53 protein-coding genes (1 of these 53 cut by a window edge) are annotated in these 56,020 nt (G+C 66.3%); 23 read left to right on the top strand and 30 right to left on the bottom strand.

The genetic code is table 11. The features are described from left to right. Positions 1-317: the 5' portion of a S9 family peptidase gene (locus ABE483_RS10125; RefSeq protein ID WP_346466711.1), read on the bottom strand. It extends 1,801 nt beyond the left edge of the window; only the first 317 of its 2,118 coding nucleotides appear in the window; its start codon is at positions 315-317; its stop codon lies beyond the left edge, outside the window. 111 nt (positions 318-428) lie between these two features. Here ABE483_RS10125 and ABE483_RS10120 point away from each other — a divergent pair, with 111 nt between their 5' ends. Continuing rightward, a complete protein-coding gene (locus ABE483_RS10120) occupies positions 429-1,625 on the top strand; it encodes a pyridoxal phosphate-dependent aminotransferase (protein ID WP_346481613.1) in 1,197 nt (398 codons plus the stop codon). A 166-nt stretch (positions 1,626-1,791) separates the two neighbouring features. Here ABE483_RS10120 and ABE483_RS10115 read toward each other — a convergent pair whose 3' ends face one another. Together ABE483_RS10115 and ABE483_RS10110 are read right to left on the bottom strand one after the other, a co-directional pair. Further along, positions 1,792-3,888 (bottom strand): prolyl oligopeptidase family serine peptidase, encoded by a 2,097-nt coding sequence (locus ABE483_RS10115; protein WP_346466713.1) that lies wholly within the window; start codon positions 3,886-3,888, stop codon positions 1,792-1,794. Positions 3,889-3,922: 34 nt separating this feature from the next. Continuing rightward, the gene (locus ABE483_RS10110; protein WP_313212417.1) at positions 3,923-4,249 is read right to left on the bottom strand and encodes a hypothetical protein; all 327 of its coding nucleotides are present in this window, start codon (positions 4,247-4,249) and stop codon (positions 3,923-3,925) included. A 203-nt stretch (positions 4,250-4,452) separates the two neighbouring features. On the opposite strand from ABE483_RS10110, the gene ABE483_RS10105 reads away from it, so the two are divergent. Continuing rightward, complete coding sequence (locus tag ABE483_RS10105; protein ID WP_088433799.1) at positions 4,453-5,064, top strand: lipocalin family protein; 612 nt, start codon at positions 4,453-4,455, stop codon at positions 5,062-5,064. Positions 5,065-5,177: 113 nt separating this feature from the next. Here ABE483_RS10105 and ABE483_RS10100 read toward each other — a convergent pair whose 3' ends face one another. The 3 genes from ABE483_RS10100 to ABE483_RS10090 form a co-directional block, all read right to left on the bottom strand. After that, positions 5,178-5,867, bottom strand: a complete 690-nt coding sequence (locus ABE483_RS10100) for a methionine ABC transporter permease (RefSeq protein ID WP_121039992.1) — start codon at positions 5,865-5,867, stop codon at positions 5,178-5,180. Continuing rightward, on the bottom strand, positions 5,864-6,871 hold the full coding sequence (locus ABE483_RS10095; RefSeq protein ID WP_346481612.1) for a methionine ABC transporter ATP-binding protein: 1,008 nt from the start codon (positions 6,869-6,871) through the stop codon (positions 5,864-5,866). Before ABE483_RS10095 ends, ABE483_RS10100 begins: the two co-directional genes overlap by 4 nt. A 141-nt stretch (positions 6,872-7,012) precedes the next feature. Further along, on the bottom strand, positions 7,013-7,909 hold the full coding sequence (locus tag ABE483_RS10090) for a DMT family transporter (RefSeq protein ID WP_313212413.1): 897 nt from the start codon (positions 7,907-7,909) through the stop codon (positions 7,013-7,015). Between the two features lie 78 nt (positions 7,910-7,987). Between ABE483_RS10090 and ABE483_RS10085 the strand changes: the two genes are divergently transcribed. Further along, positions 7,988-8,470: a YajQ family cyclic di-GMP-binding protein gene (locus ABE483_RS10085; protein WP_313212414.1), complete on the top strand. Its 483-nt coding sequence runs from the start codon at positions 7,988-7,990 to the stop codon at positions 8,468-8,470. Positions 8,471-8,873: 403 nt separating this feature from the next. Here the strand turns inward: ABE483_RS10085 and ABE483_RS10080 are convergent, their stop codons facing one another. The 3 genes from ABE483_RS10080 to ABE483_RS10070 form a co-directional block, all read right to left on the bottom strand. Further along, positions 8,874-9,974 (bottom strand): helix-turn-helix domain-containing protein, encoded by a 1,101-nt coding sequence (locus tag ABE483_RS10080; protein WP_346481611.1) that lies wholly within the window; start codon positions 9,972-9,974, stop codon positions 8,874-8,876. 88 nt (positions 9,975-10,062) lie between these two features. Then, positions 10,063-11,190: an NAD(P)-dependent alcohol dehydrogenase gene (locus ABE483_RS10075; RefSeq protein ID WP_346481610.1), complete on the bottom strand. Its 1,128-nt coding sequence runs from the start codon at positions 11,188-11,190 to the stop codon at positions 10,063-10,065. Positions 11,191-11,204: 14 nt separating this feature from the next. Then, a complete protein-coding gene (locus ABE483_RS10070; protein ID WP_313213017.1) occupies positions 11,205-12,668 on the bottom strand; it encodes a benzaldehyde dehydrogenase in 1,464 nt (487 codons plus the stop codon). 210 nt (positions 12,669-12,878) lie between these two features. Between ABE483_RS10070 and ABE483_RS10065 the strand changes: the two genes are divergently transcribed. Beyond that, on the top strand, positions 12,879-13,457 hold the full coding sequence (locus ABE483_RS10065; RefSeq protein ID WP_123730129.1) for a DUF1415 domain-containing protein: 579 nt from the start codon (positions 12,879-12,881) through the stop codon (positions 13,455-13,457). Next, a complete protein-coding gene (locus tag ABE483_RS10060; RefSeq protein ID WP_346481609.1) occupies positions 13,448-14,248 on the top strand; it encodes an SDR family oxidoreductase in 801 nt (266 codons plus the stop codon). The genes ABE483_RS10065 and ABE483_RS10060 overlap by 10 nt, the downstream gene beginning before the upstream one ends. A gap of 127 nt (positions 14,249-14,375) precedes the next feature. On the opposite strand, the gene ABE483_RS10055 is transcribed toward ABE483_RS10060, so the two are convergent. Both ABE483_RS10055 and ABE483_RS10050 read right to left on the bottom strand, forming a co-directional pair. Then, positions 14,376-16,409 carry a M3 family metallopeptidase gene (locus ABE483_RS10055; RefSeq protein WP_346481608.1) on the bottom strand — a complete coding sequence of 678 codons (2,034 nt, stop codon included), beginning with the start codon at positions 16,407-16,409 and terminating at the stop codon, positions 14,376-14,378. Between the two features lie 118 nt (positions 16,410-16,527). Next, on the bottom strand, positions 16,528-17,640 hold the full coding sequence (locus tag ABE483_RS10050; protein WP_313213023.1) for a PLP-dependent cysteine synthase family protein: 1,113 nt from the start codon (positions 17,638-17,640) through the stop codon (positions 16,528-16,530). Positions 17,641-17,751: 111 nt separating this feature from the next. Between ABE483_RS10050 and gloA the strand changes: the two genes are divergently transcribed. Further along, entirely contained in the window at positions 17,752-18,279 is a 528-nt protein-coding gene (gloA, locus tag ABE483_RS10045; protein ID WP_313213024.1) for a lactoylglutathione lyase, read from the top strand. Positions 18,280-18,327: 48 nt separating this feature from the next. Here gloA and ABE483_RS10040 read toward each other — a convergent pair whose 3' ends face one another. After that, positions 18,328-18,690: a hypothetical protein gene (locus ABE483_RS10040; protein ID WP_313213025.1), complete on the bottom strand. Its 363-nt coding sequence runs from the start codon at positions 18,688-18,690 to the stop codon at positions 18,328-18,330. A 183-nt stretch (positions 18,691-18,873) separates the two neighbouring features. Here ABE483_RS10040 and ABE483_RS10035 point away from each other — a divergent pair, with 183 nt between their 5' ends. From ABE483_RS10035 to ABE483_RS10025, 3 genes are all read left to right on the top strand, one after another. Further along, positions 18,874-19,308 carry a VOC family protein gene (locus ABE483_RS10035; protein ID WP_346481607.1) on the top strand — a complete coding sequence of 145 codons (435 nt, stop codon included), beginning with the start codon at positions 18,874-18,876 and terminating at the stop codon, positions 19,306-19,308. A gap of 74 nt (positions 19,309-19,382) precedes the next feature. Next, a complete protein-coding gene (locus tag ABE483_RS10030; RefSeq protein ID WP_313213027.1) occupies positions 19,383-20,702 on the top strand; it encodes a putative DNA modification/repair radical SAM protein in 1,320 nt (439 codons plus the stop codon). A gap of 1 nt (position 20,703) precedes the next feature. Then, positions 20,704-22,152, top strand: coding sequence for a UdgX family uracil-DNA binding protein (locus ABE483_RS10025; RefSeq protein ID WP_346463512.1), 1,449 nt, complete (start codon positions 20,704-20,706; stop codon positions 22,150-22,152). 59 nt (positions 22,153-22,211) lie between these two features. Here ABE483_RS10025 and ABE483_RS10020 read toward each other — a convergent pair whose 3' ends face one another. Further along, positions 22,212-22,643: a CBS domain-containing protein gene (locus ABE483_RS10020; protein WP_176988126.1), complete on the bottom strand. Its 432-nt coding sequence runs from the start codon at positions 22,641-22,643 to the stop codon at positions 22,212-22,214. A 330-nt stretch (positions 22,644-22,973) separates the two neighbouring features. Next, a complete protein-coding gene (gene glmS, locus ABE483_RS10015) occupies positions 22,974-24,815 on the bottom strand; it encodes a glutamine--fructose-6-phosphate transaminase (isomerizing) (RefSeq protein ID WP_346481606.1) in 1,842 nt (613 codons plus the stop codon). Positions 24,816-25,019: 204 nt separating this feature from the next. On the opposite strand from glmS, the gene ABE483_RS10010 reads away from it, so the two are divergent. From ABE483_RS10010 to ABE483_RS09980, 7 genes are all read left to right on the top strand, one after another. Further along, positions 25,020-26,285, top strand: a complete 1,266-nt coding sequence (locus tag ABE483_RS10010) for an efflux RND transporter periplasmic adaptor subunit (protein WP_346481605.1) — start codon at positions 25,020-25,022, stop codon at positions 26,283-26,285. A gap of 43 nt (positions 26,286-26,328) precedes the next feature. Continuing rightward, a complete protein-coding gene (locus ABE483_RS10005) occupies positions 26,329-27,054 on the top strand; it encodes an ABC transporter ATP-binding protein (RefSeq protein ID WP_176988123.1) in 726 nt (241 codons plus the stop codon). 8 nt (positions 27,055-27,062) lie between these two features. Further along, the gene (locus ABE483_RS10000; RefSeq protein ID WP_313209108.1) at positions 27,063-28,367 is read left to right on the top strand and encodes an ABC transporter permease; all 1,305 of its coding nucleotides are present in this window, start codon (positions 27,063-27,065) and stop codon (positions 28,365-28,367) included. 16 nt (positions 28,368-28,383) lie between these two features. Next, on the top strand, positions 28,384-29,604 hold the full coding sequence (locus tag ABE483_RS09995; protein WP_313219539.1) for an FtsX-like permease family protein: 1,221 nt from the start codon (positions 28,384-28,386) through the stop codon (positions 29,602-29,604). Between the two features lies 1 nt (position 29,605). Continuing rightward, entirely contained in the window at positions 29,606-30,034 is a 429-nt protein-coding gene (locus tag ABE483_RS09990; RefSeq protein WP_313219538.1) for a PDZ domain-containing protein, read from the top strand. A gap of 79 nt (positions 30,035-30,113) precedes the next feature. Next, positions 30,114-31,454: a sigma-54 dependent transcriptional regulator gene (locus ABE483_RS09985; protein ID WP_313209105.1), complete on the top strand. Its 1,341-nt coding sequence runs from the start codon at positions 30,114-30,116 to the stop codon at positions 31,452-31,454. Next, on the top strand, positions 31,451-32,818 hold the full coding sequence (locus tag ABE483_RS09980; protein WP_313209104.1) for an ATP-binding protein: 1,368 nt from the start codon (positions 31,451-31,453) through the stop codon (positions 32,816-32,818). Before ABE483_RS09985 ends, ABE483_RS09980 begins: the two co-directional genes overlap by 4 nt. A 63-nt stretch (positions 32,819-32,881) precedes the next feature. Here ABE483_RS09980 and glmU read toward each other — a convergent pair whose 3' ends face one another. Continuing rightward, positions 32,882-34,246: a bifunctional UDP-N-acetylglucosamine diphosphorylase/glucosamine-1-phosphate N-acetyltransferase GlmU gene (gene glmU / locus ABE483_RS09975; protein WP_313209103.1), complete on the bottom strand. Its 1,365-nt coding sequence runs from the start codon at positions 34,244-34,246 to the stop codon at positions 32,882-32,884. 85 nt (positions 34,247-34,331) lie between these two features. On the opposite strand from glmU, the gene ABE483_RS09970 reads away from it, so the two are divergent. Beyond that, a complete protein-coding gene (locus ABE483_RS09970) occupies positions 34,332-34,715 on the top strand; it encodes a GtrA family protein (RefSeq protein ID WP_346481604.1) in 384 nt (127 codons plus the stop codon). Between the two features lie 85 nt (positions 34,716-34,800). Here ABE483_RS09970 and ABE483_RS09965 read toward each other — a convergent pair whose 3' ends face one another. The 9 genes from ABE483_RS09965 to ABE483_RS09925 all read right to left on the bottom strand — a co-directional run bounded on the left by ABE483_RS09965 (position 34,801) and on the right by ABE483_RS09925 (position 42,023). After that, positions 34,801-35,223: a F0F1 ATP synthase subunit epsilon gene (locus tag ABE483_RS09965; protein WP_019183637.1), complete on the bottom strand. Its 423-nt coding sequence runs from the start codon at positions 35,221-35,223 to the stop codon at positions 34,801-34,803. 115 nt (positions 35,224-35,338) lie between these two features. Next, positions 35,339-36,745: a F0F1 ATP synthase subunit beta gene (atpD, locus tag ABE483_RS09960; protein ID WP_313209101.1), complete on the bottom strand. Its 1,407-nt coding sequence runs from the start codon at positions 36,743-36,745 to the stop codon at positions 35,339-35,341. Between the two features lie 37 nt (positions 36,746-36,782). Continuing rightward, on the bottom strand, positions 36,783-37,646 hold the full coding sequence (gene atpG / locus ABE483_RS09955; RefSeq protein ID WP_176988116.1) for a F0F1 ATP synthase subunit gamma: 864 nt from the start codon (positions 37,644-37,646) through the stop codon (positions 36,783-36,785). 108 nt (positions 37,647-37,754) lie between these two features. Further along, a complete protein-coding gene (gene atpA / locus ABE483_RS09950) occupies positions 37,755-39,302 on the bottom strand; it encodes a F0F1 ATP synthase subunit alpha (RefSeq protein WP_346481603.1) in 1,548 nt (515 codons plus the stop codon). Between the two features lie 44 nt (positions 39,303-39,346). Next, positions 39,347-39,874, bottom strand: coding sequence for a F0F1 ATP synthase subunit delta (locus ABE483_RS09945; RefSeq protein WP_088433764.1), 528 nt, complete (start codon positions 39,872-39,874; stop codon positions 39,347-39,349). Between the two features lie 3 nt (positions 39,875-39,877). Further along, a complete protein-coding gene (locus tag ABE483_RS09940) occupies positions 39,878-40,348 on the bottom strand; it encodes a F0F1 ATP synthase subunit B (RefSeq protein WP_088433763.1) in 471 nt (156 codons plus the stop codon). Positions 40,349-40,459: 111 nt separating this feature from the next. Then, a complete protein-coding gene (gene atpE, locus ABE483_RS09935; RefSeq protein WP_088433762.1) occupies positions 40,460-40,762 on the bottom strand; it encodes a F0F1 ATP synthase subunit C in 303 nt (100 codons plus the stop codon). A 66-nt stretch (positions 40,763-40,828) separates the two neighbouring features. Next, positions 40,829-41,623 (bottom strand): F0F1 ATP synthase subunit A, encoded by a 795-nt coding sequence (gene atpB / locus ABE483_RS09930; protein ID WP_176988112.1) that lies wholly within the window; start codon positions 41,621-41,623, stop codon positions 40,829-40,831. A 31-nt stretch (positions 41,624-41,654) separates the two neighbouring features. Beyond that, positions 41,655-42,023 carry a hypothetical protein gene (locus ABE483_RS09925; RefSeq protein WP_172407534.1) on the bottom strand — a complete coding sequence of 123 codons (369 nt, stop codon included), beginning with the start codon at positions 42,021-42,023 and terminating at the stop codon, positions 41,655-41,657. Between the two features lie 539 nt (positions 42,024-42,562). Between ABE483_RS09925 and ABE483_RS09920 the strand changes: the two genes are divergently transcribed. Beyond that, positions 42,563-43,381, top strand: a complete 819-nt coding sequence (locus tag ABE483_RS09920; protein WP_346481602.1) for a hypothetical protein — start codon at positions 42,563-42,565, stop codon at positions 43,379-43,381. 366 nt (positions 43,382-43,747) lie between these two features. Here ABE483_RS09920 and lpdA read toward each other — a convergent pair whose 3' ends face one another. From lpdA to ABE483_RS09900, 4 genes are all read right to left on the bottom strand, one after another. Continuing rightward, positions 43,748-45,553 carry a dihydrolipoyl dehydrogenase gene (gene lpdA / locus ABE483_RS09915; RefSeq protein ID WP_313209100.1) on the bottom strand — a complete coding sequence of 602 codons (1,806 nt, stop codon included), beginning with the start codon at positions 45,551-45,553 and terminating at the stop codon, positions 43,748-43,750. Between the two features lie 17 nt (positions 45,554-45,570). Further along, positions 45,571-46,185 carry a hypothetical protein gene (locus ABE483_RS09910; protein WP_346481637.1) on the bottom strand — a complete coding sequence of 205 codons (615 nt, stop codon included), beginning with the start codon at positions 46,183-46,185 and terminating at the stop codon, positions 45,571-45,573. A gap of 29 nt (positions 46,186-46,214) precedes the next feature. After that, a complete protein-coding gene (aceF, locus tag ABE483_RS09905; protein ID WP_313219535.1) occupies positions 46,215-47,618 on the bottom strand; it encodes a dihydrolipoyllysine-residue acetyltransferase in 1,404 nt (467 codons plus the stop codon). A gap of 200 nt (positions 47,619-47,818) precedes the next feature. Further along, positions 47,819-48,340, bottom strand: a complete 522-nt coding sequence (locus ABE483_RS09900) for a DNA-deoxyinosine glycosylase (protein WP_313219534.1) — start codon at positions 48,338-48,340, stop codon at positions 47,819-47,821. A 192-nt stretch (positions 48,341-48,532) separates the two neighbouring features. On the opposite strand from ABE483_RS09900, the gene ABE483_RS09895 reads away from it, so the two are divergent. The 3 genes from ABE483_RS09895 (at position 48,533) to glpK (ending at position 52,355) form a co-directional block, all read left to right on the top strand. Further along, entirely contained in the window at positions 48,533-49,165 is a 633-nt protein-coding gene (locus ABE483_RS09895; RefSeq protein ID WP_313209097.1) for an OmpW family outer membrane protein, read from the top strand. 148 nt (positions 49,166-49,313) lie between these two features. Beyond that, positions 49,314-50,807 carry a glycerol-3-phosphate dehydrogenase gene (glpD, locus tag ABE483_RS09890; protein ID WP_346481601.1) on the top strand — a complete coding sequence of 498 codons (1,494 nt, stop codon included), beginning with the start codon at positions 49,314-49,316 and terminating at the stop codon, positions 50,805-50,807. Positions 50,808-50,855: 48 nt separating this feature from the next. Next, the gene (gene glpK, locus ABE483_RS09885; protein ID WP_313209095.1) at positions 50,856-52,355 is read left to right on the top strand and encodes a glycerol kinase GlpK; all 1,500 of its coding nucleotides are present in this window, start codon (positions 50,856-50,858) and stop codon (positions 52,353-52,355) included. 72 nt (positions 52,356-52,427) lie between these two features. Here the strand turns inward: glpK and ABE483_RS09880 are convergent, their stop codons facing one another. Beyond that, positions 52,428-53,222, bottom strand: a complete 795-nt coding sequence (locus tag ABE483_RS09880; protein ID WP_313209094.1) for a MetQ/NlpA family ABC transporter substrate-binding protein — start codon at positions 53,220-53,222, stop codon at positions 52,428-52,430. Between the two features lie 113 nt (positions 53,223-53,335). Continuing rightward, entirely contained in the window at positions 53,336-54,301 is a 966-nt protein-coding gene (locus ABE483_RS09875) for a YafY family protein (protein ID WP_313209093.1), read from the bottom strand. 90 nt (positions 54,302-54,391) lie between these two features. On the opposite strand from ABE483_RS09875, the gene ABE483_RS09870 reads away from it, so the two are divergent. Both ABE483_RS09870 and ABE483_RS09865 read left to right on the top strand, forming a co-directional pair. Next, on the top strand, positions 54,392-55,009 hold the full coding sequence (locus ABE483_RS09870; protein WP_313219531.1) for a hypothetical protein: 618 nt from the start codon (positions 54,392-54,394) through the stop codon (positions 55,007-55,009). 122 nt (positions 55,010-55,131) lie between these two features. Next, on the top strand, positions 55,132-55,908 hold the full coding sequence (locus tag ABE483_RS09865; protein ID WP_313209091.1) for a DUF481 domain-containing protein: 777 nt from the start codon (positions 55,132-55,134) through the stop codon (positions 55,906-55,908). Positions 55,909-56,020: the final 112 nt, after the last annotated feature.

Genomic DNA, 56,020 nt, shown 5'->3' with positions numbered 1-56,020 from the left:
CCGCGGTCACGCGAGGGCACGCTGGCATCGTCCTGCTTGATGCGGGCGACGATCTCCTTGTACAGGGTGTCTTCCAGCGGCTTGAGCGGGGCCACCACCTGGTCGGTGTAGGCGTTCTCCGCATTCAGGTAGGCCAGCATCTTCGTGTTTTCGCGCTTGTCGTCGCGCAGCCAGTAGTAATCGTCGCTGCGGGTCGCGCCAAAGGGAGCCTTCACCGTGTGCGGGTGCTTCTCGGCGTCGGGCGGGGTCAGCGCGGGGGCGGCGTGCACGTTGGAGGTCATGAGGCTGGCAACCAGTAAACAAAGGGCGGGTTTCACGAGATAAGGCTCCTGGCGGGGGAATGCAATGGCGTCCGTGTCCGTGCAGTCTGTGCTGGCGGGTGGGCCAGCAGCAAGCCTGTCGTTGGTCACTGCGCCTATCATCAGGCCATGGATACTTCCCGCACGCCCCCGACCGGCACCGGCTACAGCCGCCGCAGCCAGGACATCGAACCCTTCCACGTGATGTCGCTGCTGGCCCGCGCGCAGGCGCTGGAGCAGGCTGGCCACGATGTGATCCACCTGGAGATCGGCGAGCCGGACTTCACCACCGCCGCTCCGATCGTGCGCGCCGGCCAGGCCGCGCTGGCGGCCGGCCACACGCGCTACACCGCGGCCCGCGGCCTGCCCGCGCTGCGCGAGGCGATTGCAGGCTTCTACCAGGATCGCTACCAGGTGCAGATCGATCCCGAGCGGATCCTGGTCACGCCGGGTGGCTCGGGCGCGCTGTTGCTGGCCAGCAGTCTCCTGGTCGATCCCGGCAAGCACTGGTTGCTGGCCGATCCCGGCTATCCGTGCAACCGGCACTTCCTGCGGCTGGTGGAAGGCGCCGCGCAGCTGGTGCCGGTCGGCCCGGAGACGGCGTACCAGCTGACGCCGGACCTGGTGGCACGGCAGTGGAACGCCGACAGTGTTGGTGCGCTGGTCGCCTCCCCGGCCAACCCGACCGGCACCGTGCTCTCCGCGGCGCAGCTGGCAGCGCTGTCGCAGTCGTTGAAGGCGCGCGGCGGGCACCTGGTGGTGGATGAGATCTACCACGGCCTTACCTACGGCATGGACGCGGCCAGCGTGCTGCAGGTGGATGACGAAGCCTTCGTGCTCAACAGCTTCTCGAAGTACTACGGGATGACCGGCTGGCGCCTGGGTTGGCTGGTCGCGCCACCGCAGGCGGTGCGGGAGCTGGAGAAGCTGGCGCAGAATCTGTACATCAGCGCCTCGAGCATCGCCCAGCATGCGGCGCTGGCCTGTTTCGAGCCGGAATCGATCGCGATCTTCGAGCAGCGTCGTGCGGCGTTCCGCGAGCGTCGCGATTACCTGCTGCCGGCGCTGCGCGCGCTCGGTTTCCGCATCGAAGTGGAACCGGAAGGCGCGTTCTATCTGTACGCCGACGTGAGTGCGTTCACCGATGATGCCCAGGCGTTCTGTGCGCATTTCCTGGAGACCGAGCATGTGGCGTTCACGCCGGGCCTGGACTTCGGGCACCACCGTGCGAACGAGCATGTGCGCCTGGCCTACACGCAGGACGTGCCGCGCCTGGAAGACGCGGTGCGCCGGATCGCGCGTGGGCTGGAGACATGGCTGCGCTGAGCCGCCCATAAAAAAAACGCCACGCATCGCTGCGTGGCGCTCAAAATGGGGTGGAGCCAACCTGACGCCCCACCACCCGGAGTCTACGCCAGGGGGCTACAACGTCCGCGGCAGGCTCACTCCCTGCCGGCTGCTCGACCGCCCCTGGCCGTCGAGCACCCCGAGCTTACTTGGAGAGCTGCTCCCACAGGAAGCTGTAGGCCAACGCCGACATATGCGCGGCCTGCGCGTTGTTCGCCGCGCCGCCGTGACCGCCTTCGATGTTCTCGTAGTAGGTCACGTCCTTGCCGGCGTCGATCATCTTGGCCGCCATCTTGCGGGCATGGGCCGGATGCACACGGTCATCGCGGGTGGAGGTGGTGAACAGCACCGGCGGGTAGGTCTTGCTGGCGTCGAACAGGTGGTACGGCGAGAAGGTCTTGATGAATTCCCAATCGGCCGTATCCGGATTGCCGTATTCGGCCATCCACGACGCGCCGGCCAACAGGTGGCTGTAACGCTTCATGTCCAGCAGCGGCACCTGCACCACCACCGCCCCGAACAGCTCCGGGTACTGGGTGAGCATGTTGCCGGTAAGCAGACCACCGTTGCTGCCGCCCTGCACGCCCAGGTGCCTGGCCGAGGTGATCTTGCGGCTCACCAGGTCGCGGGCGACCGCGGCCATGTCTTCATAGGCCTTGTGGCGGTTCTGCTTCAACGCCGCCTGGTGCCAGCGCGGGCCGTACTCGCCACCGCCACGGATGTTGGCGACCACGTATACGCCGCCCTTCTCCAGCCACGCGCGGCCCATGCCGCCCGAGTACGACGGGGTCAGCGAGATCTCGAAGCCACCGTAGCCGTACAGCAGGGTCGGGTTGGAGCCGTCCAGCTTCATGTCTTTGCGGTGCACCACGAAGTACGGCACCCGGGTGCCATCCTTGCTGGTGGCGAAGTGCTGCTCGATCACCTTGCCATCGGCGTTGAAGAACGTCGGCATGGTCTTGAGCACCTCAGGCTGCTTGCCGATCTCGGCAATGGCCAGGGTGGTCGGGGTCAGGTAATCGGTGACGGTCATCCACACCGCATCGCTGTCATCGGCATCGACCGCACTGACGGCCACGGTGCCGAACGACGGCGCGCCGGTGAAGGCCGTCGTCTTCCAGCCGCTGTCGCCCGGCGTCAGCACGCTCAGGCGGCTTTTGACGTCGTCCAGCACGTTCAGGACCAGATGGTTCTTCGTCCAGCTGGTGCCGGCCAGCGAGGTGGTGTCGGTCGGCGCGAACAGCACGTCGAAATCACGCTTGCCGGCGAGGTAATCGTCCAGCTTGGTGGCCAGCAGCGAACCGGCGGCGTAGGTCTTGCCGCCCACGGTCCACGGCTCACGCAGCTCCAGGGTCAGCCACTGTTTGCGCAGGCCCTTCTCGGCCGAGTTCGGCGCATCGATCTTGGTCAGCGTGCCATCATCGGCGCGCAGGAAGATTTCGTTGTTGTAGAAGGCCAGCGTGCGGCTGACCAGGTTGCGCTCGTAGCCGGGGGTATCGTCGTGCATGGCCGCGATGTACATGTCATCGGGCTTGCCCTCGTACACCATCGAAGCCGAGGCCATCGGGGTGCCGCGCTTCCACAGCTTGGCCACGCGCGGATACCCGGAGGTGGTCATCGTGCCGGTGCCGAAATCGGTGTAGACGAACACCGTGTCGCGGTCGATCCAGTTCAGGCCACCCTTGGATTCGGGGCGGAAGAAGCCGTCCTTGATCCAGGTCTTGTTGGCCAGGTCGAACTCGCGGGTGACATCGGCATCGGCGCCGCCGCGCGACAGCGCGATCAGGCAGCGCGAGTAATCCGGGCGCAGGCAGTCAGCGCCGTGCCACACCCAGTTCTCGCCCTCGGCCTTGTTCAGTGCATCCAGATCCAGCACGGTTTCCCACTGCGGCGAGGCCTTGCGGTACTCGGCCAGCGTGGTGCGGCGCCACAGGCCGCGCTCGTGCTGCTTGTCCTTCCAGAAGTTGTAGTAGTAGTCACCGATCTTCTGCACGCCGGGAATCTTGGCATCGGAATCGAGCACCTCGCGGATGCTGGTCTCCATCTGCTTGAACGCCGGCGTCGCAGCCAGACGGCCTTCGGACTTGGCGTTCTGTTCCTTGACCCACGCCAGCGGCTTGTCGCCGGTGACGTCTTCAAGCCAGGCGTACGGGTCCGCGGGGGCGTCAGCGGCCATGGCGGTTCCCGCCGCACCGGCGGAGATCAGACCTGCCACCAGGCAGGCGGAAGCGAATCGTGACATTGCAGCTCCAGGCGTTCATAGCCTTGGGACGCTATCACACCGGCTGGCCGCGGCTCACGTGTCGAAGGTCAGGTCGCGCCGGACGCGCCAACGGGCGCCGCCGGCGCCGGGCCTGCGGCCCGCGGCGGCGGCGGGCGGTGCGGTTGAGCAGGCCGGCCAGCGGCAGGCGGAAGCGAAGCAGGCTCCACCAGGCCATCAGCGGCATGCCGATCAGCCACATCGGCAGCCAGCCGATCCACTCGCTATGCCCCCGCGCGGCGGGCCAGACCAGGACCAGGGCCACCCCGGCAAGGACGGCCTGCCTGACGCAACGCAGCACGCGGGGATCGGGACGGTCGGACGAACGCGGGGAAGACGACAGGGTCATGACACAGCTCCGTGCGAAAGTGATGCGTCACCTTGCCGCGCCGCCATCTCAAGGGCTGCGACCTTGTACGGGGAGGCGACAGGAGGGATGTCCGGCGAGCGGTTGCATGAATCGGTCACGCAACCGCTGCGCCGCCATTGACGTTCTCCGCTGTCCCACCCACCATGCCCCTGCCAGCCACTGGAGCCACCTGCCGCATGTCTTCGAACCGCCCGCTTCGCGCTGTCCTGTTGGTCTCCTCGCTGGCATTGCTGTCAGCCTGTGCGTTCCGCCATGAGACCAAACCGGAACCCGCGCCGACCCCGGTCGCGGTCGACAGCGCCAATGCGCCGATCGACCTGCAACGGTTCATGGGCACCTGGTATGTGATCGGCCGCGTGCCGAACCCGATCGAGCGTGGCCATGTCGCCAGCGTCAATCAGTTCCGCCTGCGCGGCGACCAGAAAGTGTCCATCACCTACCGCTACCGCGATGGCTTCTCCGAGCCGCAGCAGGAACTGACCGTCCGCGCCTCGGTGGACGAGAAGAGCGGCAACCACAACTGGCGCACCTGGTTCTACAAGATCGTGCCGACCCACACCCGTGTGCTGGAAGTCGCGCCGGATTATTCATGGGCGATGCTGGGCTACCCGGGCCGCGAGATGGCCTGGATCTTCGCGCGCCAGCCGGACATGGACAAAGAGCTCTACAAGGAGCTCGCCACCCGCCTGCGTGACGATTACGGGGTAAATACCGACAAGCTCAAGCGCGTGCCGCAGCACCCCGAGCAGGTGGACCGGCTGGGCTTTGAAGTGCCGAACGTCCGGTAAGCGTGGCGTACCGACCAACGGTCGGTACCTACCGGTCATTTTGGGCGTACCGACCAACGGTCGGTACCTACCGGTCATTTTGGGCGTACCGACCAACGGTCGGTACCTACCGGTTATTTCCGGCTGTAGTGCGAGACCAGGCGGTCGCCGATCATCTGCAGGATCTGCACCAGCACCAGCAGCAGCACCACGGTGACCAGGGCCACGTCGGTGTGCGAGCGCTGGTAGCCATCGCGGAAGGCCAGGTCGCCCAGGCCGCCCGAGCCGATCGCGCCGCCCATCGCGGTGAAGCCGATCAGCGCGATCACGGTGACCGTGGCGCCGGCGATCAGGCCTGGCCGCGCTTCGGGCAGCAGCACCCGGGTGACCAGCTGCCAGGTGGTGGCGCCCATCGCCTGGGTCGCTTCGATCACGCCACGGTCCACTTCGCGCAGCGCGGTTTCGACCAGGCGCGCATAGAACGGCGCCGCACCGATCACCAGCGGCACGATCGCACCGCGCACGCCCAGCGAGGTACCCATCATCCACAGCGTGAGCGGGATCAGCACGATCATCAGGATGATGAAGGGCACCGAGCGCAGCAGGTTCACCAGCAGCGCGAGCGCGCCATACAGCACCGGCTTGCGGTGCAGCTGCGGCGAGCCGGTCAGGAACAACAGCACGCCCAGCGGCAGGCCGATCAGCAGCGTCAGCGGAAGTGAGCCGCCGAGCATCAGCAGGGTATCCAGCGTGGCCTGGCCGATATCGGCCCATTTGCCGGCGTCGAGATGGCGGAAGAACCCGCCTGCGGTGGCCAGGATCATCGGCGCAGCTCCTCAAGGTGGACACCGGCGGCAACGAACCCCGCCTGCGCGGCCTGCACGTCGCCGCCGACCAGCGACACGGTCAACTGGCCATACGGGGTGTCCTTGATCCGGTCGATACGGCCGGACAGGATGTTGTAGTCCACGCCGGTCTCGCGGGCGATGCGCCCCAGCAGCGGTTCGTAGGTGTCGGCGCCGAGGAAGGTCAGGCGCACGATGCGCCCGGCGACCGCCTCGAAATCCTTGTGCAGCTCGCCTTCGTCCACCTGCTCCGATTCGCTCACGAAGCGGCGCGTGGTCGGGTGCTGCGGGTGCAGGAACACCTCGGTGACCGGGCCGGTTTCCACCAGGTGGCCGGCATCGAGCACGGCAACGCGGTCGCAGACCCGGCGGATCACGTCCATCTCGTGGGTGATCAGCACGATGGTCAGGCCCAGCTCGCGGTTGATCTTGCCCAGCAGCTTCAGCACCGAAGCGGTGGTCTGCGGGTCCAGCGCGCTGGTGGCTTCATCGCACAGCAGGATCTGCGGGTGGGTCGCCAGGGCGCGGGCGATGCCCACGCGCTGCTTCTGGCCGCCGGACAGCTGCGCCGGGTATTTGTTGGCGTGCGCTTCCAGGCCGACGGTATGCAGCAGTTCGTCCACGCGCGCGTCGATCTCCGCGCGCGGGGTCCCGGCCAGCTCCAGCGGGAAGGCGACGTTGGCGGCCACGGTGCGCGACGAGAGCAGGTTGAAGTGCTGGAAGATCATGCCGATCTTCCGGCGCAGCACGCGCAGGCCTTCGGCATCGAGCGCGGTGACATCCTCGCCATTGATCAGCAGCCGGCCGCCGGTCGGCTCCTCGAGCCGGTTGATCAGCCGGATCAGGGTCGATTTGCCCGCGCCGGAATGGCCGATGATGCCGAACACTTCGCCGGCCTCGATGGTCAGGTCCAGCGGCTGCAGCGCGGCAATCGCGCGGCCGCCGACGGCATAGGATTTGTGCAGGCGCTGGAACTCGATCACTTCGCGGTCAACCGGGCATCGACGGGAGGGGGCGTGCAGCCTACCAGCGCGGGGCGGCCCTGGCCCGTGCGGTTGCGCGGAATGATATTCCGTTTGGTTCTAAGAGACTGTGATCCGGCCGGCCAGGGGGGCCGGCCGGGCTCAGGGGTGGTCCAGCGGCCGGGGCGGCTGGACCCGGCGCACCCGCTCACGGTGCAGCAGGTACAGGCCCGAGGCGACGATGATCGCCGCGCCCAGCCAGGTCACCTGGTCGGGCAGCACGCCCCAGAACAGCAGGTCCCAGCCGATCACCCAGACCAGCCCGGTGTACTCCAGCGGCGCGATCATCGAGGCCTCCCCCAGCTGGAAAGCACGGGTCAGGGCGACCTGCCCCCCTGCCCCGGCCAGGCCCATGCCGGCGATCAGCGCGGCATGGCCCAGTTGCAGCGGCTGCCAGTCCGGGATCGCCAGCAGGCCGGCGCCGACAGCCATGATCACCAGGAACCACACCACCATCGACTGCGGGGTGTCGGTGCGGGTCAGCATGCTGACCGTGATCGCGGCCAGCGCATAGGCGGTGGCGGCCAGCAGCACCATCAGGCCCGGGAAGGAAATGATGCCGCCGACCCCGGGGCGCAGCACGACCAGTACCCCGACCAGGCCGATGCCGATGGCGATCCAGCGGCGCGGGCCCACGTGCTCGCCGAGCAGCGGCACCGAGAGCGCGGCGATCAGCAGCGGGGCGACGAAGTAGATGGTGTAGGCGGTGGACAGTGGCAGGCTGCGCAGGGCGTAGACGAAGCAGCCGATCATCACCATGCCGAGCACGCCGCGCAGCAGGTGCAGGACCCATCGACTGGGCACCAGCGAGCGCGGGCCGGCGGTGGCCAGCACCCAGACCAGTACGAACGGCAGCGAGGCCGCACCGCGCAGGAAGGTGACCTGCAGGGTGGGATAGCTGGCCGACAGCTGCTTCATGCCGGCATCCATCAGCGAAAAGCAGGCGACGGCCATCAGCATCCAGGCGACGGCGCGGGTGGGGGATTTCTGCGTGTTCATGGCCCATTATCGCCGGCTTGGCCGGCCCGTCCATGGTGGCTTGATAGAATGGGGACATTCACCCGCTGGAGTTTGCCCATGCCCTCTTTTGACGTTGTTTCCGAAGTCGACACCCACGAGCTGACCAACGCGGTCGACCAGGCCAACCGCGAGCTGTCCACGCGTTTCGATTTCAAGGGGGTGGACGCCAAGTACGTGCTGGAAGACAGCGTGATCAGCCAGTCCGCACCGAGCGATTTCCAGCTGCAGCAGATGACGGACATCCTGCGTCAGCGGTTGACGGCGCGGAAGATCGATGCGGCGTGCCTGGAGTTCGGTGATATCGAAACCAATCTGGCCGGTGCACGGCAGAAGATCACCGTGAAGCAGGGGATCGAGCAGAAGGTGGCCAAGAAGATCGCGGCGACGATCAAGGAGGCCAAGTTGAAGGTGGACAGCCAGATCAACGGCGACAAGCTGCGGGTGACGGGCAAGAAGCGCGATGATCTGCAGGATGCGATGGCGCTGTTGCGGAAGGAGACGTTCGAGGTGCCGCTGCAGTTCGATAATTTCCGCGATTGATCTTGGCCGAAGGGCTGTAGCGAACAGCGCCAGCGAAGGGCGCCGCTGTTTGTTGCTGATGGGCTTTCGTTGTCTTTGGCGTTGGCAGCTCATCGCTAAAGGCTGGCGATTCACTGGCGAGGGCTGCGGCGGGTAGGGCCAGGCCTTGCCCGGACCCGCCGTGAACCCATCCATGGGGGCTCATGTCGCGGCATCCATGCCGCTCATGGTCCAGGCAAGGCCCGGCCCTACCCGCCGCCCCGACGCTTCCTCGGCGGATGGGCGAGCAAAGCGGTAGTGCCGGCCGCTGGCCGGCAATCAGGCGATGTCCCCTCGGTAGTGCCGGCCGCTGGCCGGCAACCTCGTTGCAAAGGATCGAAGAGAAGCCCTTCCGCGCGCGGCGTATGCCGCCGGATGCTGCTCGTTACGCGCGAATCAGCTTGTACAGCGTGGTGCGTGAGATGCCGAGCTGACGTGCGGCGGCGCTGACGTTTCCTTGATGCGCGGCCACGGCGTCGCGTACGTGCTGTGTGTTCTGCGCGCGCAGTGATGCGTGCGTGGCGTTGGCATGCTGCACATCGAGCTTCACGCTGGCATGCGGTGCGAGTGGTCCGCGCAGGTACTGCACGTGCACGGCGGTGTCGTCATCCAGGCGGACGCGGTGGGCGGGGCCGCTCTGCAGCAGGCGGCGGCGCTGGTGGGTACTGGCGCCGGCGAACAGGCCGTCCAGGGTGAGAACGGGCAAGTGGCCGCGACGCGGCAGTCCGAACAGGCGGCGGGCGACGCGGTTGGCGGCACGCACCTGGCCGTCTTCTTCGATGGCCAGCAGGCCCTGCAGGGGCGAGTGCAGCCATCGGGTGTCGTGTTGCACCGCCAGCAGGTGGCAGGGGCGGTGGTCCTGCATGAGGCGGTTCTCGGCCGACAGCGCGGCCTGGCGGAAGTAGCCGTGCAACAGCTCGGCATCGCGCTCGCCAGTGCCGGTGATGTCCAGTGCACCCAGCACTTCGCCATCCAGCCCATGCAGCGGCACGCTCAGGCAGAACACGGTGGCGAAGCGGTCGAGATAGTGCTCATTGCCGCGCACCAGGGCGGGCGCGTCTTCGGCCAGGCTGCAGGCCGGTGCGGTGGTGCCGATGTCGATTTCGCGCAGGCGGCGACCGATCTGGATCGGACGCAGTACCGGGACGTCGGCCAGGCCATGTTCGCGCTGGGCGATGACCAGGCCCTCGGCGTTGACGCAGAACAGGGTCCACTGGCGGCCGCCGAAGGCGGCCCAGAGGTGGTCCATGTCCTCGCGCACACAGCGTGCGAGGCGGCGGTCGGCAGGGTCGTCGAGGCGCGTGGCCGCAGCGGCAAGGGGCGCGTAGTACGGCTCCTGCCGCGGCTGTACGCCGGCCTGGCGCGAGCGCTCCCAGGAGCGCTGCACCGGCGGGCTGACCACGCTGTCCATCAGCGCGCCGCCCTCGGCGAAGCGCTGACGGGCGGCGGCCAATACCTGCTGCTGTTCCAGAACCATCGCGGCCATCGGTCGATCTCCACCTCGGACCGACAGCCTACTCCCGCAAAGCTGACTGGTACGTCGTCGCAGGCATGCAGGCCTGCGACGGACCGTTTCACCCGCCGATGGTCAGGATCGGCTTGAGGGTGACACCGCGGGTGCTGTCCTCGGCGGCCTGGTTGATCTGGTCCAGCGGGTAGAACTTGACCAGTTTGTCGAACGGGAAGCGGCCCTGCTGGTACAGCTGCACCAGCTGCGGAATGAACACCTTGGGCACGCTGTCGCCTTCGACGATGCCGCGGATGCTGCGTCCGCCGAGCAGCAGGTTGTTGACGTCGAACTCGGCCTTGGTGCCCAGCTTCGGCGCGCCGACCACGCCAATCATCCCCAACCCGCCGAGGGCCTCGATGCCCTGCGCCAGCACCTCCGGACGACCGGTGGATTCCAGTGCGAAGTTCGCGCCGCCGCCGGTGATCCCGCGCACCGCTTCCACCACATCGACCTCGCGGCTGTTGATCACGTGCGTGGCCCCCAGCTCCTTGGCCAGTTCCAGCCGCGACGTCACCACATCGATGGCGATGATGGTGGTCGCACCGGCCACGCGTGCGGCCATCACCGCGCTCAGGCCCACCGCGCCCGCGCCGAAGCTGGCGAAGCTGCTGCCGGCCGTCACCTTGAGCGAGTTGATCACCGCACCGGCACCGGTCTGGATGCCGCAGCCCAGCGGGCCGAGCAGTTCGATCGGCGCATCGTCGGGCACCTTGATCGCGTTGTTTTCGCGGCTCAGTGCGTAGGTGGCGAACGAGGACTGCGCGAAGAAGTGATCGTGCAGCGGGGTGCCGTCCGGATCCTGGATCGCGGTGGAGCCGTCCAGCGCACCGCCACCGAAGTTCAGGCCGAAGAAGTCCTTGCAGTAGGCGCCGTGGCCGCCGCTGCAGGGATTGCAGTGGCCGCAGGCGCCGTAGGTCAACACGACATGGTCACCGACCTTGAGGTCCTTCACGCCTGGGCCGAGCGCTTCGACGATGCCCGCGCCTTCATGGCCGAGCACGGCCGGCAGCGGCACGGGGTAGTACTGGTCACGCACGATCAGGTCGGTATGGCACAGGCCGGTGGCGACCACGCGGACCAGCACTTCATCGTCCTGCGGGCCACGGATGCACGCCTTCTCGATGGTGAAGGGCTGTTCTTTTTCGCGCACCACGGCCACGGTGATGTCGCGCAGTTCTGCTGTTGCGGTCATGAGAATCTCCTGGATCAGATCGGGTACGCGGGCGCTTCGCCCTTGACGGTCATCCACTGCCACTGGGTGAACTCGTCGATGTTGGACGGGCCACCGATGCTGGTGCCGTTGCCGGAGGCGCCCACGCCACCGAACGGATTGATCACCTCATCGTTCACCGTCTGGTCGTTGATGTGCAGCAGGCCGGTGCGCAGCCGTTCGCCCAGCTTCAGCGCGCGGCCCACGTTGCTGGATACGATCGCCATCGACAGGCCGTATTCGCTGTCGTTGGCCAGCTCCACCGCCTCATCATCGGTATCGAACGGCACCACTACCGCGACCGGTGCGAAGATCTCTTCGTGGAAGGCCGGGTTGTCGCGGCTCACATCGCTGAGCACGGTCGGCTCGAAGTAGAGATCCTGGTAGCCACCACCGGTCGCCAGGGTCGCGCCCGCGGCTTGTGCCTCGGCGACGATGCGCGCGGCGTGGTCACGCTGCTGGGCATTGATCAACGGCCCGATCGCCACCTCGCCGTCGGCCGGATTGCCGACCTTGAGCGATTTCGCCTTGGCCACCAGCTTTTCCAGAAAGCGCGCATGGATGCTGCGCTGGACCAGCACGCGGCCGGTGGCCATGCAGATCTGGCCCTGGTGCAGGTAGACGCCCCACGCCGTGTTGGCGATGGCCAGCTCCATGTCCGCATCGTCGAGCACGATCAGCGAGTTCTTGCCGCCCAGTTCCAGCGACACCTTCTTCAGGTGTTTGCCCGCCGCTTCACCGACCTTGCGCCCGGCACCGGTGGAGCCGGTGAACTGGATCATCGCGATGTTCGGGTCGCTGGTCAGCGCCGCACCGGCCGCGCCATCACCGGGCAGCACGTGCAGCAGGCCGGCCGGCAGCCCAGCCAGTTCGAACAGGCGTGCGATCACGAAGCCACCGCACACGGCGGTGCGCGGATCGGGCTTGAGCACCACCGCATTGCCCAGCGCCAGTGCCGGGGCGACTGCGCGCATGGCCAGATACAGCGGGAAGTTGAACGGCGCGATCACGCCGACCACGCCGAGCGGTCGGCGGCGCGCCAGATTCAGACGGCCCGGTTCGGACGGCAGCACTTCACCGATGCTGCGCGAGGGCAGTGCCGCCGCTTCATGCAACGCCTTGGTGTTCACCTTGGCCTCAAAGCCGGCCTTGAGCTGGGTGGAGCCACTTTCGCGGACCAGCCACTGCACGATCTCGTCGTTGTGCTCTTCGGCCAGCTGCGCGGCACGGCGCAGGACCTGCGCGCGGGTGTCATACGGGGCGCTGGCCCAGTCGCGCTGCGCCTTGGCGGCGGTGGCGGCGGCGCGCGAGATCTGCGCCGGGTCGGCCATCGCGATCTCGCCCAGGCGTTCGCCGGTGGCCGGTTCGACCACATCCTGGGTGCCGGCACCCGGGCTCCACTGACCCTCGAACAGCTTGCCGGACCACGTGGCCGTCGGCAGGAATGCGTGTGTTGCCATCTCTGAGAACTCCTTGCGTCGTGTACCCGGCCATTGGATACCTGCCATGGGCCACTGCCTATTGGCCGTTGGCCCGATCACTGCAAGTGATTGCCGGATAAGGGTTTATCAGCATGGCCGGTGTCCAGTTAATGGACAGTGGAGCCGATCTCCTGCCCGCTTCACCGCCGCGCCGTACAATCAACAGCCCAGCCAGCGACACCGCCCGCCATGAACGATGCTTCCCTCACTGCCACCCACGACCCCATTGCCGAGACCCGGAAATGGCTGGAGCAGATCGTCATCGGCCTGAACCTGTGCCCGTTCGCCAAAGCGGTGTACGTGAAGGATCAGGTGCGGTTCGTGCTCAGCGATGCGACCACCCCGGAAGCGCTGGTGGAGGAACTGGCCGAAGAGCTGATCCTGCTGCGCGATACGCCGGCCGAACAGATCGACACCACGTTGATCGTGCATCCGGACGTGCTGACCGATTTCCTGGATTACAACGATTTCCTCGACAACGCCGATGCGGCGATCGAAGCACTGGATCTGCAGGGCATCCTCCAGGTGGCCAGCTTCCATCCGCAGTACCAGTTCGCCGGCGCGGCGCCGGATGACGTGAGCAACTACACCAACCGTGCGCCCTACCCTACCCTGCACCTGCTGCGCGAAGACAGCGTCGAGCGGGCGGTCGCCGCGTTCCCGGATCCGGATGTGATCGTGGAGCGCAACATCGAAACGCTGGACAAGCTCGGCATTGAAGGCTGGACGCGCCTGCTGGGCCGCAACGACATGCCGCCGTGCCACTGACCCCGCCCATCCTCGACTGGCCGGCACAGCCGCTGCGCGACCGCGTGGTGGTGATCACCGGCGGTGCGCAGGGGGTGGGCCGTGGCATCGCGCAGGCGGTGCTCGGCGCCGGCGGCAGCGTGATGATCGCCGACCTGGATGCCGATGCCGGCAAGGCCTGTCTGAGGGAATGGGCGCTGCCGGAGCGCGCGGCGTTCCAGCGCGCGGATGTAGCCAGCGAGCGCAGTGTGCAGGCGCTGATGAAGGCGACGATGAAGCGCTTTGGCCGCGTGGATGGCCTGGTCAACAATGCCGGCATCGCCAGTGCCCATGGCACGCCGTTGGCGGAGATGCCGCTGGCCGAGTGGCAACGCCGCCTCTCCAGCCTGCATGGCGCCTTCCTGTGCAGCAAACACGCCCTGCCCGCCCTGCGCGAACACGCCGGGGCCATCCTCAACATCGCCTCGACGCGTGCCTGGCAGTCCGAACCGGACAGTGAAGCCTATGCCGCGGCCAAGGGCGGGCTGGTCGCCTTCACCCATGCACTCGCGTTGAGCGAAGGGCCGGCGGTGCGGGTCAACAGCATCAGCCCCGGCTGGATCACCACCGATGCCTGGCAGGCACCCTCACGCCGGCGCACGCCCAAGCTCTCGCGCCGCGATCAGGCGCAGCATCCGGTCGGCCGGGTTGGCCAGCCGCCGGACATCGGCGCGCTGGCGGTTTTCCTGCTCTCGGACCTGGCCGGTTTCATCACCGGCCAGGACCACATCGTCGACGGCGGCATGACCCGCAAGATGATCTACGCCGAATGAGCCGCGTCCGGTCCGATCACGCTGCCGGGTAGTGCCGGCCGCTGGCCGGCGCCTCACGTTGCATGACACTCCGCCCCTGGCGGCAGGATGCAGAGCCGGCCAGCGGCCGGCACTACCGTAACCGGGGTCACACCATCCCGTTGTGTCGCAGCAGGGCGTCCACGGTCGGCGCGCGGCCACGGAACGCGGCGAAGTTCTCTGCCGCACTCCGGCTGCCGCCGCGCGACAACACTTCATCGCGGAACCGCTGACCGGTTTCGGTCACCTTGTCCGGCGCTTCCTCGAACGCGGCATAGGCATCGGCGCTGAGCACTTCAGCCCACTTGTAGCTGTAGTAGCCCGCCGCATAGCCACCGGCAAAAATGTGGCTGAACTGATTGGGGAAGCGATTCCAGGCCGGCGGCCGGTTGACCGCCACCTCATCGCGCACGCGCTCCAGCAGGGCCTGCACGCTGTCCTGGGTCGGGTCGAAATCGCTGTGCAGCTGCATGTCGAACAGGGCGAACTCCAGCTGGCGCACGGTGAACATGCCGCTCTGGAAATTGCGTGCCGCCAGCATGCGGTCAAACAGCGCACGCGGCAGCGGCTCGCCTGTGGTTACGTGTGCGGTCATCGCCTGCACGCGCTCCCATTCCCAGCAGAAGTTCTCCATGAACTGGCTTGGCAGTTCCACCGCGTCCCACTCCACGCCGTTGATGCCGGCCACGCCGAGTTCGCCGATGCGGGTCAGCAACTGATGCAGCCCATGCCCCATTTCATGGAACAGCGTGGTCACATCGCTATGGCTGAAGGTCGCCGGCTGCCCCGCGGCGCCCTTGCCGAAGTTGCAGACCAGGTACACCAGCGGCGTCTGCACACCGGCAGCGGTCTCGCGGCGGTTGCGGCAATCGTCCATCCACGCGCCACCGCGCTTGCCTTCGCGCGCGTACAGGTCCAGATAGAACTGACCCACCAGCGCGCCCTGCGCATCGACCACCCGGAAGAAGCGCACGTCCGGGTGCCACACCGGCGCGCTGTCCGGCTGCACCTCCAGCCCGTACAGGCTGCGGATCACGCTGAACAGGCCGTCCAACACCTTCGGCTCGGTGAAGTACTGCTTCACGTCCTGCTCGGAATAGCTGTAGCGCGCCTGCTTCAGCTTCTCCGCCGCGAAGGCCAGGTCCCACGCGTCCAGCGCGGTCAGCCCCAGTTCGTCGCGCGCGAAGGCCTCCAGCTCGGCACGGTCGCGCTGTGCATACGGTTTGGCACGCACGGCCAGATCGCGCACGAAGCCCAGCACCTGCGGCGCATCTTCGGCCATCTTGGTGGCGATCGAATACTCGGCGTAGTTGGCGAAGCCCAGCAGCGCCGCCAGCTCCGCACGCAGGGCCAACACGCGATCGATGTTGCCGCTGTTGTCCAGCGCGGCATCGCCGAATTCGGAGGCGCGGACCGCGTTGGCGCGATACAGCGCCTCACGCAGCGGGCGATGCTCGGCGTAGGTCTGCACCGGGATATAGCACGGCATCTGCAGCGTCAGCTTCCAGCCGTTCAGGCCATCCTTCTCTGCGGCCGTGCGGGCAGCGGCGATCACATCGTCCGGCAGGCCAGCCAGTTCGGCGCGGTCTTCCACATGCAGCGACCAGGCATCGGTCGCATCGAGCACATTCTGCGAGAACGTCGCCGAGAGCGCGGACAGTTCTTCGCGGATCGCGCGGTAGCGCGCCTTGCCGGCGTCATCGAGTTCAGCACCGCCCAGGCGGAAATCACGCAGGGCGTTCTCCAGCACCTTGCGGCGTGCCGGAGCGTACTGCGCCGCTTCCGGCGCGGCGGCCAGGGCACGGTACTGCTGGTAAAGCGCCAGGTTCTGGCCCAGTGCGCTGCCGAAGCGCGTCACCTTGGGCAGGTTGGCGTTGTAGGCCTCGCGCAGTGCCGGGGTATTCACCACAGCCTGCAGGTGGCCCACCTGCCCCCAAGCACGCCACAGGCGCTCGGTGGCGTCATCCAGCGGATCGGCGAAGGTCGCCCAGCTCAGCGGGGATACGGTCTCGGCGGTCGTTACCGCCGCCTCGGCCTCGGCCAGCAGGGCATCGATCGCCGGGGCGATGTGCTCAGGCTGGATCGCATCGAAACGCGGCAGGCCGGAAAAATCGAGCAGGGGGTTGGTGGGGGTCACAGGCATCTCCAGACAACGGGGCCGCTGCAGCGGCATCACCCCACGATATGGCATTGCCCCCCACCCCGCACAAGGCCCCGGCGTGCGCCGATGGGCGAGGTTCACGCCGTGCCTGCTGCCCCGCTCAGTACAGCGCTTCCAGCGAGACGCAGGGCAGCACCGGCAACCCCTGCCCCGCCACCGCCGCGGCAAGCTGGGCATCGGCGCCCTCCACGTCGATGCCCTGCTTCGGGTACCACTCCGGGTTGTAATAGCTGTGGGCGTAGCGCTCGCCGCTGTCGCACAGGATGGTCACGATCGAGCCGCTGCGGCCGGCATCGCGCATCAGCTGCGCGGCCTGCAGCACGCCGATGAAATTGGTGCCGGTGGAGCCGCCCACGCGGCGGCCCAGCTGGCGGCTGACGTGGCGCATCGCGGCCAGGCTCAGCGCGTCGGGCACCTTGACCATCGCATCGACACTGGTCGGGATGAAGCTGGATTCCACCCGCGGCCGGCCGATGCCTTCCACGCGCGAGCCACCGCTGCAGGTCAGCTCGCGCCAGGGCTGCCCGGCCAGCGCCGCGCAGTAGCCGTCGTAGAACACCGACACTTCCGGGTCCGCACACAGGATGCGCGTGTCATGCCGGCGGTAGCTCACGTAGCGGCCCAGCGTGGCTGCGGTGCCACCGGTGCCCGGGCTGCACACGATCCACTCCGGCACCGGGTGCGGCTCCTCGGCCATCTGCTTGAAGATCGATTCGGCGATGTTGTTGTTGGCACGCCAGTCGGTGGCGCGCTCGGCGTAGGTGAACTGATCCATGAAGTGGCCGCCGGTTTCGCGGGCCAGCGCTTCCGAATCGCAGTTGAGGTCGCACGCACGTTCCACCAGATGGCAGCGTCCGCCGTGGAACTCGATCGCCGCGATCTTCTCGGGGGAGGTAGTGGCCGGCATCACGGCGATGAACGGCAGGCCCAGCAGCCGGGCGAAATACGCCTCGGATACGGCCGTGGAGCCGCTGGACGCCTCGATCACCGGGCGCCCTTCACGCAGCCAGCCGTTGGTCAGCGCGTACAGGAACAGCGACCGGGCCAGACGATGCTTCAGGCTGCCGGTGGGATGGCTGGACTCGTCCTTGAAATACAGGTCGATGCCCTCGAACCCGGGCAGGTCCATCGGAATCAGGTGGGTATCGGCCGATCGGTTGAAGTCGGCTTCGATCTTGCGGATGGCGGCGGCCACCCATTCACGCTGGGACATGGATGAACACTGCGCAGGGAGACGCCCCATTCTACCCGCCACCCCATCCAGCCGGGACCGCTAAAATGGCCCGTCCGCCGCGCCGATGCGGCCCCCGCCCCAGGATCCCCCATGAGCCTTGCCGCCTTCCAGAACCAACCGGGTGTCGCCGCCCAGGTGCCCGCTGACACCACCGGCTTCGTGTTCAACCACACCATGCTGCGCGTCAAGGACGCCACCGCTTCGCTGGATTTCTACACCCGCGTGCTCGGCTTCCAGCTGATCGATCTGCGCCACTTCCCCGACGCCGACTTCAGCCTGTACTTCCTGGCCCTGCTGCCGGCCGGCACGCAGATTCCCGAAGGTGACGATGCCCGCCGCGTCTGGATGGCCGGGATTCCGGGCGTGCTGGAGCTGACGCACAACCACGGCACCGAAGCCCAGGACGGCCCGGTCTATCACAACGGCAATACCGACCCGCGCGGCTTCGGCCATATCTGCGTGTCGGTGCCGGACATCCAGGCCGCCTGCAAGCGCTTCGATGCGCTGCAGGTGCCCTACCAGAAGCGCCTGGAAGACGGCCGCATGAAGCACCTGGCCTTCATCAAGGATCCGGATGGCTACTGGGTGGAGATCATCTCCAACACGCCGATCGCCTGATCCCCGCCGCTCCGCGGCGCGCCCGCACCGCCCGGCGCGGCGCGGCGGCTACGGCTGGACCTGGAACTCGAAGGCCGCATGGAACGGCGCCTTGGGTGGTACGAACAACGTTTTCCCGGCAAATCCTGCGTCCACGCAGCGCGCGACCGCCTCATCGCCTTCGCGCCAGGTCCGCACTACCCTGCCCTGTGCATCCAGTTGCAGCACCACCGTGAACGCGGCGAGCGTCTCCGGCGCGGGGGTCGGCAGGCAACGCGTAAAGCTGGCACCTCCGACCCGGCTCATGCTGTCCACCATTTCTGTGTAGGCCGCCGGCGCCAGACTGGCTTCATCGCGCTGCGCCAACGCACGCACCTGTTCATAACCCACGTCGCCGGCGAGCGCCTGCGCCATCATCACCATCCACAGCATCGTGCCTCCTCCGCCTGCGCGTTCATGACGTCAGCGCGCAGCGTAGGTCAGCGCGCGGGCCGGCGGAAGGGCCGTGGCCGACACAGGTCCTGCACGTGGTCAGCAAGGTCGACACCGCGGTGATGCCCTGGGCCGCCGCCAGTGGTATATCTGCGCCCCGTCCCACCACCCAACGGAGTCGGTATGGAAACGATGGAACTGCACCGCGGCCGCCTGCTCGATCACCTGCAGCTGGTGGTCCGGGATCTTGCCGCCAGCCGCCGCTTTTACCAGGCCGTGTTCGACACGATCGGCATTCCGATCGCCGGCGAAGGCGACACCTACTTCTGGGCCGATGAGCTGTTCATTTCCACGCCCGACAGCGAGGCAGCGCTCGGCCAGCTCACCGGGCGCCATCATCTCGCCTTCCAGGCCCGCGACCGCGCCACCGTCGAGGCCTTCCACCAGGCCGCGCTGGCCAACGGTGGCAAGGACAACGGTGCGCCGGGCGAGCGGCCGTACCACCCCGGCTACTACGCAGCCTTCGCCCTGGACCCGGATGGCAACAACATCGAAGTGGTGTTCCATGGGCCGGCCACCTACAGCGCGGACTCGGTGAAAGTGACCTTCGAAGGCTGAGTCGGAACCTGAATTCTTCAGGGACTATCTGATGCGTCTCACTGGATGAGATCGTGCCTCGGTACGGTCTTTCCATGGAGACGATCCGCAAACTGGCCATCCTTGCCGATGCCGCGAAGTACGACGCGTCCTGCGCCTCCAGTGGCGCGGGCAAGCGCGATTCGCGTGCATCCGGCGGCATCGGCAGTACCGAGGGGATGGGAATCTGCCACAGCTACACGCCCGATGGCCGGTGCGTGTCGCTGCTCAAGATCCTGCTGACCAACTTCTGCATCTACGACTGCGCGTACTGCGTCAACCGCGTATCGAGCAACGTGCAGCGGGCGCGTTTCAGCGTGGAGGAAGTGGTCGCGTTGACGATGGACTTCTACAAGCGCAACTACATCGAGGGGCTGTTTCTCTCCAGCGGGATCATCCGCAATGCCGACTACACCATGGAGCAGATGGTGGAGATCGCGCGCGTGCTGCGCGAAGAACGCCGGTTCAGCGGCTACATCCACCTCAAGACCATTCCGGAAGCCTCCCCGGAACTGCTTGCGCTTGCCGGTCGCCATGCCGATCGGCTGTCGATCAACATCGAGCTGCCCACCGAGGCAGGGCTGGCCAGCTTCGCGCCAGAGAAATCCCTGCCGTCGATCCGCGGCGCGATGGGCGAGCTGCGCTGGCGCATCGAGGAAGCCAAGGAAGCGCGCACGTCACATCCGGACCCTGACGCGCCATCATCCTCGGCAGCCGCCGCAGCGCCCCCCGCGCCGGCCTTGCGCGGCCGCCGGGCCCGCGCGCCCCGCTTCGCGCCGGCCGGGCAGAGCACCCAGATGATCGTCGGCGCCGACGGTGCCAGCGACAACCAGATCCTCAGCGCGGCCGACAATCTGTACGGCAACTATCGGATGCGCCGCGTCTATTACTCCGCCTTCAGCCCCATTCCCGATGCGAGCAAGGCGCTGCCCCTGCAGGCACCGCCACTGGCACGCGAGCACCGCCTCTACCAGGCGGACTGGCTGCTGCGCTTCTACGGGTACGGCGTGGAGGAAATCACCGATGCCACCCAGGGCGGCATGCTGGACCTGGACATCGACCCGAAAATGGCCTGGGCGATCCGCCACCCCGAGCGCTTCCCGGTCGATCTCAACATCGCGCCCAAGGAGCTGCTGCTACGCGTGCCCGGGCTCGGCGTGCGCAACGTCAAGCGCGTACTGATGGCGCGGCGGCATGGACGCCTGCGCGTGGCCGATGTGGCCCGCCTGCGTGCGCCGATGAGCAAGCTGCTGCCGTTCGTGCAGCTGGCCGACCATCATCCGCGGCGTGCACTGGATGACCCGGCGGCACTACGTGCCCGACTGGCACCACCGCCGCGACAGGGTGCGTTGTTCCCCGACACGGCCGCCCACTGACATGTCGCGCTGGAGTGTGCGGGTCGACCCGGCGTGGTCTCTGGAAGCGTGGCGCACCGCCGCGCGCCTGGCCCTGCGCCACGCGGTCGCGCCGGATCAACTGGACTGGTTGCCTGGCAGCGAGACGTCGCTGCTGGATGCGCCATCGCTGAGCTCGGTGGAGGACAGCGCGCCACCGGCCGAGCCGCAGGTCCATGTCCCCAAGAGCTTTGTCGAGCTGGCTGCCATCTGCCTGTGCCACCGCGATCCGCAGCGGATGTCCCTGCTCTATCGCATGCTGTGGCGCATCACCCATGGCGAACGCAGTCTGCTCACCAACCCCGCCGATGCCGACGTGCTTCGCGCCATGGCCTTGAGCCAGGCGGTACGCCGCGACACGCATAAGATGAAGGCCTTCGTGCGCTTCCGGGAGGTGCCTGGCGAACAGGACGCGTTCATTGCCTGGTTCGAACCGGATCACCAGATCGTCGACCGCGTCGCACCGTTTTTCGCGCGACGATTCGCCGGCATGCGCTGGGCGATCCTGACGCCGTACCGCAGCGTGCACTGGGATGGGCAGCAGCTGTCGTTCGGTCCGGGCGGCCACCAGAGCGATGCGCCGATGGAAGACGCACGCGAAGAATTGTGGCGCACCTACTACGCCAACATCTTCAATCCGGCCCGGCTCAACACGCGCATGATGCAGCAGGAGATGCCCGCCAGATACTGGAAGCACCTGCCCGAAGCCTCGTTGCTGCCACAGCTGGTGCGTGATGCCGGTGACCGGGTGCAGGAGATGCACGACCGTGAAGCGCAGGCCCCGCGGCGGCGCATTCCCCAGGCCATCGCGGCACCGGCGCCGGCCACAGAGACGACGCCTGCCACGCTCGACGCGCTGCGCGATGCCGCCGCGGCGTGCCGCCGCTGTCCGCTGTGGGAACCGGCCACGCAGACGGTGTTCGGTGAAGGTCCACCGAATGCATCGATCATGCTGGTCGGCGAACAACCCGGGGACAGCGAGGACCTCAGCGGGCATCCGTTCGTCGGCCCCGCCGGACAGCTGCTGGATCGTGCGCTGCGCGAACTCGGCATCGAGCGCAGCGCGCTCTACCTGACCAATGCGGTCAAGCACTTCCGTTTCGAGCGGCGCGGCAAGCGGCGCATCCACAGTAAGCCGCAGATGACCCACATCAACGCGTGTCGGCCGTGGCTGATGGGCGAGATCGAGAACGTGCGACCGCAGGTAATCGTCTGCCTGGGGGCGAGCGCGGCCACGGCCGTGTTCGGGGCCGGTTTCAATCTGATGGAGAACCACGGACGCTGGCACGTGCTGGACGACGGCACGCGGGCGTTTGCCACGGTGCATCCGTCGTGGGTACTGCGGCAGACCGGCGATGCAGCGCGCGAGGGCGCCTATCGGCTGCTCAAGGACGACCTCCAGCACCTGGTCGAGGTCCAACGTACACGTTGACCTCGCATGGGGTTGCCGGCCGATGGCCGGCAATGCCCGTCAACGCAGATAGGGCAGCGTCAGTGCGCCGCCATGTAGATGTCCTGCAGGACCGCCTTTTCCAGCTCCAGCTCACTGAGCAGATTCTTCACGATATCGCCCAGGCTCAGGATGCCGACCAGCGTGGCGCCTTCGGTCACCATCAGATGACGATGGCGGGAGTACGTCATCAGCGCCATCGCCTGCTTGAGGCTCGCGTCGGGACCGATGCCTTCCAGCCCTGCCGACGGCAGCGTCGAAATGACCCGCCTGCCCGCCTGGGGACCATCTTCCGCAAGGCTGCGCACGATGTCCTTCTCGGACACGATACGCACCGGTGCATCGTCTTTCATCACCACGAGGGCGGCGATCTTGTGCGCGCTCATCTTGTGGGCCGCGGCACCGATGGTGTCTTCCACATCGATGGTGACGATGGCTTCTTTCTTGGATTGCAGGAGTTCGCGGACGTTCATTCTTGTTTCCTGGTGCAGGTTACTGAAGTCGAGAGATGCGCCTGGTTGCAGCGAGGTCGGTGGCATCGCCACGCGGTCCTCGGTCATTCGATTCTACGTCCGCACCCTGGCCCAAGAGTTTGCAAATCTGGGACGGTTCGTCGTGGAAGCGGGGGACGACCCTGAGAATGGCACCGCCGGTAAAACCGTCGCTGAATGCCGCCGCAGGGCACGACTAAAGTTCCAGTGCCGACGGCCGCGTAGAGCCACCCCATGGGTGGCGCACAAAAAAAGGGTGGCCCCGCAGGACCACCCTCGATACGCGTCAGCGCCGCCTCGGCGGCGGACACATCACTCCACCGTCACGCTCTTTGCCAGGTTGCGCGGCTTGTCCACGTCTGTCCCGCGGGCCAGCGCGGTGTGATAGGCCAACAGCTGCACGGGAATCGTATGCACGATCGGGCTCAGCACACCGGCATGGCGCGGCGTCCGGATCACATGCACGCCTTCGGACTCGACGAAGTTGCTGTCCTGGTCGGCGAACACGAACAGCTCACCGCCGCGGGCACGCACTTCCTGCATGTTGGATTTGACCTTTTCCAGCAGGCTGTCGTTCGGGGCGATCACCACCACCGGCATCTCTTCATCCACCAACGCCAGCGGGCCATGCTTGAGCTCGCCGGCCGGATAGGCCTCGGCGTGGATGTACGAGATTTCCTTGAGCTTGAGCGCGCCTTCCAGCGCGATCGGGTAATGCAGCCCACGGCCCAGGAACAACGCGCTGTTCCTGCGCGCGAAGCGCTCGGCCCACGCGGCGATCTGCGGCTCCATGTTCAGCGCATGCTGCACGCTGCCCGGCAGGAAGCGCAGCTGTTCCAGGTAGTCCGCTTCCTGGGCGGCATCGATGCGGCCATGCAGCTTGCCCAGCACCACGGTGAGCTGGAACAGCGCGGCCAGCTGGGTAGTGAAGGCCTTGGTCGACGCGACACCGATCTCGGCACCGGCACGGGTGTAGCAGACCAGTTCACTGGCACGCGGGATCGCGCTCTCGGGAACGTTGCAGATCGAGAGCGTGTGCAGGTGGCCGAGCGACTTGGCGTACTTGAGCGCCTCCATCGTATCCAGCGTTTCGCCGGACTGGGAGATGGTGACGATCAGGTGCTTGGGATTCGCGTAGGCCGCGCGATAGCGGTATTCGCTGGCGATCTCGACGCTGCACGGCAGCCCGGCGATTGCCTCGATCCAGTAGCGCGCGGTCAGCCCGGCGTAATAGCTGGTACCGCAGGCAAGAATCTGCACGCCTTCGATATCCGACAGAACGCCCTCGGCATTCTTGCCGAACAGGGTGGCCGGGAAACCGCCGGCATCGATCGCCGCTTCGATGGTGTCGCCCAGCGCGCGCGGCTGCTCGTGGATTTCCTTCTGCATGAAGTGGCGGTACGGGCCCAGCTCCAGCGAGGCCAGCGACACATCGGACAGGTGCACGTCACGCACGATCGGCTGGTTGTGCTCGTCATACACCTGCACGCCATCGCGGCGGATATCGGCGGTATCGCCCTCTTCCAGGAAGATCACCGAGCGGGTGGCCTGGAGGATCGCCGAGACGTCGGAGGCGACGAAGTTCTCGCCCTCGCCCACGCCGATCAGCAGCGGGCAGCCCATGCGCGCACACACGAAGTGATCCGGCTCGGCACGACTCATCACCGCCAGCGCGTAGGCGCCAGTCAGTTCCTTGACCGTGCGCTGCAGCGCGGACAGCAGGCTGTCGCCTTCCTTGAGGTGATGGTGCATCAGGTGCGCGATCACTTCGGTGTCGGTCTGCGACTCGAAGGTGTAGCCCAACCCGCGCAGCTTCTCGCGCTGTTCTTCGTGGTTCTCGATGATGCCGTTGTGCACCAGCGCCACGCCGTGGCTGATGTGCGGGTGCGCATTGGCCTCGGTCACGCCACCGTGGGTGGCCCAGCGGGTGTGGCCGATCCCGAGCAGCGACTGGAAGCCTTCGCTCGTGGCGGCCTTCTCCATCTCGGCCACGCGGCCGGTGCGGCGCACACGGCGGACGTCAGCTTCGGCGGCAGTGGTGTCGATCACGGCAATGCCCGACGAGTCGTAGCCCCGGTATTCCAGTCGCTTCAGGCCTTCGATGAGTACCGGTACCACGTCGCGATGCGCGATCGCTCCCACAATGCCGCACATAGATTCAGATCCCTGCTGGTTAGGCTCGCATTCTAGCGTGGCCGCCCCGGCGGCTTGGGCGCTGTCGGCTTAACGAAAGTGTCCGGTCCGGTGTCCGCGGACACGCGGACACGCCACCCCGATCGCAACCCCTTGTTTTCAAAGGGTGAAAAGTTGGCACGAAGTCTGCTTTGGTACTTCACAACCCAACCGCGAACGAGCCCCATGATCCGCGACACTTCCGCCCAGGACCAGACCCTTTCCTCGCATGCCGCGCCCGCCCCGTGGAAGCGCTGGCTGTGGCCGGCGGTCGCCGCGCTGGTCGTGCTGCTGGCGATCGGCTTCGCCGCCCGTGCCTGGCTCGGGGCCAGCCGCTCCTTCGACAGCGCCCGCGTCCGCATCGCCGAGGTCACCCGCGGTGACATGGTCCGCGACATCGCCGCGGACGGTCGCGTGATCGCGGCCAACAACCCGGTGCTGTATGCGATCTCCGCCGGCAACGTGAACCTGAAGGTGGTGGCCGGTGACGTGGTCAAGCAGGGCCAGGAACTGGCCGTGATCGACAGCCCCGAACTGCGCAGCAAGCTGGCCCAGGAACAGGCCACCCTGGCCGGTCTGCAGGCCGAGGCGAGCCGCGCCACCCTGGATGCGACCCTGGCGCGCGCCACGGCCCAGAAGGATACCGACCAGGCGGTGATCGAACGCCAGGCGGCCGTGCGCGATCTGGAACGCTACAAGCGTGGCTTCGATGGGGGCGCGGTGCCGCAGGTCGATGTCGCCAAGGCCGAAGACACGGTCAAGAAGAGCGACATCCAGCTCGAACATGCCCGCAAGGACGCCCTGCTCAAGGCCCAGGGCGCCGACCTCGATGCGCGCAACAAGCGCCTGCTCGCCGACCGCCAGCGTGCGGTGGTGACCGAGGTCGAGCGCCAGGTCGACGCCCTCACGCTGCGTGCGCCGTTCGATGGCCAGGTCGGCCAGGTGCAGGCGACCCAGCACACCAACGTGGTCGCCAATGCGCCAATCCTGGGCGTGGTCGACCTGTCGCGCTTCGAGATCGAGATCAAGGTGCCGGAGAGTTTCGCCCGCGAGCTGACGATCGGCATGCCTGCGCAGCTGACCGGCGGCAGCGGCCAGTTCGCCGGCGAGATTTCCGCCGTCTCCCCGGAAGTGGTCGCCGGCGAGGTCAATGCCCGCATCCGTTTCGCCGACAAGCAGCCGCAGGGCCTGCGCCAGAGCCAGCGGATGCAGGCCCGCGTGCTGCTCGATACCCGCCGCAACGCACTCAAGATCGAACGCGGCCCGTTCGTCGAACAGGGCAACGGCTACGCCTACGTCATGGACGGCAGCAGTGCGGTCCGTCGCCCGGTCAAGCTCGGTGTGAGCAGCCTGGGCGAAGTGGAAATCCTCTCTGGCCTGCAGCCCGGCGATCGCGTCGTGGTGTCCGGCAGTGATCTGTTCGGCGATGCCGAGCGCGTCTCCATCAACTGATTCAGTCCCTTTCGATCCTCTCGACTTTCAAAGGAAAACAGCCATGCTTGAAATGCGCTCGGTCGCCAAAGTCTTCCGCACCGAACAGGTGGAAACCCACGCCCTGCGGTCGCTGGACCTGCATGTCCGCGAAGGCGAGTTCGTCGCCGTGACCGGTCCGTCCGGTTCGGGCAAGACCACCTTCCTCAACATCGCCGGCCTGCTGGAGACCTTCACCAGCGGCACCTACCTGCTCGATGGCCAGGACGTCAGCCAGCTCGGCGATGACGCGCGCAGCCGCCTGCGCAACCAGAAGATCGGCTTCATCTTCCAGGGCTTCAACCTGATCTCCGATCTGAACCTGTTCGACAACGTCGATGTGCCGCTGCGCTACCGCGGCATGCCCGCTGCCGAGCGCAAGGAGCGCATCGAGCACGCGCTGGCCCAGGTGGGCCTGGGCTCGCGCATGAAGCATTACCCGGCCGAACTCTCCGGTGGTCAGCAGCAGCGCGCCGCGATCGCGCGGGCGCTGGCGGGCAGCCCGCGCCTGCTGCTGGCCGATGAACCGACCGGCAACCTGGACAGCCAGATGGCCCGTGGCGTCATGGAGCTGCTGGAAGAAATCAATGCCAAGGGCACCACGATCGTGATGGTGACCCACGATCCCGAATTGGCCGCCCGTGCCAAGCGCAACGTGCACATCGTCGACGGCCAGGTCACCGACCTGCTGCGCGACCCGGTGCTTTCCACGCCGCGCCCCGCGGTTGCCGCTGCCATCGCCAACGACTGAGGCCGGCCATGATCGCTTACTACTTCCGACTGGCCCTGCGCAGCTTCCGGCGCAACAAGGTGCTGACCGCGCTGATGGTGATCGCCATCGCGCTGGGCATCGGCGCGTCGATGACCACGCTGACCGTGTTCCACGTGCTGTCCGGTGATCCGATTCCGCAGAAGAGCGACCGGCTCTTCAGCGTGCAGATTGATCCACAGTCGGCGCTTGGCTATCAGCCTGGCGAAGAACCGGCCGACCAGTTGACCCGCTTCGATGCCACCAGACTGCTGAGCGAGAAACATGCCAAGCGCCAGGCGATGATGACCGGTGGCGGCGTCACCATCGAGCCGGACAGCAGCACGCTGCGTCCGTTCGTCACGGATTCTCGCTACACCTCGGGCGACTTCTTCCCGATGTTCGATACCCCGTTCCAGTACGGCCAGGGCTGGAAGGAATCCGATGACGAGGGCCGCGGCAGGGTCGCGGTGATCACGAAGACACTCAACCAGAAGCTGTTCGATGGCGCCAACAGCGTCGGCAAGTCACTGCGCATCAATGGCAACACGATGACCGTGGTGGGCGTTCTGGACGAGTGGCACCCCAACCCGCACTTCTACGATCTCAACACCGGTCGCTATGGCGACAGCGAAGATGTGTTCGTTCCCTTCACCACGGCCATCGAGCTGAAGTTCGACCGCAGCGGCAGCATGGACTGCTTCGGCCGCCGCAACGAACCCGATCCGACCGGCCCGACCGCCAGCTGCACCTGGATCCAGTACTGGGTGGAGCTGGAGAACGCCGGGCAAGCTGCGGAGTACCGCCGCTACCTGGAGAACTACTCCGACCAGCAGCGTGCGGCCGGCCGCTTCGAGCGTCCCAACAACGTCCGTCTGCGCAATGTCATGGAGTGGCTGGACTACAAGAAGGTGGTCCCCGGTGACGTGCGCCTGCAGCTGTGGTTGGCGATGGGCTTCCTGCTGGTCTGCCTGATCAATACCGTGGGCCTGCTGCTGGCCAAGTTCCTGCGCCGCAGCGGCGAGATCGGCGTGCGCCGGGCGCTGGGTGCCAGCCGCGGCCAGATCTTCCTGCAGTCGCTCATCGAGGCCGGTACGGTCGGCCTGGCCGGCGGCCTGCTCGGCCTGGTGCTCGCGATGCTGGGACTGTACGCGGTGCGCCAGCAACCGGTGGACTACGCCAAGCTGGCCACGCTGGATGGGCAGATGCTGCTGATGACCTTCGCGCTGACCTTGGTCGCCAGCCTGTTGGCCGGTTTCCTGCCGGCGCTGCGCGCCATGCAGGTCGCGCCCGCCATCCAACTCAAATCGCAGTAAGGATCCGGAGCACACCATGGATATCCGTCCCATCCTCTCCACCCTGCGCCGGCATAAAACCGCCGCGTCGCTGATCGTGCTCGAGATCGCCCTGACCTGCGCCATCGTCTGCAATGCGCTGTTCCTGATCGGGCAGCGCATCGAGAAGATCAACCAGCCCAGCGGCATCGCCGAGACCGAACTGATCGAAGTCCGCCTGGGCGGCATCGGCACCCAGGTCAATGCGGCCGCGCGCACCCGCGAAGACCTGGCGGCGTTGCAGGCCATTCCGGGCGTCAAGAGTGCCGTGACGTTGAACCAGATTCCGTTCCGCAACAGCTCCTGGAACACGGGCCTGGGGCTGACCCCCAACCAGGAACGCTCGACGCTGAGCACCTCCCAGTACTTCGCCCGCGAAGGCGCGCTGGAGACACTGGGCGTGGAGCTGATCGCCGGCCGTGATTTCCAGAGCGACGAATACCGCGACGCAGCGGATGCCCTGACCGACGAGAACGCCGAAAAAACGGGCTCGGCGATCATCGTCACCAAGGCGATTGCCGACAAGATGTTCCCCGGCGGTGATGCCTTGGGCAAGACGGTCTACAGCGGTTCCATGCCGCTGCGCATCGTCGGCATCGTCAAGGTGCTGGCCCGCCCGAACCCGGTTGGCGGCGACATCCAGTATTCGATCATGCTGCCGTTGCGGGCGACCTACGACGAAGGCTTCTACCTGATCCGTGTCACCGATCCCGCGCGTCGGGACGAGGTGATCAAGGCAGCAGTGACGGCACTGGAACGTGTCGATTCGAGCCGGCTGATCCGCGGCAAATCCACCTACGAGGAACAGCGCAGGAAGTACTTCGCCAACGACCGCGCCATGGTCGGCCTGCTGATCACCGTGTGCGTTGCCCTGCTGGTGGTGACGGCACTGGGCATCGTTGGTCTGGCCAGCTTCTGGGTGCAGCAGCGCACCAAGCAGATCGGCATCCGCCGGGCGCTGGGCGCGACCCGCAGCCAGATCCTGCGCTACTTCCAGACCGAGAACTTCCTGTTGGCCACGGTTGGGATCGTGTTGGGCATGTTGATGGCCTACACGATCAATCTGTGGCTGATGAACAACTACGAGCTGCCACGCATGCCCATCAGTTACCTGCCGATCGGCGCGGTACTGCTGTGGCTGCTGGGCCAGATCGCTGTCTTCGGCCCGGCCCGTCGCGCCGCCGCCGTCCCCCCTGCCGTTGCCACCCGGAGTGCCTGAAATGCGCCAGACCAATACCAAGACCAAGACCAGGATCACGACCCTGTTGTTGTCCCTCCTGCTGGCCAGCGCACCTGCGCTGGCCGCCACCCAGACCGATACCGCACGCCTGGAGTGGCGTGACGCCGGCCACCATCTGGTGGTGGATGCCCGGGATGGCATCGTGCGCGTCACCACCACCGAACCGAGCAGCTACTTCGGTGTGCGCAGCGGCGACCGGATCCTGCGCGTGGATGGCCAGCCCGTCCGGCGCATGGCCGACCTCACCCATGCGCTGGTTGGCAACAAGGCCACCCGGGTGCCCGTCGTCGTGCTGCGCAAGGGCGACCAGGTGACCGTGGATGTCGACACCGCCGCCTGGAGCGAGGTGCTGGCGGTCGAGACACCGCCCATCCCCCAGCCCGCAACGCCGCCACGCGCCGGCGGCTGAGGCCTGCCACGCCGGGCCATCTGCCCCTTGGCCCGGCGCTCCGGTACTCTTGATTCCACTTCCGGTCCTACGTTGCCGCATGCCCTCGATCCTGATCATTGACGACAACGCCAGCGTCGGCACCGCACTCGACGTGCTGTTCTCGCTGCACGACATCGATACCCTGCACGCGCTCTCGCCCGAGCAGGGGCTGGCGCTGCTGGAACAACAGCCGGTGGATCTGGTGATCCAGGACATGAACTTCACCGAGGACACCACCTCCGGCGAAGAAGGCGAAGCCCTGTTCCAGCAGATCCGTGCACGTCATCCGGACCTGCCGGTGATCCTGTTGACCGCCTGGACACATCTGAGCAGCGCGGTCGATCTGGTCAAGGCGGGCGCGGCGGACTACCTGGCCAAGCCATGGGACGACCGCAAGCTGCTGATCACGGTCAACAACCTGCTGGAGCTCTCCGAAACCCGCCGCGAACTGGACCGCCGCCGCGACCGCGAGCAACGCGATCGCTCGGCGCTGGAGGCCCGCTACGATCTGCGCGGTGCCGTGGTGGCCGATCCGGCCAGCGAGCGCGTGGTCAACCTGGCCTGCCAGGTGGCACGCTCGGCACTGCCGGTGCTGATCACCGGCCCCAACGGCGCGGGCAAGGAGAAGATCGCCGAGATCATCCAGGCCAACTCGCTGGTGGCCAAGGGGCCGTTCGTCGCGCTCAACTGCGGCGCGATTCCGTCCGAGCTGATCGAGGCGGAATTGTTCGGTGCCGAGGCCGGTGCCTACACCGGTGCCAACAAGGCACGCGAAGGCAAGTTCGAGGCCGCCGATGGCGGCACCCTGTTCCTGGATGAGATCGGCAATCTCTCTGCCAGTGGACAGATGAAACTGCTGCGCGTGCTGGAAACCGGCCGTTTCGAACGGCTGGGTTCCAACCGCGAGCGGCAGGTGAAGGTCCGCGTCATCAGCGCGACCAACGCCGATCTGCCCACGATGATCCGCGATGGCCAGTTCCGCGAGGATCTGTACTACCGCCTCAACACTGTCGAGCTGGCGCTGCCGGCCTTGGCCGACCGCCCCGGCGACATCCTGCCGCTGGCCGAACGCTTCCTGGACACTGGCAAGCCATTGTCCACCGCGGCGGCCACCGCGCTTCAGCGGCATGCCTGGCCGGGCAATGTGCGCGAGCTGCGCAACGTGCTGCAGCGCGCCCAACTGTTCGCGACGGGACCGCGCATCGAGGCAGGCGATCTCAACCTGCCGCGCGCCGCGGCCCCGCGCGCGGCCAGCCCGGCCGTGGACCCGGACCGCAGCCGGATCGAAACCGCACTGGCGCATAACCACGGCATCATTGCCCAGACCGCTGCCGAACTCGGGCTCAGCCGCCAGGCGCTGTACCGGCGCATGGACCGTTACGGCATCCCGCGCGAATGAAGCGGCGCTCGTTCACCTTCCGGCTGTTCCTGCGGCTGCTGCCGGTCCTGGCACTGGCAGCTGCATTCCCGTGGTATCTGGCGTTCTGGCTGGACCATGGTTGGGCGGTCACCTGCATTTCGGTTGTCGTGCTGCTGGCGCTGATGTGGTGGAGCCTGCGCCGCGCGACCGCACCGATCCGCTCGTTGCTGCGCGCCCTGTCCGGCACCACCAGCAGCTACCGCGACGGTGAATACAACTTCGGCATCTATTGGCCCTCCAATGATGAGCTGGGCGATCTGGTCCAGGCCCACCGCGAACTCGGCGACGTGCTGCGTGCGCAGCGCCAGGACCTGGTCCAGCGCGAGCTGCTGCTGGACACCATGGTGCAGAACACGCCGGTATCGATGCTGTTGCTGGCGCACGGGGGCGACGGCGTGCAGCGCGTGGTGTTTTCCAACCTGGCGGCGCGCAAGTTGCTGCACAACGGTTGGAAGCTGGAGGGCCAGCGCATGGACGACGTCATGGCGACGATGCCGATCGAGCTGCGCGACGCCATCGCCCGCGGGGGCGACAGCCTCTTCGCGGTGCGTGGCGAAGGCCAGGACAGCGACGATGAGCGCGATGAGGACGACGAGCAGATCTATCACCTGTCACGCCGCAACTTCCATCTCAACGGCCGCCCGCACGATCTGCTGTTGATCCGCCTGCTGACCGCCGAACTGCGCCGCCAGGAAGTGCAGACCTGGAAGAAGGTGATCCGGGTGATCAGCCACGAGTTGAACAATTCGCTGGCCCCGATCGCCTCGCTGGCGCATTCCGGTGGCGAGCTGGTCCGGCGCGGCAAGACCGAGCGGCTGGAAGAGGTGTTCGCCACCATCGAGGAGCGCGCGCGTCATCTGGAAGGCTTCATCCGCGGCTATGCGCGGTTCGCCAAGCTGCCACAGCCGCAGTTGCAGACCGTACAGTGGAACCTGTTCCTGGGCGGGCTGCAGCACCAGATTCCGTTCCGGATGGCCGAGGTACCCGACGATCTGCAGAGCCGCGTGGACATCGCCCAGCTCGGGCAGGCGCTGCTGAACCTGCTCAAGAATGCCCATGAAGCGTGTGGCGAGGCCGAGCCGCCGAATGACGACGTCGAGGTCCGCCTGACCCGCCTGCCCCAGTGGCTGCGGCTGGAAGTACTGGATCGCGGCAAGGGCATGAACGAGGCGGTGCTGCAGAACGCGTTGATGCCGTTCTATTCGACCAAGCGCAACGGCACCGGGCTCGGCCTGGCGCTGACCCGTGAGATCGTCGAAGCGCATGGTGGCCGCATTTCGCTGCAGAACCGCCGCGAGGGCGGTCTGTGCGTGGCGGTGTTCCTGCCGGCTGACGCCCGGTAGACCGGCCGCTGGGCGGCACCGTCGTGGCCCCGGGATCGCCTGGTTGCCGGCCAGCGGCCGGCACTACTTCTTCGTCGGGCGCTTCCAGCCGTCGATGGTTTCCTGACGTGCGCGGGCGACGGTCAGCTTGTCCGCCGGGGCGCCGCGGGTGATCACCGAGCCAGCGGCGACGGTTGCGCCTTCCCCGATCACGACCGGCGCGACCAGCGAGCTGTTGGATCCGATGAAGGCACGATCGCCGATCGTGGTCTGCGACTTGTTCACCCCGTCGTAGTTGCAGGTGATGGTGCCCGCACCGATGTTGACCTTGCTGCCGATCACCGCGTCGCCCAGATAGGTGAGGTGGTTGGCCTTGCTGCCGGCACCGAGCACGACTTTCTTGGTTTCCACGAAGTTGCCCACGTGCGAGCCCTCCCCCAGCACGGTGCCGGGGCGCAGCCGCGCGAACGGACCGATGTCTGCCGCACCTTCGCTGACCACGCCCTCCAGATCGCAGTGCGGCTTGACCACGGTGCCCGCGGCCAGGGAAACATCCTTGAGCCGGGTGAACGCGCCGATGCTGACGCCATCGCCCAGCACCACACGTCCCTCCAGGATCACGTTGACGTCGATCTGCACGTCGCTGCCGACCGTGACGGTGCCACGGATATCCAGCCGTGCCGGGTCCAGTACGCGTGCGCCCTGCGCGCACAGCGCACGCACTTCGCGCAGCTGCCAGGCGCGTTCAAGCTGGGCCAGCTGCCATGGATCGTTGGCACCTTCGGCGTCCTGCGGGTCCTGCACGAACGCCATCTCGGCCGGCGTGTAATCGCTGGCCGCCGCGGCAAAGATGTCGGTCAGGTAGTACTCGCCCTGCGCGTTCGCATTGGACAGCTGCGACAACCAACGGCGCAGTGCCGTGGATTCGGCGGTGATGATGCCGGTATTGATGGTCCGGATGCTGCGCTGTTCGTCGGTGGCGTCTTTCTGCTCGACGATCGCCCCGACCTTGCCCTCGGCATTGCGCACGATGCGCCCGTAGCCCGTCGGATCGGCGACCTCGGCCACCAGCACGGCCAAGCGGCCCGGCTGCGACAACAGGTGGCGCAACGTCTCGCCGCGGATCAACGGCACATCGCCGTACAACACCAGAACGGTTGCCGCATCCGGCACTTCCGGCATGGCCTGCAGCACGGCATGCCCGGTGCCCAGCTGCTCGCTCTGCTCCGCCCAGCGCAGATCGGGCTGATCGGCCAATGCCTGCCGCACCGCTTCGCCGCCATGGCCGTACACCACGTGGATCGCTTCAGGCTGCAGCTGACGCGCGGTCTCGATGACGTGCGCGAGCATCGGGCGGCCGGCGATCGGCTGCAGCACCTTGGGCAGGGCCGACTTCATGCGCTTGCCGGCGCCGGCGGCCAGGATGATCACGTGCAGGGGCTGGGTCATGGGTAGATCACGTTCCGGGTATCGTTGATGGGAATTCTAGTGCGACGCTCGTTAACATGTGGGATTGTCCGCACCCGGAGTACACGTGAGTCTCCTCCGCCAAGGCAGCCGCTATCTCGTCGTCGGCCTGGTCCAGCTGGTGTTGGACTGGGCCGTGTTCGTGGCTGGCACCGCACTGGGAATGCCAGCGGCACCCGGCAACCTGCTGGGGCGCGTGAGCGGCATGCTGCTCGGCTTCTGGCTCAACGGCCGCTACACGTTTGCCCGCGATGGCGAGCATCGTCTGGGCTGGCCACGCTTTGCGCGCTTCCTGCTGCTGTGGGCCGTGCTGACCGCGATCAGCACGCTGCTGGTGACCCTGGCCGCCGAGCACCTGGGGCTGCGCTATGCGTGGCTGGCCAAACCGTTGGTGGAGGGCGGGCTGGCCGGGCTGTCATTCCTGCTGATGCGGAGCCTGATCTTCCGCTGATCCGGCGTACCGGGAGGCAGGCAAAAAAAAACGCCGGCAAGCCGGCGTTTTCCCCTTCGCGGATGGCGCCGTCGCGCCGCCCCGCTTAGTGCTTGAGGTTCTTGCGCAGGCGCTCCAGCGCCTGCAGCTGGGCGGACACTTCCGCCAGGCGCTGCTGCGCTTCGGCCACTTCCATTGCTTCACCACGGTTGGCCAGGATGCGCTCGGCTTCTTCCTTGGCCTTGCGGACCGAGGCTTCGTCGATGTCCTGGGCACGGATCGCGGTGTCGGCCAGCACGGTCACGACCTGCGGCTGCACTTCGAGAATGCCGCCGGAGATGGCGAAGTCGATCTGCTCGCCGCTCGGCGTGGTCACCACCACCTTGCCCGGCTTCAGACGGGTGATCAGCGGGGCGTGCTTGGGCGCGATGCCCAGCTCACCCAGCTCACCGGTGGCCACGACCAGGGTCGCCTCACCACGGAAGATTTCCTGCTCGGCGCTGACGATGTCGCAACGGATGGTGCTCATGAAACTCTTCTCGCTTTAGGGCGGGCTCGCGCCCACCGCAGGATGTCCTCAGCGGTGGGCCTGCGCCCACCCCGTGTGACGGGTCGGGACGGGCATGTCGCCCGTCCCCGCCGCATCAGGCCTTTTCAGCCATCTTCTTGGCCTTCTCGACCGCTTCTTCGATGCTGCCGACCATGTAGAACGCCTGTTCCGGCAGGTGGTCGTATTCGCCATCGACGATGGCCTTGAAGCCACGGATGGTGTCCTTCAGCGACACGTACTTGCCCGGCGAACCGGTGAACACTTCGGCCACGTGGAACGGCTGGCTGAAGAAGCGCTCGATCTTACGGGCGCGGGTCACGGCCTGCTTGTCTTCTTCGGACAGTTCGTCCATGCCCAGGATGGCGATGATGTCCTTCAGCTCCTTGTACTTCTGCAAGGTCTGCTGGACGCGCTGGGCGGTGTCGTAATGCTCGTGGCCAATGACCAGCGGATCCATCTGGCGGCTGGTCGAGTCGAGCGGATCCACGGCCGGGTAGATACCCAGCGAGGCGATCGAACGCGACAGGGTCACGGTCGAATCCAGGTGGGCGAACGTGGTGGCCGGCGACGGATCGGTCAAGTCATCGGCGGGCACGTAGACGGCCTGGATCGAGGTGATCGAGCCGTTCTTGGTCGAGGTGATGCGCTCCTGCAGAACGCCCATTTCCTCGGCCAGGGTCGGCTGGTAACCCACGGCCGACGGCATACGGCCCAGCAGTGCCGACACTTCGGTACCGGCCAGGGTGTAGCGGTAGATGTTGTCGACGAAAAGCAGCACGTCCTTGCCCTTGCCGTTTTCGTCCTTCTCATCGCGGAAGTACTCGGCCATGGTCAGGCCGGTCAGGGCGACGCGCAGACGGTTGCCCGGCGGCTCGTTCATCTGGCCGTACACCATCGCGACCTTGTCCAGGACGTTGGAGTCCTTCATCTCGTGGTAGAAGTCGTTGCCCTCACGGGTACGCTCACCCACGCCGGCGAACACGGACAGACCGCTGTGCGCCTTGGCGATGTTGTTGATCAGTTCCATCATGTTGACGGTCTTGCCGACGCCGGCGCCGCCGAACAGGCCGACCTTGCCGCCCTTGGCGAACGGGCACATCAGGTCGATGACCTTGATGCCGGTTTCCAGCAGCTCGGTGGCCGGGGACTGGTCTTCGTACGACGGGGCCGAACGATGGATTTCCCAGGTGTCACTGGCGGTGACCGGACCGGCTTCGTCGATCGGGCGACCCAGCACGTCCATGATGCGGCCCAGCGTGCCCGCGCCGACCGGCACCGAGATGGCGCGTTCGGTGTTGGTGGCGACCAGGTTGCGCTTCAGGCCGTCGGTGGAGCCCAGCGCGATGCAACGGACCACGCCGTCGCCCAGCTGCTGCTGCACTTCCAGCGTGATTTCGGTGTTGTCCACCTTCAGCGCGTGGTACACCTTCGGCACCGACTCGCGGGGGAATTCGACGTCGACGACGGCGCCGATGATCTGAACGATCTTGCCCTGACTCATTGCTGCAATCCTCTAATGTGTGCTTTGACTGTGCGCGTCAGACTGCTGCCGCGCCGCCGACGATTTCGGAGATTTCCTGGGTGATCGCTGCCTGGCGGGCCTTGTTGTAGACCAGCTGCAGGGTTCCGATCAGCTTGTTCGCGTTGTCACTGGCCGACTTCATCGCGACCATGCGGGCTGCATGCTCGGACGCGACGTTTTCCAGCACGGCCTGGTACACCAGCGACTCGACGTAACGCGTCATCACGTGCTCAAGCACGGTCGCAGCGTCGGGTTCGTACAGGTAGTCCCAGTCGTGATGCGCGACCTGCTTCTCAGCAGCCGGCAACGGCAGCAGCTGATCGAAGCTGGCCTTCTGCGTCATCGTATTGATGAAGCGGTTGTAGACCAGGTACACGCGGTCAACCTTGCCGTCGGTGAACGCATCGAGCATCACCTTGATCACGCCGATCAGCTGTTCCAGGTGCGGCACATCGCCCATGTGGGTGACGGTGCCGACCATGTTGACCTTGACGCGACGGAAGAAGGTCGAGGCTTTCTGGCCGACGGTGACCACGTCGATGTCGGCGCCCTTGTCCTGCCACTGGCGCATTTCGCCCAGCATCTTGCGGAACAGGTTGTTGTTCAGGCCGCCGGCCAGACCGCGGTCGGACGAGACCACGATGTAACCAACGCGCTTGACCTCGTCACGCTGGACCAGGAACGGATGCTGGTAGTCGGTGCTGGCCTGGGCCAGGTGACCGATCACCTGCTTCATCGCCTGCGCATACGGACGCGACGTCTTCATCCGCTCCTGCGCTTTGCGGATTTTGGAGGCCGAGACCATTTCGAGCGCACGCGTCACCTTGCGGGTGTTCTGCACGCTCTTGATCTTGGTTTTGATTTCGCGTCCGCTTGCCATCTCTTCTTCCCGTGGCGCGGGGCACAGGCCCCGCGTTTGACGTAGAGCGGAGCGTTGCTCCGCTGCTTTCAGCCCAGCGGAGCAACGCTCCGCTCTACAGGACCGGTATTACCAGCTGCCGGTGGTCTTGAACTCGGTGATGCCCTTCTTGAAGGCAGCCTCGATATCGTTGTCCCAGCCGCCGGTCGCGTTGATCTTGTTGATCAGCTCGCCCTGGGTGTTGGCGAAGTGGGCATGCAGACCTTCTTCCAGCGCCAGCAGCTTGTTGACCGCCACGTCGTCGAGGTAACCCTCGTTGACGGCGTAGATCGACAGCGCCTGGTTGGCGATGGACATCGGGGCGTACTGCTTCTGCTTCATCAGCTCGGTGACGCGCTGACCGCGCTCAAGCTGCTTGCGGGTGGCTTCGTCCAGATCCGAGGCGAACTGCGCGAACGCCGCCAGCTCACGGTACTGGGCCAGCGAGATACGGATGCCGCCGGACAGCTTCTTGATGATCTTGGTCTGGGCCGCACCACCGACACGCGACACCGAGATACCGGCGTTCACGGCCGGGCGGATGCCCGAGTTGAACAGATCGGTTTCCAGGAAGATCTGGCCGTCGGTGATCGAGATCACGTTGGTCGGCACGAAGGCCGAGACGTCACCGGCCTGGGTTTCGATGATCGGCAGCGCGGTGAGCGAGCCGGTCTTGCCCTTGACGGCGCCGTTGGTGAACTTTTCCACATACTCTTCGGACACGCGGGCAGCGCGCTCGAGCAGGCGGGAGTGCAGGTAGAACACGTCACCCGGGTAGGCTTCACGGCCCGGCGGACGCTTCAGCAGCAGCGAGATCTGGCGGTAGGCCACGGCCTGCTTGGACAGATCGTCGTACACGATCAGCGCGTCTTCGCCGCGGTCCATGAAGTACTCGCCCATGGTGCAGCCCGAGTAGGCGCTGATGTACTGCATCGCGGCCGATTCGGACGCGGTCGCAGCGACCACCACGGTGTGCGCCAGGGCGCCGTTCTCTTCCAGCTTGCGCACGATGTTGGCCACGGTCGACGCCTTCTGGCCGATCGCGACGTACACGCACTTGATGCCGGTTTCTTTCTGGTTGATCACCGCATCGATGGCCAGGGCGGTCTTGCCGGTCTGGCGGTCACCGATGACCAGCTCGCGCTGGCCGCGGCCGATCGGGATCATCGAGTCGACGGACTTGTAACCGGTCTGCACCGGCTGGTCGACCGACTTGCGCCAGATCACGCCCGGAGCAACGCGCTCCACCGGCGCAGTGGCCTTGGCCGCGATCGGGCCCTTGCCGTCGATCGGCTCGCCGAGCGCGTTCACGACGCGGCCCAGCATTTCCGGACCGACCGGCACTTCCAGGATGCGACCGGTGGTCTTGGCGACGTCGCCTTCGCGCAGGTTCTGGTAATCACCCAGCACCACGGCGCCGACCGAGTCGCGCTCCAGGTTCAGGGCCAGTGCGAAGGTGTTGTTCGGCAGTTCGATCATTTCGCCCTGCATCACGTCGGCCAGACCGAAGATGCGCACGATGCCGTCGGACACGCTGGTCACGGTGCCTTCGTTGCGCGATTCCGCGGCCAGCTTGACCTTCTCGATGCGGTTCTTGATCAGTTCGCTGATTTCGGAGGGGTTGAGCGTGGTTGCCATCGTCAAGTCCTAGTGCCGGCGATCACGCCGGACGTTAAATGAATTCAGTTAGCGAGCGCGGTCTGCAGGCGCGACAGCTTGCCCTTGAGCGAGCCATCGATGACCACATCACCGGCGTCGATCACGGCACCGCCGATCAGCGACGCATCGACCGCGGTCGTCACATCCACCTCGGCGCCGAAGCGCTTGCGCAGCGCGGCCTTGATGGCGTCCAGTTCGGCGCCGGACAATTCGGTGGCCGAGGTCACCGTGGCCTTGACCACGTGTTCGGCTTCAGCGCGCAGCTGGTCATACATACCGGCGATTTCCGGCAGCAGCGGCAGACGGTGCGCATCGGCCAGGATGGCCAGGAAGCGACCGAAGGTCTCGCTGGACGATTCCGGCACCAGCATCGCGACGGCATCGCCGCGATCCAGTTCCGGGTTCGACAGCAAGGCCGCCACGCGCGGGTCGGCAGCTACGTGGGCGGAGAACGCAAGCGCGTCCGACCACGGCGCGAACGTGCCTTCGTCGCGCGCGGTCGCGAACGCGGCGCGGGCATACGGGCGTGCAAGCGTGAGGGCCTGGCTCATCGATCAGATCTCCGAGGCCAGCTCGTCGAGCAGCGCCTTGTGGGCGTTGGCGTCGATTTCGCGCTTGAGCAGCTTTTCGGCACCGCTTACGGCCAGCGCGGACACCTGCTTGCGCAGATCTTCACGGGCACGGTTGGCGGCAGCGTCGATCTCGGCGTAGGCCAGATCTTTCTGGCGGTTGGCTTCGACGATGGCTTCATTCTTGGCGGCATCAACGATCTGGTTGGCGCGTGCATGGGCCTGATCGATGATCTCGTTGGCCTTGGTGCGCGCATCCTTCAGTGCATCGTTGACCTTTTCCTGGGCCTGGGCCAGGTCTTTCTGGCTGCGGTCAGCAGCGGCAAGGCCTTCAGCGATCTTCTGCTGACGCTCTTCGATGGCGTTCATCAACGGCGGCCAGATCTTGGTCGCGATGATCCAGATCAGTCCGGCAAACGCCAGTGCCTGGGCAACGAGGGTAAAACCGATATCCATGGGGTTCGCTCAATCTGGGGTGATGGGGTGGTTGCGCCGCCCAAAGCGGCGCAGCCGTCCTTCATCCGCGATCAGGCGCACAAGGCGCCTGATCGTTTCGCTTTCGCTGGATCAGCCCGCAACGGCCGGCAGACGTGCAACGAACTCGCCGATGGTCGGGTTGGCGAAGGCCAGCAGCAGGCCGACGGCGACCGAGATGATGAACGCGGCATCGATCAGGCCGGCGGTGATGAACATGCGGACCTGCAGCACCGGAATCAGTTCCGGCTGACGCGCGGCCGATTCCAGGAACTTACCGGACATGATGGCCAGACCGAGACCGGCACCCAGCGCGGCCAGGCCGATCATGATGCCGACGGCGAGGACGGTGGAGCTCTGGACTTGGGCGAGGTTGGTCAGGACGGCGAAGTACATGGTTTTCTCCTGGAACTTTGGATAACTAAGGGTTTAGAAACAAACGGATGAAGGGTGAAGCGAAACTCAGTGAGCGTCTTCCGACAGGCTCAGGTACACGATGGACAACATCATGAAGATGAACGCCTGCAGCGGAATCACCAGCAGGTGGAACAGCATCCAGCCCAGACCGAATGCACCGCCTGCGATGGCACCGGCGATACCCGCACCGCCCAGCACCCAGATCAGCAGGAAGACGATCTCACCGCCGAACATGTTGCCGAACAGTCGCATCGCCAGCGAAATCGGCTTGCTCAGCCACTCGACGATGTTGAGGATCAGGTTGAACGGGAGCATCCACTTGCCGAACGGCGCCGTCAGGAATTCCTTGGTGAAGCCACCCAGGCCCTTGGAGCGCAGCGCGAAGAACAGCATCAGGAAGAACACGCTGATCGACATGCCCAACGTGGCATTGACGTCGGCGGTGGGAACCGGCTTCCAGTACGGCACGCCCATCATCTCAAGCGGCTTGGCGATGAAATCGGCCGGGATCATCTTGATGAGATTCATCATGAGGATCCAGAAGAACAGGGTGATCGCGATCGGGGTCACCAGCTTGCTGGTGCCGTGGTAGGTGTCCTTGGCCTGGCGGTCAACGAACTCCAGGCAGATCTCGACGAACGCCTGCCACTTGCCCGGGACGCCGGCCGTCGCCTTGCGGGTTGCCATCCAGAAGCCAAACACCATCAACAAACCCATCAGGACCGAAGTCACAATGGTGTCGACGTGAATCGCCCAGAAACCACCTTCCTGCATATGGAACGTCAGGTTGTGCAGGTGATGTTGGATGTAGGAGGTGGGTGTCAGCGCCTCGCCTGCCATGTGTCCGGAACCTTGAGTTAAATAAATTGGATCAGCGCCTGGCCAGAGCCAGGACCTGGAACATCAACCCGACGGCGATACCGGCCAACAGCGCCAGTGCAGGCAGCTTGAAGACCAGGAACCCCACCATCAGGACGCCGAATACGAGCACCCACTTTGCCACCACCGCCAGGATCAGGCGGGTCATCGCCGAACCTGCCGCCTGCACCCCGCCGCCCAGCGCCATCCGCGCGGCGACCCAGCCGGCTGCAGAAACCGCCACACCGGAGAGCAGCGCCCCCAGAGCGGCCTTCGGGCCTCCCCACAGCAGCAGGGCAAGAGCCAGGACAGCCACTGCAGCCAGCGGGTAAACCGCTGCGCGCAGCATCAGTCGCCGACCCGCGTCAACGGAGTTCAGCACGTGAATGTCCTGCATGGTTGTGAGTAGGAAAGGCCGAGGCCGCAAGCCAGCGCCTCGTCGAGCCGCCAAATTATAGCAATGGGACAATTTGAGAGACAACCGCTGCCTGTTCATCCCGGATGTAAGCCCGCCGTTGGGGGCTTGTGGAAACCTGTTCCACCTCCGGGCCAATCCCACTGCGCAAAGGGGCGCCCGATGCGGCAGTGCAACATGTTGAACTTTGGTCGCACGCCCCGGTCAGAGTCATCAGCCTGCCGTTGAATCCTCGTCGGCGTCCCACGCGCAGGCCAGTACAGGGTGGCCCCGAAGCCCTCTCCGGGGCCACCCTCTTTTAGCGGTGCGGGCGGAAGGATCCAGGGCCAGTTCAATCGGAGCCCGTCCTGACCGGTGCTTGCACCCGAAAGCGGCCACCGCGCGGACCTGCGCCCCCCCCGGTATGCATGAACGGTACACACTGCGTCCACCATACCTTCACGAATGGTGGACGTCGCAGTGGGCAATGTGACGGCACATCACTAGAACCACCGCAAGGACCCCCGATGCGCCCGATGCTCTCCCTGCTTGCCGTGCCAGTCGCTCTGGCCGCACTCTCCTACGCCGCTCCGTCCCACGCCGCCGAAGGCGATGACCGCTTCGCCCTGCGCCTGGGTGCGATGCAGATCGATTCGGACAACACGATCCGTGGCAATACCAACATCGCGGGTCAGGACGTTGGCTTCTCCGAAGATTTCGGCCTCGGCGGCAAGGAATGGGAGCCGCGCATTGACGGCATGTTCCGTATCAGCAACCGCCAGCGCCTGCTGTTCAACTACTTCAAGTACGACAAGGATCGCCGCGAGACCCTCGACCAGGGTGTGAGCTTCGGCGATACCACTGTGCCGGCCGGCAGCTTCATCAAGGGTGAGCTGAAGTACCAGGTCGCCAGCCTGGTGTACGACTATTCGGTGGTGGACACCGAGAAGTTCGACCTCGGCCTGCAGCTGGGTGCCGAGTACGCCAAGGTCAGCACCATGGCCTACGCCGATGTCGGCGACCTGTACCAGGGCGAGTTCCTGGACGAGAAGGCCGACGGTGTGGCGCCGGTGGTCGGTGCACGCCTGAGCTTCACCCCGTCCGAGAAGTGGATGATCACGTTCCAGGGCCAGTACCTGAACACCAAGTGGGGCAACTTCGACGATTACGACGGTGATCTGAGCCGCGCCAATGCGATCGTCGATTACCGCTTCACCAAGAACTTCGGCGTGTTCGCCGGCTACGACTGGTTCAAGCTCGACGTGGACCAGAGCGGCAGCGATGGCACGATCGGTCTGAAGCAGGAGTTCAAGGGTCCGGTGGCAGGCGTCAGCTTCGTCTTCTAAGCCCTTCGCACTACCTCTCTCCAAGCGCGGCCTCCGGGATATCGGGGGCCGCGTTTTTTTGCGCTTTGTTTTGGGGAGCAACTGCGGGTTGTTTGGGCGTCGGGCGCTCGCTGCGCAGGCCGGGGCCCGCCGCGGCCGGTAGGCCGTTGGGCAAAATCAAGGAGGAGGCAGCCGCCACCAGGCGGATGCCGGGGGACATTTGCCGAACGGCCTGCCGGTCGCGGCGGGCCCCGGCCTGTGCAGCGAAGCGGCCCCAAGAGATGCTGCTTCGCCAGCCTCAGCTTCAGCGTCAGCAACAAAAAACCCCGGCTTTCACCGGGGTTTTTCGTTGAACCGGAGCCACCACCAACGGCGGTGATCGACCAATTACTTCTTCTTCGGCATGTACAGATCGGTGATCGTACCGTCGTAGATTTCCGCCGCCATCGCCACCGATTCGCTCAGCGTCGGATGGGCGTGGATGGTGTGGCCGATGTCTTCGGCCTCCGCACCCATCTCGATCGCCAGGCCGATCTCGGCCAGCAGGTCACCGGCATGCACGCCGACGATCGCACCACCGATGATGCGGTGGGTCTCTTCGTCGAAGATCAGCTTGGTGAAGCCTTCGGTACGGCCGATGCCGATCGCACGGCCGCTGGCGGCCCACGGGAACTTGGCCACGCCGACCTTCAGGCCCTTGGCCTTGGCTTCGGTTTCGGTCACGCCGACCCACGCGATTTCCGGATTGGTGTAGGCCACCGACGGAATCACGCGCGCCACCCATTCCTTCTTCTCGCCGGCAGCCACTTCCGCGGCCAGCTTGCCCTCGTGCGTGGCCTTGTGGGCCAGCATCGGGTTGCCGACGATGTCGCCGATCGCAAAGATGTGCGGCACGTTGGTGCGCATCTGGCGGTCGGCCGGAATGAAGCCACGGTCGGTGACCTGCACGCCGGCCTTCTCGGCATCGATCTTCTTGCCGTTCGGCGAGCGGCCCACCGCGACCAGCACGCGGTCGAAGGTGCTGGCGTCCAGACCCGGCTTTTCGCCTTCCACCGCGGCTTCGAAGGACACGGTGATGCCGGCCTTGTCGGCCTTGACATCGGTCGCCTTGGTCTTCAGGTGGACCTCCACGCCCTGCTTCTTCAGGCGATCGGCCAGCGGCTTGACCAGGTCCTTGTCGGCGCCCGGCATCAGCTGGTCCATGAACTCGACCACGGTCACCTTGCTGCCCAGCGCCGCATACACCGTCGCCATTTCCAGGCCGATGATGCCGCCACCGACCACCAGCAGCGAACCCGGCACCTCGGCCAGTTCCAGTGCATCGGTGGAATCCATGACGCGCTTGTCGTCCCACGGGAAGTTCGGCAGCTTCACCGCCTGCGAACCGGCCGCGATGATGCACTGTTCGAAGCGCAGCAGCTGGGTCTTGCCGTCGTCGCCGACGATCTCCAGCTCATTGGCCGAGACGAACCTGGCCAGGCCCTGCACGGTGCGCACCTTGCGCTGCTTGGCCATGCCGGCCAGGCCCTTGGTCAGCTGGGTGACCACCTTTTCCTTGTAGCCGCGCAGCTTGTCCAGGGTGATGGTCGGCTTGCCGAACTCCACGCCGAAATCACCGGCGTGGGCCACTTCGTCGATCACCGCGGCAGCATGCAGCAGCGCCTTGGACGGGATGCAGCCCACGTTGAGGCAGACGCCGCCGAGGCTGGCGTAGCGCTCGATCAGCACGGTATCCACGCCCAGATCGGCCGAACGGAAGGCGGCGGTGTAACCGCCCGGGCCTGCGCCCAGCACCACCATCTTGCACTCGATATCGGCCGGCTTGCCCGACGACAGCGACGGCTGCGGCGCGGCCGGTTCGGCCGGGGCGCGATGCGACGGGGTCACCGGCGGCTTGCTGGCCGGGGCGGCCTCGGCCTTGGGTGCTTCGGCCTTGGCAGGCGCAGCGGCCTCGCCTTCGGCTTCCAGCAGCAGCACGACGTCGCCTTCGGAGAGGTTGTCGCCGAGCTTGACCTTGATTTCCTTGACCACACCGGCGGCCGAGGACGGCACTTCCAGCGTTGCCTTGTCCGATTCCAGCGTGACCAGACCCTGGTCCTTCTTCACCGTGTCACCCACGGCGACCAGCAGTTCGATCACCGGCACACCGCTGTAATCGCCGATGTCGGGAACCTTGATTTCAATTGCGGCCATTCGTGTTCTCCTGGTGCTCAGCCGGCCTTGCCGCCGAGCAGTTGCTGCAGTTCGTCGAGCGACTCGTCCAGATCTTTCCAGCGACGGTCGAGCTTCTTTTCCTGGGTGTCGCTGGCTTCGATCAGCAGCGCCACCTGTTTCATCATCAGCCGGCCCGCACCGCACGCCGGCCGGGTGCCGCTGTATCGCTGGCCATCCACGGTGAAGGACAGCACGTCACCCTCCAGCACCGGCGCCTTGCGGTCGCCCGGTACCTGCGCGGCCAATGCGGCCTGCCAGCTGTGCAGCAAACGCTGCGCCAACAGTGCCGGGATGCTGACCTGGTACTGGTCCGGTTCCTGGTCCACGCGCAGTTCCACGCCGCCCTGGCGGGCACCGCTGTTCCAGGTGTAGACGCGCTTGTCGGCCCGGCTGTAGCGCAGGGTCCATGCCTGATCCTGGGGAGCGGGCAACAAGGCGACGCCGGTTTCCACGCCACTCCTGGGCAGGCTCACCAGCGACAGCGCAGGCTGCACCGTGCCGTCGAACAGGGTTTCCACTGCCTGGCCATAGTTGCCGACCGCCGGTGGCCAGCCATGGCCCAGGTCGGACGCGCATTCGCGCGCGCCCGCCTGCGCCATCGGCAGCGCCATCAGCAGCCCGGCCAGGACCAGGCCCTGCTTCACAGCAGGACGCGCCGCATGTCGGCCAGCACCTGCGAGAGGTAGGTGGTGAAGCGGGCGGCCAGCGCGCCGTCGATGACGCGGTGGTCATAGCTCAGCGACAGCGGCAGCATCAGCTTCGGGGCGAACTCCTTGCCATTCCAGACCGGCTGGATCGACGACTTGGACACGCCCAGGATGGCCACTTCCGGTGCATTGACGATCGGGGTGAACGCCGTGCCACCGATGCCGCCCAGCGAGCTGATCGAGAAGCAGCCACCGCTCATGTCGGCCGGGCCGAGCTTGCCGTCGCGGGCCTTCTTGGCCAGTTCGCCGGATTCCTGCGCGATCTGCACCACACCCTTCTTGTCGACGTCGCGGATCACCGGCACGACCAGGCCGCTCGGCGTATCGGCCGCGAAACCGATGTTGAAGTACTTCTTCAGGGTCAGGTTCTCGCCGCTGGCATCCAGCGAGGCGTTGAACTCCGGGAACTTCTTCAGCGCCGCGGCGCTGGCCTTGACCAGGAAGGCGAGCATGGTCAGCTTGATGCCGGCCTTCTCGTTTTCCTTGTTCAGCGCCACGCGCAGGGCTTCCAGCTCGGTGATGTCGGCCTGCTCGAATTGGGTGACATGCGGAATCATCGCCCAGTTGCGGGCCAGGTTCGCGCCGGAGATCTTCTTGATCCGGGACAGCGGCTGGACCTCGACCTCACCGAACTTGCTGAAGTCGACCTTCGGCCAGGGCAGCAGGTTCAGACCGCCACCGGCCGCCACGGTACCGCCGGTGGCAGCGCCGCCGCCGGTCAGGGCCGACTTGACGAACTTCTGCACGTCGGACTTGGTGATGCGCCCGCCCTTCTCGGTGCCGCTCAGCTGGTTCAGGTCCACGCCCAGCTCGCGGGCGAACACGCGCACGGCCGGCGAAGCGTAGGGCACCTTCTGCGGCAGCACGCTGTCGGCGTTGAAGGCCACCGGCGGGCTGGTCGGCGAGCCACCCGACGGGGCAGCGGCGGCCGGGGCCGGCTGGGTCGGCTTGGCGGCGGACTGTTCGATATCACGGGCGGCCAGCTTGTCCGGCTCGGCCGGGGTGGCGACCGGCTCGACCTTGGTCGCGGTCTCGGCGGCTTCGGCCTTGGCAGCAGGGGCCGGCGCAGCAGCAGCGGCCGGCGCGGCGGCCTCTTCGCTGACTTCGATCAGGGCCACGAGCTTGCCCTCGGAGAGGTTGTCGCCAATCTTGACCTTGATTTCCTTGACGATACCGGCCACCGAGGACGGCACTTCCATCGTGGCCTTGTCCGATTCCAGCGTCACCAGACCCTGGTCTTTCTTGACGGTATCTCCAACGGCGACCAGCACCTCGATTACCGGGATATCGCTGTAGTCACCGATATCGGGGACAAGTGCTTCCTTGATTTCGGCCATGGGGAAAACTCCGGCAATCTGGTGTAGGGAATCGCCTATTGTGGGGGCTTCGCGCGCCAGCGCCAACCAGCTTGGCGAATTTTCAGCGCTGCTGTCCCGGGACAGGCTGTTGCAGGCATCTGCTTTGGCCGGATTGGGCTTGGCACAGTGCAAAGCGGAATTTTCCAGTCGGTACCGTATTGTCCGGCGCTGTCCCCGCCTCAAAGCCGGATGGCATCGGCCAGCGGCTGCCATGCCTCCACCAGCCGGGGCAACGGCCAGGCTGCGTTGGCCGGGCTGGTGGAGGGCAGCGACCAGACCGGCACCTCGCGCGCGGCATCAAGCAGCGCCGGCACGATGAAACGCTGGAACGCCCGGTACGCGGTGCCGCCATTGCAGGCGATCGCGCGCAGCGCAGGCCGTCCCTCGATCAGTGCACCCAGCGCATTGGGCACTTCACTGCCGCGCACGATCGACGCATCCAGGCTGCCGCGTCGCTCGCACTGCCCGATCACATCCCACACGCCCACACCGCGCGCGTTCAATGCGCGCACGCGATCCGGATAGGGAAGGGTCGTGTCGATCCCGCACAGCACGCCCATCAACGGCCAGAAACGATTGCGCGGATGGGCGTAGTACTGCGCAGCCTGCAGCGATGCCACGCCCGGCATCGAGCCGAGTATCAGCACGCGGCACTCGGCGTTGAGCTGCGCAGGGAAGCCGATGCACGTTGTGGTTTCCATCACACCATCACCAGATGAATGAATGTCAGGCATCGCATCATCGCCCGTAAATACAGCGGTTTTGCACTGATCGCTGAATGGAAACAACTAAATTTTAACGTGCGTCGGATGCGATTCATATTGCGGGGACTACGGTTGCCTCGCCCCACAACACCGGGGCCCAGAACAAAAACATCCTGAGGAGATTCCCCCATGCGCTCCATCCGTACCCTGACCCTGGCTACCCTGACTGCTCTTGCTTTTGCGCCGGCTGCTTTCGCGCAGGACAGCACTGTTGATACCGCTTCTGGCAAGCACTTCGCCGTGGTCGGCGGCGTGTCGCTGCTGCAGCCGAAGAACGATCCGCTCGATGGCGTGCGCAAGGTGGACGGCGGCCCGGCCCCGACCCTGAGCTTCAGCTACTACATCAACGACAACTGGGCCGTGGAACTGTGGGGCGCAGCCGACAAGTTCGATCACCGCGTGCGCGGCACCGATGGCGCCCGCCTGGGCACGGTCGAGCAGCAGCCGATCGCGTTGAGCGGCCAGTATCACTTCGGCCAGGCCGACAACGTGTTCCGTCCGTTCGTGGGCGCCGGTTACTACGAGTCCAACTTCAGCAATGAAGAGCTCGCCAGCGACATCGGCCACATCGGCGTCAAGACCGCCAAGGGCGCGATCGGCACCGTCGGCGTGGACATGAACATCAACAGCACCTGGTTCGCCCGTGCCGATGCCCGCTACATGCATTCGCGCCCGGAGCTGACCGTCAACGGTGAAGGCACCGGCGACAAGGCCAAGCTGGATCCGTGGACCGTGGGCTTCGGCATCGGCGCGCGCTTCTAAGCACGCCGTTCCGCTTCCACGCAGTACGCACAACGGGCCCCTCGCGGGCCCGTTGTCGTTGTGGGGCCCGCCACTTTCATCGGGCGTTGCCGGCTTGTGGTCGACACTCGGGTAACGATGGACCCGACCGGTCCGCCCCGGGGAGCCGATGAGCGAATCCTTCGACGTGCTGGTGGTGGGCGGCGGCATCAATGGCGCCGGCATCGCCCGCGACGCAGCGGGACGCGGCCTGTCGGTCTGCCTGTGCGAGCAGGATGACCTGGCCGCGCATACCTCCAGCGCCAGCACCAAGCTGATCCATGGCGGCCTGCGCTACCTGCAGCAGGGCGAATTCGCACTGGTGCGCAAGGCGCTCAACGAGCGCGAAACGCTGCGCCAGCTTGCACCGCATCTGATCGCCCCGACCCGCTTCGTGCTGCCGCATGTGCGCCATCTGCGCCCGGCGTGGATGCTGCGCGCGGGGCTGTGGCTCTACGACCACCTGGGTCACGCCAATCCCCATTTCCCGCCCTCGCAGCGCATCGACCTGCGGCGCGATCCGAGCGGCGCTGCATTGCAGCCCGCCTACCGGACCGGCTTCACCTACGCCGATGCGCGCGTCAACGATGCCCGGCTGGTGGTGCTCAACGCGCTCGATGCACATGCACGCGGCGCGCAGATCCGCACGCGCACCCGCTGCGAACAATTGATCCGCCACCGCGATCACTGGTGGGCCGTACTGCGCACCGCCAACGGCGACGTGCAGCGCGTCCGCGCCCGCTGCGTGGTCAATGCCAGTGGACCGTGGGCCGGTACCGTGCTGGAACGGGCGGGACTCGATGCCCCGTTGGGAGTGCGGCTGGTGCAGGGCAGCCACCTGGTGGTGCCGCGCCAGTTCGCCCATGACAGTGCGTACCTGTTCCAGCAACCCGACCAGCGGGTGGTGTTCGCGATTCCGTTCGAACAGGACTTCACCCTGATCGGTACCACCGATACCGACTACGACGGCGACCCGGCACAGGTGCAGCCCCGCGCCGACGAACAGACCTATCTGCTCGAGGCGGTGAACCGGTTCGTGCGCGTTCCAGTGCGCGCCGAGGACATCGTCTGGCGCTACAGCGGGGTGCGCCCCCTGTTGGCCGATCATCACCGCGATGCATCGCGGGTCACGCGCGACTACCGGCTGGAGCTGGATGCGGCTGGCGCCCCGCTGCTGAGCGTGCTGGGCGGCAAGCTCACCACCTACCGCGCACTGGCCGAGGAAGCGCTGGGGCGGCTCTCACCCGCGCTGCCGGAGATGGGCGCGGCGTGGACCGCCGGTGGGCCACCGTTGCCGGGGGGCGATGGCGGCACGGCCGCTGAAATGGCCGAGGCGCTGCAGCGTGACCACCCTCGCCTGCCCCCTGCCCTGCTGCAGCGCCTGGCCAGCAGCTACGGCACCCGTGCGGTCGGGCTGCTCGCCGGCGCACAGACACTCGACGCGCTGGGCCAGGACCACGGCGGCGGCCTCTACGACCGCGAACTGGACTACCTCATCGCGCACGAATGGGCCCACACCGCCGACGACGTGCTGTGGCGCCGCAGCCACCTGGGCTTGCGCGTGGACGCTGCGCAGCGCGAGGCGTTGTCCGCCACCCTGCAGGCGCGTGTTTCGATGCCGTAGGCTGTACGCCTGTCACGCCTCACGGCATCGATTTCCACGGAGCAGACCATGGACAAGCACTACGTGCTCGCCATCGACCAGGGCACGACCAGTTCGCGCGCCATCCTGTTCGATCATGCCGGGCGCGTCGCCGGCAGCGCGCAACGCGAGTTCACCCAGATCTTCCCGCAGCCGGGCTGGGTCGAGCATGACCCACGCGAGATCCTGACCAGCGTGTACACCACGATCACCGAGCTGTTGAACCGCTACCAGGTGGACCCGCGCACAATCGCCGGCATCGGCATCACCAACCAGCGCGAGACCACGGTGGTCTGGGACAAGGCTACCGGCCAGCCGGTCCACAACGCCGTGGTGTGGCAGTCGCGGCAGAGCCATGCGATCTGCGAACAGCTCAAGGCCGATGGCCACGAGCCGCTGATCCGGCGCAAGACCGGGCTGTTGATCGATGCCTACTTTTCGGCGACCAAGATCCGCTGGATCCTCGACCACGTCGACGGCGCGCAGGCACGTGCTGAACGCGGCGAGCTGCTGTTCGGCACCATCGACAGCTGGCTGATCTGGAACCTCAGTGGCGGCCAGGCGCACGTCACCGATGTCACCAATGCCGCGCGCACGCTGCTGTTCGATATCCATGCGCTGCAGTGGGACGATGAACTGCTGGCGCTGTTCAACATCCCGCGCGCGATGCTGCCGCAGGTGCGCAGTTCCAGCGAGGTGTATGCCACCACCCAGGCACAGTTCTTCTTCGACCAGCACCTGCCCATTGCCGGCATCGCCGGCGACCAGCAGGCCGCGCTGTTCGGCCAGGCCTGCTTCGAGCCGGGCATGGCCAAGAACACCTACGGCACCGGCTGCTTCATGCTGATGAATACCGGCGAGAAGGCGGTGGTGTCCGAGAACGGCCTGCTGACCACCATCGCGTGGGGCATTGATGGACGTGTGGAGTACGCGCTGGAAGGCTCGATCTTCGTCGCCGGTTCGGTCGTGCAGTGGCTGCGCGACGGGCTGCGCATGTTCGGCAAATCCAGCGATTGCCAAGCCTACGCCGAGCGTGCCGCGGACAATGGCGGCGTGTACCTGGTGCCCGCGTTCGTGGGGCTTGGGGCGCCGTACTGGCGCAGCGATGTGCGCGGCGCGATGTTCGGGCTGACCCGCGGCACCACCAAGGAGCACTTCATCCGCGCGGCGGTGGAATCGATGGCGTACCAGACCCGCGACGTACTGGCGGCGATGCAGGCCGACGCGGGGATCGAACTGAAGGAACTGCGCGCCGATGGTGGCGCGATCGCCAACGACTTCATGGCGCAGTTCCAGAGCGACATCCTGGGCGTGCCAGTGCTGCGCCCGCAGGTGGCCGAAACCACCGCGCTGGGCGCCGCCTACCTGGCCGGGCTGGCCACCGGGTTCTGGCGCAGCCGGGCGGAGATCGCCGAACAATGGGCGGTGGACCGCCGCTTCACCCCGCAGATGCCGGTGGACCAGCGCGAGGCGCTGTACAGCGGCTGGCAGCAGGCGGTGGAGGCGACGATGGGCTTCCGCGTGGGGTGACGCCCGCGTCGGCGATCATTGCCGCTTGGGCGCGGCCAGCCACGCATGGCGTGGCTCTACCGTGGGTGCCGGTCAGAATGCCGGGAGGACCGCGCCCTTGTACTTCTCGGCGATGAAAGCCTTCACTTCCGGGCCGGTCAGGGCCTTGGCCAGCTGCTGCACGCGGGCATCGTCCTTGTTGTCCGGGCGGGCAACGAGGAAGTTCACGTACGGCGAATCCTTGCTTTCGATCGCCAGCGCATCCTGGGTCGGGTTGAGCCCGGCATCCAGCGCGTAGTTAGTGTTGATCAGGGCCAGATCGACCTGGTCCAGCACGCGCGGCAGCATCGCCGAATCCAGCTCGCGGAACTTGAGCTGCTTCGGGTTGGCGATGATGTCGCGCTGGGTCGCCAACGCATTGGTCGGGTCCTTGAGCGTGATCACGCCAGCCTTGTGCAGCAGGATCAGCGCGCGGCTGTTGTTGCTCGGGTCGTTGGGGATCACCACGTCGGCGCCGTTGGGCAGCGCATCAAGCGATGTGAAGCGTCGCGAATAGGCACCGAAGGGCTCGATATGCACGCCGATCACCTTGACCAGGTCGGTCTTGCGGTCCCGGTTGTAGGCGTCCAGATAGGGCTCGGTCTGGAAGTAGTTCACGTCAACCTGCTTCTGCACCAGCTGGTCGTTGGGCTGCACGTAGTCATTGAAGACGCGCACGTCCAGGGTCAGGCCTTCCTTTTCCAGGATCGGCTTGACCACGGCGAGGATCTCGGCGTGCGGCACCGCGGTGGCGGCAACCACCAGCTTCTTGGAATCATTGGCCGGCTTGCCGCAGGCGGCCAGGGCCAGCGAAGCGGCAAGCAACGGGAGCAGCAGGTACTTTTTCATGGGGGCAGCGGGATCCATAAGGGCAGCAACGCCCCACGATACCGCACGCCCCGGCCCTTGCGGAATCCGGGGCATATGACTCCACGGCATGAGCCGATGCCGGCCCGGCCGGCTTACTCGTAACTGGTCAGGGCCAGTGCCAGCAGCGCCTTGGCCTGCTCGCGCAGCATCACCGGCTCGACGATTTCCGCATCCGAGCCGTAGTGCAGCACGTCCATCAGCAGTTCGCGCGAGACGCTGTAAGGCAGCTTCAGCTCATAGCGGCCATCGGGCAGGAAGCGGCCCTGCTGCTTGGAATGCCAATGCTCATCGGCCACCCAGCGCGCAGCCTTGGCACTGAACACGATGGTGGCCCAGCCCTTGGGCGGCCCGGAGAAGATGCCGTAGCTGGCGCCCAGCTGTTCGTCCAGCTCGGTGTCATCCACATCGCGCGCGGTGGTATCGATCACGCGCGCCTTGTAGATACGGTCCACCGCGAAGCTGCGCAGGCCTTCGCGACCGTGATCCCACGCATCCAGGTACCAGTTGTCGCGATAGTGGGTCATGCGCTGCGGCGACACGGTGCGCTGGGTCGCCTCATCGGTGGAGCGGGCCCGGTACTCGAAGGCCAGCTGCTTGCGCTCCAGCACCGCCGAGGCGACCGCGCGGAAGCTGGCTTCATCGAACTTGCGGCCGCGGTGCGGAATCACCCGCACCCGATCAACCGGCCAGGTCGAGACGCCGGCCTGTGCGGCCAGCAGGCCTTCGATGCGCTGCTGCAGCGGGGCCAGCACCGAGGACAGCACGCCGCCGCCCGTGCGCGAGAGCAGGTGCTGGGAGGCCAGCAGCGCATGCAGTTCTTCCGAGCTGAGCCACAGCCCCGGCAGTTCGAAGCGGTCGCTCTCGTCGGCCTGGTAGCGGAAGCCCGCCTCGCCATCACCTTCCACCGGGGCCATCAGCGCATCGCGCAGGAAGGCCAGGTCGCGGTAGACAGTCGCGCGGGAACACTCCAGTTTTTCCTGCAGGGCCGCCACCGTTACCGGGTAACGGGCGGACTTGAGCAGGCGATGCAGGGCATTGATGCGTTCATATCGGTCCATGACCCGATTATGTCCGAGTCGCCGTCGTTGTGGCGGCTTCGGCTGCATCTTCGGCTATCGTGGGGCCCCCACCGCCTGCTGCCGCCCGTCATGCGCCTGTTGCCCGCCCTTGCCCTGTCCGCCGCCGCCCTGCTGCTCAGTGGCTGCGGACGCAGTGAAACGCCCGCCGCTGCGGTGCCTGCCGCGACGGCGACGACACCGGCCGCCGATCCGGTGGCCACCGTGCTGGCGGCCAGCCAGCGCTTCGGCCAGCTGCGCAGCTTCCACGCGGTGATGAAGATGCAGGGCCCGCGCGCCCTGGAGGCACAGATGGACTATGTCGCCCCGGACCGCTATCGGCTGATCACCGACGATGGCCCGCAGACCATCGTCGGCGGCACCTTCTTCCTGCAGCGTGCCGGCGAAGTGCGCCAGATCCCGGTGCCAGAAGGGATGCTGGCGCAGTGGCGCAACCCGCTGCCGGCCGATCTTGAGCCAGCGCAGCTGACGGTGCGTGATCTTGGCGAGGACCGCGCCGGTGGCCAGCGCGCGCACAAATACGAGGTGCGCCATGCAACCGCCGCGCCGGATGGCCTGCTGTACTGGGTCAATGCACAGGGCCTGCCGGTGCAGATCGAGCGCAAGGGTGAAACCAACGGGCAGCCGTTCCGGATCACCGTGACCTATTCGCGCTTCGACGACGCCTCACTGCGCATCGATATTCCCTGAACAGGGGCCGAGGCCGAACGGGTCCTAAAGCCGGGGCCCGTCGCCGAATGTGACGCTGAACGCATCAAGTATCATCCCCCCCTTGTTGTCCCTCCCCCTTGTCCGATCACGGAGAACCGTTGATGTCCCTGCGCGTTTCGTTGCTTGTTCCCCTGCTGCTCTGCGCCCCGGCGGTTTATGCACAGGACGCTGCCGAACTGGCGGCGATGACCTCCCCCTGGAGCGGCAGTGGCGGTGAACTGGGCTTTGCCTCGGCCCGCGGCAACAGCAATACCGAGAGCTTCAACGGTCGTCTGCGCCTGCGCTACACCGACGATGACTGGGTCCACAGCATGGATCTGTTCGGCCTGCGCTCGCGCTCGGAATACACCGATACCAACGACGACGGCACCACCATCCGCCGCCGCAACACCACCGCCAACCGTTACACCGGCAGTGCCGGCAGCGCGCTGCAGCTGGGTGAACACCGCCAGATCACCGCCACGGTGCGTTACGAGCGCGACGACTTCGCCACCTACGACCGCCAGAGCTCGTTCGGTCTGGGTTACGGCACCCGGATCATCGATGCCGAGCGCTTCTACATGGATGCGCAGATCGGCCCCGGTGTGCGCCGCACCCACAACACCGAAGACGACGCGACCCGCACCGGCCTGATCGGCCGCGGCCTGTTCGATCTCAAGTACACGCTGACCCCGAACACCGACCTGGTGAACACGCTGCTGGTCGAGTCGGGCTCGTACAACACCTTCGCGCAGAACGATTTCGGCGTGTCGGTGAGCATGAACGAGCATCTGGCGCTGAAAGCCGGCTGGCAGGCGCGCCACAACAGCGACGTCGCCGAAGACAAGCGCAAGACCGACACGCTGACCACCATGAACGTGGTCTACAAGTTCAAGTAATCGGCGCGGGCGCACCGCGCCCACCACGCGAGGTAGTGCCGGCCGCGGGCCGGCCGTCGGGTCGCGCCAGGGTCCCGGGGAGCCGGCCCGCGGCCGGCCCTACCCCGCGAGC

Origin of the sequence: Stenotrophomonas sp. TWI602 (assembly GCF_039674045.1) — a bacterium.
Classification (GTDB): domain Bacteria; phylum Pseudomonadota; class Gammaproteobacteria; order Xanthomonadales; family Xanthomonadaceae; genus Stenotrophomonas.
The sequence above is the reverse complement of the archived record's forward strand: the minus strand, read 5'-3'. Positions and strand labels throughout refer to the sequence as shown.

What these genes read in the sequence shown, in the direction of transcription:
- ABE483_RS10055 (WP_346481608.1), bottom strand. Translation starts at nt 16,409, where the DNA reads ATGCCTGTGACCCCCACCAACCCCCTGCTCGATTTTTCCGGCCTGCCG.
- ABE483_RS10115 (WP_346466713.1), bottom strand. Translation starts at nt 3,888, where the DNA reads ATGTCACGATTCGCTTCCGCCTGCCTGGTGGCAGGTCTGATCTCCGCC.
- ABE483_RS10090 (WP_313212413.1), bottom strand. Translation starts at nt 7,909, where the DNA reads ATGAACACGCAGAAATCCCCCACCCGCGCCGTCGCCTGGATGCTGATG.
- ABE483_RS09895 (WP_313209097.1), top strand. Translation starts at nt 48,533, where the DNA reads ATGCGCTCCATCCGTACCCTGACCCTGGCTACCCTGACTGCTCTTGCT.
- ABE483_RS10100 (WP_121039992.1), bottom strand. Translation starts at nt 5,867, where the DNA reads ATGATCCTGGCCACCGCAGGCGGGTTCTTCCGCCATCTCGACGCCGGC.
- ABE483_RS10050 (WP_313213023.1), bottom strand. Translation starts at nt 17,640, where the DNA reads ATGTCCCAGCGTGAATGGGTGGCCGCCGCCATCCGCAAGATCGAAGCC.
- aceF (WP_313219535.1), bottom strand. Translation starts at nt 47,618, where the DNA reads ATGGCCGAAATCAAGGAAGCACTTGTCCCCGATATCGGTGACTACAGC.
- ABE483_RS09910 (WP_346481637.1), bottom strand. Translation starts at nt 46,185, where the DNA reads ATGGCGCTGCCGATGGCGCAGGCGGGCGCGCGCGAATGCGCGTCCGAC.
- ABE483_RS09990 (WP_313219538.1), top strand. Translation starts at nt 29,606, where the DNA reads ATGCGCCAGACCAATACCAAGACCAAGACCAGGATCACGACCCTGTTG.
- ABE483_RS09995 (WP_313219539.1), top strand. Translation starts at nt 28,384, where the DNA reads ATGGATATCCGTCCCATCCTCTCCACCCTGCGCCGGCATAAAACCGCC.
- ABE483_RS09965 (WP_019183637.1), bottom strand. Translation starts at nt 35,223, where the DNA reads ATGAGCACCATCCGTTGCGACATCGTCAGCGCCGAGCAGGAAATCTTC.
- atpB (WP_176988112.1), bottom strand. Translation starts at nt 41,623, where the DNA reads ATGGCAGGCGAGGCGCTGACACCCACCTCCTACATCCAACATCACCTG.
- ABE483_RS10020 (WP_176988126.1), bottom strand. Translation starts at nt 22,643, where the DNA reads ATGAACGTCCGCGAACTCCTGCAATCCAAGAAAGAAGCCATCGTCACC.
- atpE (WP_088433762.1), bottom strand. Translation starts at nt 40,762, where the DNA reads ATGTACTTCGCCGTCCTGACCAACCTCGCCCAAGTCCAGAGCTCCACC.
- ABE483_RS10080 (WP_346481611.1), bottom strand. Translation starts at nt 9,974, where the DNA reads ATGGCCGCGATGGTTCTGGAACAGCAGCAGGTATTGGCCGCCGCCCGT.
- ABE483_RS09945 (WP_088433764.1), bottom strand. Translation starts at nt 39,874, where the DNA reads ATGAGCCAGGCCCTCACGCTTGCACGCCCGTATGCCCGCGCCGCGTTC.
- ABE483_RS10000 (WP_313209108.1), top strand. Translation starts at nt 27,063, where the DNA reads ATGATCGCTTACTACTTCCGACTGGCCCTGCGCAGCTTCCGGCGCAAC.
- ABE483_RS10085 (WP_313212414.1), top strand. Translation starts at nt 7,988, where the DNA reads ATGCCCTCTTTTGACGTTGTTTCCGAAGTCGACACCCACGAGCTGACC.
- ABE483_RS09920 (WP_346481602.1), top strand. Translation starts at nt 42,563, where the DNA reads ATGCGCCCGATGCTCTCCCTGCTTGCCGTGCCAGTCGCTCTGGCCGCA.
- ABE483_RS09865 (WP_313209091.1), top strand. Translation starts at nt 55,132, where the DNA reads ATGTCCCTGCGCGTTTCGTTGCTTGTTCCCCTGCTGCTCTGCGCCCCG.
- atpD (WP_313209101.1), bottom strand. Translation starts at nt 36,745, where the DNA reads ATGAGTCAGGGCAAGATCGTTCAGATCATCGGCGCCGTCGTCGACGTC.
- atpA (WP_346481603.1), bottom strand. Translation starts at nt 39,302, where the DNA reads ATGGCAACCACGCTCAACCCCTCCGAAATCAGCGAACTGATCAAGAAC.
- ABE483_RS10025 (WP_346463512.1), top strand. Translation starts at nt 20,704, where the DNA reads ATGTCGCGCTGGAGTGTGCGGGTCGACCCGGCGTGGTCTCTGGAAGCG.
- ABE483_RS09900 (WP_313219534.1), bottom strand. Translation starts at nt 48,340, where the DNA reads ATGGAAACCACAACGTGCATCGGCTTCCCTGCGCAGCTCAACGCCGAG.
- glpK (WP_313209095.1), top strand. Translation starts at nt 50,856, where the DNA reads ATGGACAAGCACTACGTGCTCGCCATCGACCAGGGCACGACCAGTTCG.
- ABE483_RS10075 (WP_346481610.1), bottom strand. Translation starts at nt 11,190, where the DNA reads ATGACCGCAACAGCAGAACTGCGCGACATCACCGTGGCCGTGGTGCGC.
- ABE483_RS09940 (WP_088433763.1), bottom strand. Translation starts at nt 40,348, where the DNA reads ATGGATATCGGTTTTACCCTCGTTGCCCAGGCACTGGCGTTTGCCGGA.
- ABE483_RS09985 (WP_313209105.1), top strand. Translation starts at nt 30,114, where the DNA reads ATGCCCTCGATCCTGATCATTGACGACAACGCCAGCGTCGGCACCGCA.
- glmU (WP_313209103.1), bottom strand. Translation starts at nt 34,246, where the DNA reads ATGACCCAGCCCCTGCACGTGATCATCCTGGCCGCCGGCGCCGGCAAG.
- ABE483_RS10070 (WP_313213017.1), bottom strand. Translation starts at nt 12,668, where the DNA reads ATGGCAACACACGCATTCCTGCCGACGGCCACGTGGTCCGGCAAGCTG.
- ABE483_RS09880 (WP_313209094.1), bottom strand. Translation starts at nt 53,222, where the DNA reads ATGAAAAAGTACCTGCTGCTCCCGTTGCTTGCCGCTTCGCTGGCCCTG.
- ABE483_RS10105 (WP_088433799.1), top strand. Translation starts at nt 4,453, where the DNA reads ATGTCTTCGAACCGCCCGCTTCGCGCTGTCCTGTTGGTCTCCTCGCTG.
- ABE483_RS10120 (WP_346481613.1), top strand. Translation starts at nt 429, where the DNA reads ATGGATACTTCCCGCACGCCCCCGACCGGCACCGGCTACAGCCGCCGC.
- ABE483_RS09875 (WP_313209093.1), bottom strand. Translation starts at nt 54,301, where the DNA reads ATGGACCGATATGAACGCATCAATGCCCTGCATCGCCTGCTCAAGTCC.
- atpG (WP_176988116.1), bottom strand. Translation starts at nt 37,646, where the DNA reads ATGGCAAGCGGACGCGAAATCAAAACCAAGATCAAGAGCGTGCAGAAC.
- glpD (WP_346481601.1), top strand. Translation starts at nt 49,314, where the DNA reads ATGAGCGAATCCTTCGACGTGCTGGTGGTGGGCGGCGGCATCAATGGC.
- glmS (WP_346481606.1), bottom strand. Translation starts at nt 24,815, where the DNA reads ATGTGCGGCATTGTGGGAGCGATCGCGCATCGCGACGTGGTACCGGTA.
- ABE483_RS09980 (WP_313209104.1), top strand. Translation starts at nt 31,451, where the DNA reads ATGAAGCGGCGCTCGTTCACCTTCCGGCTGTTCCTGCGGCTGCTGCCG.
- gloA (WP_313213024.1), top strand. Translation starts at nt 17,752, where the DNA reads ATGAGCCTTGCCGCCTTCCAGAACCAACCGGGTGTCGCCGCCCAGGTG.
- ABE483_RS10030 (WP_313213027.1), top strand. Translation starts at nt 19,383, where the DNA reads ATGGAGACGATCCGCAAACTGGCCATCCTTGCCGATGCCGCGAAGTAC.
- ABE483_RS10065 (WP_123730129.1), top strand. Translation starts at nt 12,879, where the DNA reads ATGAACGATGCTTCCCTCACTGCCACCCACGACCCCATTGCCGAGACC.
- ABE483_RS10005 (WP_176988123.1), top strand. Translation starts at nt 26,329, where the DNA reads ATGCTTGAAATGCGCTCGGTCGCCAAAGTCTTCCGCACCGAACAGGTG.
- ABE483_RS09870 (WP_313219531.1), top strand. Translation starts at nt 54,392, where the DNA reads ATGCGCCTGTTGCCCGCCCTTGCCCTGTCCGCCGCCGCCCTGCTGCTC.
- ABE483_RS10010 (WP_346481605.1), top strand. Translation starts at nt 25,020, where the DNA reads ATGATCCGCGACACTTCCGCCCAGGACCAGACCCTTTCCTCGCATGCC.
- ABE483_RS10040 (WP_313213025.1), bottom strand. Translation starts at nt 18,690, where the DNA reads ATGCTGTGGATGGTGATGATGGCGCAGGCGCTCGCCGGCGACGTGGGT.
- lpdA (WP_313209100.1), bottom strand. Translation starts at nt 45,553, where the DNA reads ATGGCCGCAATTGAAATCAAGGTTCCCGACATCGGCGATTACAGCGGT.
- ABE483_RS10035 (WP_346481607.1), top strand. Translation starts at nt 18,874, where the DNA reads ATGGAAACGATGGAACTGCACCGCGGCCGCCTGCTCGATCACCTGCAG.